Annotated in this window: 55 protein-coding genes (1 of these 55 running past the window's edge); 6 read left to right on the plus strand and 49 right to left on the minus strand. The window is 31.4% G+C overall.

The window, feature by feature from the left end; translation table 11 throughout:
• Nucleotides 1-190 precede the first annotated feature (190 nt).
• The 14 genes from KQI41_RS17035 to KQI41_RS17100 form a co-directional block, all read right to left on the minus strand.
• Nucleotides 191-1,807, minus strand: a complete 1,617-nt coding sequence (locus KQI41_RS17035; protein ID WP_216585796.1) for a PucR family transcriptional regulator — start codon at nt 1,805-1,807, stop codon at nt 191-193.
• Between the two features lie 44 nt (nt 1,808-1,851).
• On the minus strand, nt 1,852-2,760 hold the full coding sequence (locus tag KQI41_RS17040) for an AEC family transporter (RefSeq protein WP_216585797.1): 909 nt from the start codon (nt 2,758-2,760) through the stop codon (nt 1,852-1,854).
• 182 nt (nt 2,761-2,942) lie between these two features.
• Complete coding sequence (locus KQI41_RS17045) at nt 2,943-4,088, minus strand: pyridoxal-phosphate-dependent aminotransferase family protein (RefSeq protein ID WP_216585798.1); 1,146 nt, start codon at nt 4,086-4,088, stop codon at nt 2,943-2,945.
• 29 nt (nt 4,089-4,117) lie between these two features.
• Complete coding sequence (locus tag KQI41_RS17050; protein ID WP_216585799.1) at nt 4,118-4,465, minus strand: cupin domain-containing protein; 348 nt, start codon at nt 4,463-4,465, stop codon at nt 4,118-4,120.
• A gap of 278 nt (nt 4,466-4,743) precedes the next feature.
• Nucleotides 4,744-5,352 (minus strand): NAD(P)H:quinone oxidoreductase, encoded by a 609-nt coding sequence (wrbA, locus tag KQI41_RS17055; protein WP_154440613.1) that lies wholly within the window; start codon nt 5,350-5,352, stop codon nt 4,744-4,746.
• Between the two features lie 96 nt (nt 5,353-5,448).
• The gene (locus KQI41_RS17060) at nt 5,449-5,757 is read right to left on the minus strand and encodes an AzlD domain-containing protein (RefSeq protein ID WP_216585800.1); all 309 of its coding nucleotides are present in this window, start codon (nt 5,755-5,757) and stop codon (nt 5,449-5,451) included.
• Between the two features lies 1 nt (nt 5,758).
• Entirely contained in the window at nt 5,759-6,448 is a 690-nt protein-coding gene (locus tag KQI41_RS17065) for an AzlC family ABC transporter permease (RefSeq protein ID WP_154440517.1), read from the minus strand.
• 247 nt (nt 6,449-6,695) lie between these two features.
• Entirely contained in the window at nt 6,696-8,006 is a 1,311-nt protein-coding gene (locus tag KQI41_RS17070) for an MFS transporter (protein ID WP_154440519.1), read from the minus strand.
• A 56-nt stretch (nt 8,007-8,062) separates the two neighbouring features.
• Nucleotides 8,063-8,890 (minus strand): beta-keto acid cleavage family enzyme, encoded by an 828-nt coding sequence (locus tag KQI41_RS17075; RefSeq protein ID WP_154440521.1) that lies wholly within the window; start codon nt 8,888-8,890, stop codon nt 8,063-8,065.
• Nucleotides 8,891-9,064: 174 nt separating this feature from the next.
• Nucleotides 9,065-10,000, minus strand: a complete 936-nt coding sequence (locus KQI41_RS17080) for a cyclase family protein (protein ID WP_154440523.1) — start codon at nt 9,998-10,000, stop codon at nt 9,065-9,067.
• 49 nt (nt 10,001-10,049) lie between these two features.
• Entirely contained in the window at nt 10,050-10,985 is a 936-nt protein-coding gene (locus KQI41_RS17085) for a 3-hydroxyacyl-CoA dehydrogenase family protein (protein WP_154440525.1), read from the minus strand.
• A 14-nt stretch (nt 10,986-10,999) separates the two neighbouring features.
• A complete protein-coding gene (locus KQI41_RS17090) occupies nt 11,000-11,788 on the minus strand; it encodes an SDR family NAD(P)-dependent oxidoreductase (RefSeq protein WP_154440527.1) in 789 nt (262 codons plus the stop codon).
• Nucleotides 11,789-11,814: 26 nt separating this feature from the next.
• Complete coding sequence (locus KQI41_RS17095) at nt 11,815-12,153, minus strand: cupin domain-containing protein (protein WP_154440529.1); 339 nt, start codon at nt 12,151-12,153, stop codon at nt 11,815-11,817.
• A 227-nt stretch (nt 12,154-12,380) separates the two neighbouring features.
• Complete coding sequence (locus KQI41_RS17100; RefSeq protein ID WP_154440531.1) at nt 12,381-12,599, minus strand: hypothetical protein; 219 nt, start codon at nt 12,597-12,599, stop codon at nt 12,381-12,383.
• 252 nt (nt 12,600-12,851) lie between these two features.
• Between KQI41_RS17100 and KQI41_RS17105 the strand changes: the two genes are divergently transcribed.
• Together KQI41_RS17105 and KQI41_RS17110 are read left to right on the plus strand one after the other, a co-directional pair.
• Nucleotides 12,852-13,106: a 4Fe-4S dicluster domain-containing protein gene (locus KQI41_RS17105; protein WP_154440533.1), complete on the plus strand. Its 255-nt coding sequence runs from the start codon at nt 12,852-12,854 to the stop codon at nt 13,104-13,106.
• Entirely contained in the window at nt 13,106-14,824 is a 1,719-nt protein-coding gene (locus tag KQI41_RS17110) for an FAD-dependent oxidoreductase (protein WP_154440535.1), read from the plus strand. The genes KQI41_RS17105 and KQI41_RS17110 overlap by 1 nt, the downstream gene beginning before the upstream one ends.
• Nucleotides 14,825-14,861: 37 nt before the next feature.
• On the opposite strand, the gene KQI41_RS17115 is transcribed toward KQI41_RS17110, so the two are convergent.
• The 13 genes from KQI41_RS17115 to KQI41_RS17175 form a co-directional block, all read right to left on the minus strand.
• Nucleotides 14,862-15,752, minus strand: a complete 891-nt coding sequence (locus KQI41_RS17115) for a LysR family transcriptional regulator (protein ID WP_154440537.1) — start codon at nt 15,750-15,752, stop codon at nt 14,862-14,864.
• A gap of 326 nt (nt 15,753-16,078) precedes the next feature.
• Complete coding sequence (locus tag KQI41_RS17120; protein ID WP_154440539.1) at nt 16,079-16,717, minus strand: YczE/YyaS/YitT family protein; 639 nt, start codon at nt 16,715-16,717, stop codon at nt 16,079-16,081.
• 51 nt (nt 16,718-16,768) lie between these two features.
• Nucleotides 16,769-17,341 (minus strand): indolepyruvate oxidoreductase subunit beta, encoded by a 573-nt coding sequence (locus tag KQI41_RS17125; protein ID WP_154440540.1) that lies wholly within the window; start codon nt 17,339-17,341, stop codon nt 16,769-16,771.
• 8 nt (nt 17,342-17,349) lie between these two features.
• Entirely contained in the window at nt 17,350-19,122 is a 1,773-nt protein-coding gene (gene iorA, locus KQI41_RS17130) for an indolepyruvate ferredoxin oxidoreductase subunit alpha (RefSeq protein ID WP_154440541.1), read from the minus strand.
• Between the two features lie 80 nt (nt 19,123-19,202).
• Nucleotides 19,203-19,826 (minus strand): hypothetical protein, encoded by a 624-nt coding sequence (locus KQI41_RS17135; protein WP_154440542.1) that lies wholly within the window; start codon nt 19,824-19,826, stop codon nt 19,203-19,205.
• A 173-nt stretch (nt 19,827-19,999) separates the two neighbouring features.
• Entirely contained in the window at nt 20,000-21,067 is a 1,068-nt protein-coding gene (gene buk, locus KQI41_RS17140; protein WP_154440543.1) for a butyrate kinase, read from the minus strand.
• A gap of 37 nt (nt 21,068-21,104) precedes the next feature.
• Nucleotides 21,105-22,007 (minus strand): bifunctional enoyl-CoA hydratase/phosphate acetyltransferase, encoded by a 903-nt coding sequence (locus KQI41_RS17145; protein ID WP_154440544.1) that lies wholly within the window; start codon nt 22,005-22,007, stop codon nt 21,105-21,107.
• Nucleotides 22,008-22,091: 84 nt separating this feature from the next.
• Complete coding sequence (locus KQI41_RS19220; protein WP_326828337.1) at nt 22,092-22,925, minus strand: methyl-accepting chemotaxis protein; 834 nt, start codon at nt 22,923-22,925, stop codon at nt 22,092-22,094.
• A gap of 184 nt (nt 22,926-23,109) precedes the next feature.
• Nucleotides 23,110-24,213, minus strand: a complete 1,104-nt coding sequence (locus tag KQI41_RS17155) for an NADH-ubiquinone oxidoreductase-F iron-sulfur binding region domain-containing protein (protein WP_154440545.1) — start codon at nt 24,211-24,213, stop codon at nt 23,110-23,112.
• Between the two features lie 11 nt (nt 24,214-24,224).
• On the minus strand, nt 24,225-26,315 hold the full coding sequence (locus KQI41_RS17160) for an FAD-dependent oxidoreductase (RefSeq protein WP_154440546.1): 2,091 nt from the start codon (nt 26,313-26,315) through the stop codon (nt 24,225-24,227).
• Between the two features lie 83 nt (nt 26,316-26,398).
• Complete coding sequence (locus KQI41_RS17165) at nt 26,399-27,871, minus strand: FAD-dependent oxidoreductase (protein ID WP_154440548.1); 1,473 nt, start codon at nt 27,869-27,871, stop codon at nt 26,399-26,401.
• A 17-nt stretch (nt 27,872-27,888) separates the two neighbouring features.
• On the minus strand, nt 27,889-28,848 hold the full coding sequence (locus KQI41_RS17170) for a flavodoxin family protein (RefSeq protein ID WP_154440550.1): 960 nt from the start codon (nt 28,846-28,848) through the stop codon (nt 27,889-27,891).
• 102 nt (nt 28,849-28,950) lie between these two features.
• Complete coding sequence (locus KQI41_RS17175) at nt 28,951-29,778, minus strand: DAPG hydrolase family protein (RefSeq protein ID WP_154440552.1); 828 nt, start codon at nt 29,776-29,778, stop codon at nt 28,951-28,953.
• Nucleotides 29,779-30,014: 236 nt separating this feature from the next.
• Between KQI41_RS17175 and KQI41_RS17180 the strand changes: the two genes are divergently transcribed.
• Nucleotides 30,015-31,439 (plus strand): sigma-54 interaction domain-containing protein, encoded by a 1,425-nt coding sequence (locus tag KQI41_RS17180; RefSeq protein WP_154440554.1) that lies wholly within the window; start codon nt 30,015-30,017, stop codon nt 31,437-31,439.
• A 125-nt stretch (nt 31,440-31,564) separates the two neighbouring features.
• Here the strand turns inward: KQI41_RS17180 and KQI41_RS17185 are convergent, their stop codons facing one another.
• The 9 genes from KQI41_RS17185 to KQI41_RS17225 form a co-directional block, all read right to left on the minus strand.
• A complete protein-coding gene (locus KQI41_RS17185; RefSeq protein ID WP_229768569.1) occupies nt 31,565-33,037 on the minus strand; it encodes a sigma-54 interaction domain-containing protein in 1,473 nt (490 codons plus the stop codon).
• 276 nt (nt 33,038-33,313) lie between these two features.
• On the minus strand, nt 33,314-34,603 hold the full coding sequence (locus tag KQI41_RS17190; protein ID WP_216585801.1) for a methyl-accepting chemotaxis protein: 1,290 nt from the start codon (nt 34,601-34,603) through the stop codon (nt 33,314-33,316).
• Between the two features lie 6 nt (nt 34,604-34,609).
• Nucleotides 34,610-35,305: a cache domain-containing protein gene (locus KQI41_RS17195; protein ID WP_154440558.1), complete on the minus strand. Its 696-nt coding sequence runs from the start codon at nt 35,303-35,305 to the stop codon at nt 34,610-34,612.
• A 166-nt stretch (nt 35,306-35,471) separates the two neighbouring features.
• Nucleotides 35,472-36,227 carry an acyl-CoA dehydratase activase gene (locus tag KQI41_RS17200; protein ID WP_154440560.1) on the minus strand — a complete coding sequence of 252 codons (756 nt, stop codon included), beginning with the start codon at nt 36,225-36,227 and terminating at the stop codon, nt 35,472-35,474.
• A 13-nt stretch (nt 36,228-36,240) separates the two neighbouring features.
• Nucleotides 36,241-37,404 (minus strand): double-cubane-cluster-containing anaerobic reductase, encoded by a 1,164-nt coding sequence (locus tag KQI41_RS17205; protein WP_154440562.1) that lies wholly within the window; start codon nt 37,402-37,404, stop codon nt 36,241-36,243.
• Between the two features lie 106 nt (nt 37,405-37,510).
• Complete coding sequence (locus tag KQI41_RS17210) at nt 37,511-37,894, minus strand: iron-sulfur cluster assembly scaffold protein (protein ID WP_154440564.1); 384 nt, start codon at nt 37,892-37,894, stop codon at nt 37,511-37,513.
• A 79-nt stretch (nt 37,895-37,973) separates the two neighbouring features.
• A complete protein-coding gene (locus KQI41_RS17215; protein ID WP_154440566.1) occupies nt 37,974-39,833 on the minus strand; it encodes a sensor histidine kinase in 1,860 nt (619 codons plus the stop codon).
• A 164-nt stretch (nt 39,834-39,997) separates the two neighbouring features.
• Complete coding sequence (locus KQI41_RS17220; RefSeq protein ID WP_216585802.1) at nt 39,998-41,023, minus strand: copper amine oxidase N-terminal domain-containing protein; 1,026 nt, start codon at nt 41,021-41,023, stop codon at nt 39,998-40,000.
• Between the two features lie 88 nt (nt 41,024-41,111).
• Nucleotides 41,112-41,597: an LURP-one-related/scramblase family protein gene (locus KQI41_RS17225; protein ID WP_216585803.1), complete on the minus strand. Its 486-nt coding sequence runs from the start codon at nt 41,595-41,597 to the stop codon at nt 41,112-41,114.
• A 123-nt stretch (nt 41,598-41,720) separates the two neighbouring features.
• Between KQI41_RS17225 and KQI41_RS17230 the strand changes: the two genes are divergently transcribed.
• Nucleotides 41,721-42,389 carry an RluA family pseudouridine synthase gene (locus tag KQI41_RS17230; RefSeq protein ID WP_154440572.1) on the plus strand — a complete coding sequence of 223 codons (669 nt, stop codon included), beginning with the start codon at nt 41,721-41,723 and terminating at the stop codon, nt 42,387-42,389.
• 47 nt (nt 42,390-42,436) lie between these two features.
• Here the strand turns inward: KQI41_RS17230 and KQI41_RS17235 are convergent, their stop codons facing one another.
• The 3 genes from KQI41_RS17235 to KQI41_RS17245 all read right to left on the minus strand — a co-directional run bounded on the left by KQI41_RS17235 (nt 42,437) and on the right by KQI41_RS17245 (nt 46,479).
• Nucleotides 42,437-44,131 (minus strand): methyl-accepting chemotaxis protein, encoded by a 1,695-nt coding sequence (locus tag KQI41_RS17235; RefSeq protein ID WP_216585804.1) that lies wholly within the window; start codon nt 44,129-44,131, stop codon nt 42,437-42,439.
• Between the two features lie 164 nt (nt 44,132-44,295).
• A complete protein-coding gene (locus tag KQI41_RS17240) occupies nt 44,296-45,021 on the minus strand; it encodes a DUF5714 domain-containing protein (protein ID WP_154440576.1) in 726 nt (241 codons plus the stop codon).
• A 156-nt stretch (nt 45,022-45,177) separates the two neighbouring features.
• Nucleotides 45,178-46,479 carry a methyl-accepting chemotaxis protein gene (locus KQI41_RS17245; protein WP_216585805.1) on the minus strand — a complete coding sequence of 434 codons (1,302 nt, stop codon included), beginning with the start codon at nt 46,477-46,479 and terminating at the stop codon, nt 45,178-45,180.
• A gap of 375 nt (nt 46,480-46,854) precedes the next feature.
• Between KQI41_RS17245 and KQI41_RS17250 the strand changes: the two genes are divergently transcribed.
• Nucleotides 46,855-47,283 (plus strand): saccharopine dehydrogenase family protein, encoded by a 429-nt coding sequence (locus KQI41_RS17250; protein WP_216585806.1) that lies wholly within the window; start codon nt 46,855-46,857, stop codon nt 47,281-47,283.
• A gap of 77 nt (nt 47,284-47,360) precedes the next feature.
• Here the strand turns inward: KQI41_RS17250 and KQI41_RS17255 are convergent, their stop codons facing one another.
• From KQI41_RS17255 to KQI41_RS17275, 5 genes are all read right to left on the minus strand, one after another.
• Nucleotides 47,361-48,449: an NlpC/P60 family protein gene (locus tag KQI41_RS17255; protein ID WP_216585807.1), complete on the minus strand. Its 1,089-nt coding sequence runs from the start codon at nt 48,447-48,449 to the stop codon at nt 47,361-47,363.
• Nucleotides 48,450-48,670: 221 nt separating this feature from the next.
• On the minus strand, nt 48,671-50,008 hold the full coding sequence (locus KQI41_RS17260) for an HdeD family acid-resistance protein (RefSeq protein ID WP_216585808.1): 1,338 nt from the start codon (nt 50,006-50,008) through the stop codon (nt 48,671-48,673).
• A 17-nt stretch (nt 50,009-50,025) separates the two neighbouring features.
• Nucleotides 50,026-50,253 (minus strand): hypothetical protein, encoded by a 228-nt coding sequence (locus tag KQI41_RS17265; protein WP_216585809.1) that lies wholly within the window; start codon nt 50,251-50,253, stop codon nt 50,026-50,028.
• 266 nt (nt 50,254-50,519) lie between these two features.
• Nucleotides 50,520-51,083: a pyridoxamine 5'-phosphate oxidase family protein gene (locus KQI41_RS17270; protein ID WP_216585810.1), complete on the minus strand. Its 564-nt coding sequence runs from the start codon at nt 51,081-51,083 to the stop codon at nt 50,520-50,522.
• Nucleotides 51,084-51,386: 303 nt separating this feature from the next.
• A complete protein-coding gene (locus KQI41_RS17275; RefSeq protein ID WP_216585811.1) occupies nt 51,387-52,115 on the minus strand; it encodes a GGDEF domain-containing protein in 729 nt (242 codons plus the stop codon).
• A 106-nt stretch (nt 52,116-52,221) separates the two neighbouring features.
• On the opposite strand from KQI41_RS17275, the gene KQI41_RS17280 reads away from it, so the two are divergent.
• On the plus strand, nt 52,222-52,467 hold the full coding sequence (locus tag KQI41_RS17280) for a helix-turn-helix domain-containing protein (RefSeq protein WP_154440589.1): 246 nt from the start codon (nt 52,222-52,224) through the stop codon (nt 52,465-52,467).
• Between the two features lie 355 nt (nt 52,468-52,822).
• On the opposite strand, the gene KQI41_RS17285 is transcribed toward KQI41_RS17280, so the two are convergent.
• The 5 genes from KQI41_RS17285 to KQI41_RS17305 all read right to left on the minus strand — a co-directional run.
• Nucleotides 52,823-54,433 carry an ABC transporter substrate-binding protein gene (locus tag KQI41_RS17285; RefSeq protein ID WP_216585812.1) on the minus strand — a complete coding sequence of 537 codons (1,611 nt, stop codon included), beginning with the start codon at nt 54,431-54,433 and terminating at the stop codon, nt 52,823-52,825.
• Between the two features lie 154 nt (nt 54,434-54,587).
• The gene (locus KQI41_RS17290; protein WP_216585813.1) at nt 54,588-55,547 is read right to left on the minus strand and encodes an ABC transporter ATP-binding protein; all 960 of its coding nucleotides are present in this window, start codon (nt 55,545-55,547) and stop codon (nt 54,588-54,590) included.
• Nucleotides 55,540-56,511, minus strand: a complete 972-nt coding sequence (locus tag KQI41_RS17295) for an ABC transporter ATP-binding protein (protein ID WP_216585814.1) — start codon at nt 56,509-56,511, stop codon at nt 55,540-55,542. The genes KQI41_RS17290 and KQI41_RS17295 overlap by 8 nt, the downstream gene beginning before the upstream one ends.
• A gap of 10 nt (nt 56,512-56,521) precedes the next feature.
• Nucleotides 56,522-57,361, minus strand: a complete 840-nt coding sequence (locus tag KQI41_RS17300) for an ABC transporter permease (RefSeq protein ID WP_244971116.1) — start codon at nt 57,359-57,361, stop codon at nt 56,522-56,524.
• A 14-nt stretch (nt 57,362-57,375) separates the two neighbouring features.
• Nucleotides 57,376-57,671, minus strand: partial view of an ABC transporter permease gene (locus KQI41_RS17305; protein ID WP_154440599.1) — the final stretch only. Its footprint extends 670 nt past the window's final position; the window shows 296 of its 966 coding nt (coding positions 671-966); its start codon lies beyond the right edge, outside the window; the stop codon is at nt 57,376-57,378.

A 57,671-nucleotide genomic window follows, 5' to 3' on the forward strand; every position in this document is an offset into this window, starting at 1 on the left:
TGTTCCTTCATTGGTTAAAATTTAATAATTTATTTGTAATTAAAAATATTTTAAATTTTCTCTTGACAAAAGCATATCATATACATTTTTTATAGTCATCATTATATCTAGCCAAAAAAAACGAGTATCATTGTCAACTATTGACAATGATACTCGTTTTATTACTATTTCCATTATTATATATATATAATTATCTTTGATTTGATGCAAGCCATAAATAAATATTATATGCTAATACTAACTCTCCAATTTCAAATCCATTATTTATATTTATGTCTAATTCTTTTATCCTATCTATTCTATATCTTAAAGTATTGTAGTGTATAAACAAACTCTCTGCTGATTTCTTAACATTGAAATTTTCTTCTATTAAAACTTTTAAAGTCTCCATTAACCTCATATCATTTATCTTATCATATTCTATTATTTTCCCTAGCTTATTGTTTACATATCTATTTAGAATCTCTGTATCCTTTACTTCTTTTATAATATTAAACATTTCATAATCACTATAATGACTTATGAAGGAATTTTGATTTAAAATAGAGCCTGTAATTAAACTGCTTTGAGCTTCTTTATAAGCTAAGGCAAAACTGTCCATATCCTTTGCTGTATTGGATATTCCTATCCCTACTTTAACTTTATCTCTTAGCCTTTCGACAATTAATTTTCCCACTTCTATACAGTTCTCTTTAATATTATTCATAAATATAACATTGATAAAAATTACAATGGAATCATCTATGTACACAGTTTTAATTTTATTGCTATTTATTAATAATTTTTCCTCAAGAATCTTTTCTATATATTTGGAGTCTAAAATATATTCATACAATAGTTTCTTCTTTTTATCATCTTCCATTAATAATTTTGCAATCATTATTACCTCTGGAAATTCCATATTCCATCCAAAGGTTTTAGCTTTATTGATAGTATCTATGGGAGAATCTATCTTTCCCTGTAATATATCTCTAATAAACGCATCTTGAAAGCTTTTCTCCTTTTCTAATACAGCATAATTCTTATAAAACACAGAAGCTATTAATAGAGAAGCCTGTTCAACAGCCACTACTAAACTCTGATTATTAACTTCTCCTTTTAGCAGTACGATGTATCCAAATCTAGTCTTTCCCGCATTTATATAGTGTTTTATATAAGATTCTTCTTCATACTCTATAGCTTCTACTTTAATTTTAAATTTATTGTTTCCATGATTATTAGGAGATGATACTATAGAAACTTCCTGTTCATTTAGATCTTTAGACATATATGTAATATTTAAATCATTATCTAATAAGAGAACTGGAAGCTTTACTATTTCAGATAAATTATTTACTAATGAATCTATATCTTCTCCCTTTAGAAAAAGTTTCATTAGACTTTCATGAACACGATTTCTAAAATTTAGTATATTTATATGTTTATTTAGGGACAATTCAAGGATTTCTGTTACCAGCTTAGATAAATTAGCATCTGGAGGTAACTCTATAATGGGAAAATCCAAATCATTAGCTTGCTTTATCATGGTTGGTGGTATTTCTTTTATATATCTAATAGGTTTTATACATATTCCAGCTAAATTTAGCTCTGCTGATTTTGGAATAAGTTCATTAGTGGCAGTTTCATTGTTGTATATTGGATATAAAGTGGTAATCAGCAGACTACGAGTATCTACATAAGGAAATATATCTGGAACCTCCATTAAAGTCGCATTATCTACAACATTAGATAATCCATTTTTACCAGCAATTATTCTAGAATGTTTAAATCCGTCTAATTCTAGCACATCTTTTACTGTTATAAGCATATTAATCACCCATTTCTAATTTAGATAATCATCTATTAATCTTTTTATAGTAGTACTGAAATTATTGGTATAGTCAATATAGATAATATATGGCTCATTATATTGAATTTTAAAGCAAATTCTATTTCACAATCATGCTTTTGAGTTAAGACTACAAGTAGTATTGCTGTTGGTAGGGACTGCATTGTAACTATTATACTTGTAAGAAGTTGCGGGGCATTTATGGCCTTAAGAAGCAATAATGCAGTAATCGGTGCTATAATTAATTTAATAAAACAACCATAATATATATCCTTATCTCCAATTATTTCTTTTAATTTTAGCTTAGTCATTTTTTCACCTAATATTAACATTGATAATGGTGAGGTAAGTGCTGCTAACATTGTAAGAGGCTTACTAACTACATAAGGCATCTCTATTTTTAGTATGAACATTATTGTACCTAGAAATACTGCAATCAGTGCTGGAGTTTTCACTAATACTTTAAATGGAGATTGTGTTTTTTCCTTTGAAAGCATTCTTTCTCCATAGGTCCACAATATGGTATGATAAGGTATCATAAATACAGAGGCATAAAGCACCGCTTCTTGTCCAAATAATTCCAATATCAATGGAAGTCCCATAAATCCAGAGTTAGGAAATACTGTCCCAAATATTAAAACAGCTTTTTTCTCTTTAGGATATTTTATAAAAAGAATCTTGGATATTAATACGGTGATAATGTGTACTCCTATAGAATATCCAAATATTAATAATACTCCCCTCAATGTATCCTTTGAATAGCTCATATTAAAGGATGAAATTATAAGTGCTGGTAAGGCTATTGCTGTAAGTATTTGAGTCATACCCTTAGATATATTTTCATTTATTATATCTTTCTTTGTTGCTATGTATCCTACTGCCATAAGTAAGGCTAATACTATAACCTGCTGTATTACAAAAGACGTTTGCATATTGTTCCCCCTCAATCTCAATTACTTCTATTATATATTTATTTTAGTTAAAAAACTAGGTGAAGTCCACCTAGTTTTCGACTTTATATCTTCATTATATCAGGGAATTATGCTTTCAATAAAATTTAACAGAGTTTATCTTTACAGAAAAAAGAAGGATTACTACCATCCTCTTCTATCTATTATTTAAGCAATTCTGCCATTAATGTTCCTACGCCTTTACCAAGTTCTACTTCAATTCCTGATCTATATAAGGCTCTTTCTATGGATGCTATTGTTGAAACCATATCGTGAATATCTATATTTCCCATATGACCTAGTCTAAACATTTTTCCTGCATAGGCTGCTAATCCTCCTGCTACAACTACTCCTTCTTCTCCTAAAATCTTTCTAAATTCTAAATCATTTACTCCTTCCATATATAGAACATTTGATAATGTAACTGCTCTATGGTCTTTATCTGCTAGTAATGTAAAGCCCATGACCTCTAATGCCGCTTGCATTGCTTTAGCATTTTTACTATGTCTTTCGTATCTATTTTCTATTCCTTCTTCTTTAATAATTCTCACTGATTCTTTAAGTGCCCAAATCATATTTACAGCTGGAGTTGCAAAGTATTTTGAAGGATCTTGCATAATTGGAAGCCATTTATCAAAGTCTATATAATACTCTGGAATTCTTCCAAGTTCTTTTCTTTTTTCCATCGCTTTAGACCCTGCCCATACTATTGCAAGTCCTGGTGCTACTCCAAAAGCTTTTTGTGATCCAGTAATCAGAATATCTATATTCATATCATCTACATACTCTGGTTCAGCTGCTGTAGCACAAACTCCGTCTACAATATATATTGTCTCAGGGAATTTTTTCAGCATTTCACCGATCTCTTTTATTGGAGCACAAACCCCCGTTGATGTATCCACATGAGTTACTGTAATTCCATCATATTTTTTTTCATTTAATTTTGCTTCAATATCTTCTATAGGTACGATTTTTCCCCATTCACTACTTATTACATCTACATTTATACCTTTTCTTTCGGCTAGATCAATAAATCTATCTCCAAAGAACCCATTTGATACAATAAGTAAATTATCTCCTGATTTTAAAGTATTTGCTATACCCATTTCCATTGCCATGGTGCCAGTTCCTGCAATAACAAATACTTCTCCTTCTGTTTTCCATAATTCCTTCATATCTTTAAGTAATTCTTTATAGTCATTTATAAATCCTAGATCTCCAAAGGCAACTGTTTCTCTTCCCATCTGATTTTGAATAGACCTTACAACAGGTGTTGGTCCTGGAATCATAACTAATTTCCTAGGTTTCATCCTATATTCCTCCCTTTATTTTATATTATTTAAGCCTTTATAATTAAGCCTATAAATTCTAAATCTTCACTTCCAATGTTTTTTATTGAATGTCCTTCACCGCTTTTACATAAAGTGAAATCTCCTTCTTTAATGGTTATTTCACTCCCATTATCGCTATAAAGAGCCTGACCCTTAAGTATATAATAAGCTTCCTGCTCTCCTTCATGTTTATGGAATCCTATGGATTTTCCAGGTTCTATTGTATGCTTTGCAAATAATCTACCATGTCCGCAGAAATCTTCCACTTCAAATAAATGAGTTCTATTAATTTCTCCTTCTCCCTGCATTAAATTCACAACTACGTCTTTTCTTAATTCATCAGATCTTTTTATCATTTTAAAAACCTCCTAATTAAATTAATATTTGAAGTAACCATGGTGCTAAAAATACAGTAAATAAACCTGTAGCACTTATGGGCAGTGAATCCATTGCCCCTTTCCTTTTTATAAAAGATAAATATTTCATATTAATATAGTAAGGTATTATCTTTATATCAATTATATGAATTTTCCTATTTTTATACAATATTTTTACTATGAAATGCTAAAGAATTCCTACTACCCCATTAAAAGTAAAAACTAGGTAATATATTACCTAGTTTTTTATTCTGCAATTACTTCCCTTTTTTAATCCAACTGGCTACTTCTACCGTTCTCTTTGCTTGATGTTTCACTGCGTCGTTTACATCCTCAACCATGTTTCCATCTTGCCCCTGTGTAACAGATGTACCGTATGGATTTCCTCCTGCTTTATATATTGAATCATCAGTAAATCCTGGTGGCACTATAATTGCTCCCCAGTGCATCATTGACGTATATAGTGATTTTACTGTAACCTCTTGCCCACCGTTAGGATTTCCAGCTGATGCCATTGCTGAAACTACTTTATTTGTAAGCTTCCCTTGTGCCCACATTCCACCTTGCATATCTAAGAATTGTTTCATTTGTGAAGGTAAGTTTCCAAATCTAGTTGGCATTGAGAATATTATAGCATCTGCCCAATCTAAATCTGCCGATGTAGCTATGGGTACATCCTTTGTTGCCTCTACATTGGCTCTCCATGCTGGGTTGGAATCTATAGCAGCATCTGGTGCTAGCTCTTGAACTTTAAGGACCCTGACTTCTGCCCCTACTTCTAAGGCTCCTTCTTCTGCCATTTTAGCTAATTTATAATTTATCCCTGTTGAACTATAGTATATTACTGCTAATTTAACTTTTTCCATCATCATTTCTCCCTTCAATAATATATATGTCAATTTGATATTGTCCTTGAGTATTGATAATATACCCTTACGAAAAAGTCACTAAACATCTTCATACTATACGAGGGTATTTATTGCTAGAAATGATAATATTATTCCAGCTAAAACCGATAGAACTAAATTTCCTTTTATATATGATATAATAGCTGCAATTCCAACACCTATAACAGTTACTATTTTCATTCCGTCAGCAGCAGTCAATATACCTCTTATGATTAGGATACTCAAAGAGGTATAGGGTATATATAGGAGAAACTCCTTCAAACTTTTATTTATATTTCTGTTGTTTAATAATGCTAATGGTATTAACCTTGGCAAATATGTAACTAGAGTCATACCTATTATTAATGGAAAATAGCTTTTCATCTTATTCCTCCTCATTTTTCCTAAAGATGACTACTCCTATGGAAGAAGATATTATAATTCCAAGGATTATATCCCAGCCTGAAGTAAATATCTTAGAATAAAATAATATTACATAAACTACTGCTGATATTATGGATAGGAATAAAATATTCTTTGATTTCTTTATTTCTGGAAAAAGTAATGCTGCAAACATTGCATATAATCCTATACTCAGACTAGACTGCAAAGAAGCAGGAAGTATTTCTCCCACTAAATACCCAGCAATTGTACCTAATGCCCAAGAACTATAGGCTAATATATTTATTGTAAGCACAAAGGGTAAGTCAATCTTATCTTTATTAAAAGAAATTACTGAAAATGTTTCATCAGTGATTCCAAAGGCCACTATGGGTAGAAATTTTTTATTCATATCTTGAAATTCTACTGCCAATGATGCTGACATCATCATATGCCTAAGATTTAATAAGAAAGTTGCAAGTATTATGCTGCCTACAGATACTCCTGCCCTTATAAAATCCAATGCCATAAATTGACTAGCCCCTGCATATACCATTACAGATAAAAGGCTTGTATCTCTAAAAGTAACATCAGTATTTTTTGATAGTAAACCAAAAGCCATAGCTATGGGAAAATACCCTATTACTATTGGTAGTACAGCTATAATTCCCTCCTTTATTCTATCTTTTGTCATATTCCCATCTTCCTTTCTTACATTATCACAATAAAAATTAATAATATTATATTAGTATTACTATGAAAACACAAGGAAAATAAGACAAGTTCACAATTTATACTTAGTATAAATTGTGAACTTGTCTTTTGAGGTCATTATATTGTAAAGATATTTAATCTTTCTTTTAATTCTTGTGATAATCCTTTTAATTTTAATGCTGTTTCATTAAATTCCATGAATTATGTTTAAATTTATGCATATATAATTAAATATCATCTACAATATTACTAAATTTTAAGTCTTCATTGTTTAATTGAAAGTCCTTATTATATCTGTGTTCATCTATGATATTAATTAATATCATATTAATTAATATTAGAAAAACATTTATAATATATACACCTCTTAAACTCCCAGTTAATTTTATTGAAATACCACTTAATAAGAAATTTAGTGCTGTGATTAAACCTTGTATCGGAAATACTACGCTATTTACTTTTTCAAATCCATGTCTGCCAAAAATAGCTGCTGGAAGAGAGGTTGTAAAGTTTGCAGAGCCACCAATAGACATTCCAATCATAAATATAGATATATAAACAAGTATTTTGATTTCTGTAATATTAGCTATAAGTGCTAAAACATACCAAGCTCCAAATATTAACATGGAATTCTTAGTTCCCCACTTTTGATCAATTACACCAAATCCCCATGAACCAACTACTCCAATACATGCTAAAACTGTCATAATACCTATTGCTTGACTCTGAGTAAATCCAAGCTGCATATTCCTTACTACTAACTGCGTCATAATGCCAACAGTAACTAGCTGATACATTCCTGTAGTAATTGCACTTAACCAAAGCTCTTTAGTTTTTAATAGCTTAGATGTAGTCCATCCTCCATCTTCATCTACTACATCTGTATGATATTCTCTTTCATATTCTTCCCTATTTACATTATCTGGAAGCTGCCCTCTCGCTTCTGGCGTATCTCTAACAAAAATAATACCTATTATACCTAGAAATATGGCAGCAATACTAGGCAGTACTACTCCTTTAGAAAGTCCGAAAGATCCTACTGTAGCTGAAATTAAGGGAACATAAAAGGCTGAAGCAAGATTATGCCCCATTGTAGTATATCCCATGACAATTCCTTTTTTCTTAGGAAACCATTTTGCAACCAATGTTCCACCAGCAATATACCCAGCTGACATTGATGCACCTGTTACTATACATAGGCAAATAGCATACATAACTAAAGAATTTGAATAACCTAATCCTAGATATGCAACACCTGACAATATCATACAGATACCTGATGTATATCTGGCACCAATCTTTCTATTTACTTGCCCAAAAATAAGAAAAAAGATAAATCCTACTAATCCTGCTACTGTTCCCATGCTTAGAACAGTAGAATATTCTATACCCATTTTCTCCGTAAAGGCTGGAGCAGTAATGTTTGATCCATCATTTACCATTCCAACATACAACCAAAACATTGCAGCACAATAAATTATTGTTCCCCATCCTGCTTTTCCAAATTTTCCTAGTTGATTGCTAGATTTGCTATTCATACCAATGCCCCCTCAGTATTCTTATTTTCAACTGAATATGAATTCTTCAGGTTTTCCTAGCAATTCTTTAATCCCAGTATTTTTCTTGCTTCAGCAGGTGTTGCTATCTCTCTTCCTATTTCTGCAACTATTCTTTTTGTCCTTTCTACAAACTCTACATTTGATTTTGCTAACCTTCCTGGTCCGTAGTATACATTATCTTCCATTCCTACTCTTACGTGCCCACCAAGAGCTAATGTAGCATATAAAATCGGCAGATGTTGTTTTCCTATTCCCAATGCTCCCCATGTACTTCCCTCTGGTATTAATCCCTTAAGATAAACTAGGTTTTCCACTGTTGCAGCCATTCCTCCTGCCGCCCCTAAAACAAATTGGAAATGTAATGGAGCTTTTAATATTCCTTTCTTCAAGTAATATAAGGCATTGTAAACCATTCCTGCATCAAATATTTCTATTTCTGGTTTTACATTATTTTCTTCCATTGTTTTACCTAACTTTTCTAAAAATGATGGACTATTTTCAAATACTGATGTATGTAACCAGTTCATTGAGCCACAATCATAGGATGCCATTTCTGGTTTCAATTCTACAAATGGCTTCATCCTTATTTCATCTGTTAATCCTAATCCACCTGATGTTGTAAGGTTTAGTACTATATCGCAACGTTCTCTAACTAATTTTACAGTTTCTTCAAATTTCTCAAAACTCATTGATGCATTATCATCATCATCTCTTACATGTATATGAGCTACAGATGCTCCTGCCTTCCAACATTCATATACTTCATCTGCTATTTCCTTAGGTTGTAAAGGTACATAAGGAGTATCAGTTTTTTTAGGCCACGCTCCTGTAGTGGCAACAGTTAATATTACTTTATTGTCCATATTTCTACACCTCATTCTATTTTATTTGTTAATATATGATTTTGTTAATTATAAAACACTTATTAGAATAGATTAGGGAGTATCTTGAAATTAAGATTTGCTATAATTTATAAATACTCCCTAGTTTTTTAATTACTGACCCTATTCTCTAAATCAAAATATATAGACTTATGATTAAAGTCCTCCATATGTGTACACTCTATCTGGTACGTCATTTATATCATCTTCGTCTATTTCTGCTACGCAACGAACCATAGATCCATCTCCCATATACCATCTAATTGGGAAACAGAAGAATCTGAAACGTTTTCCAGAAACTTTATCTAAATCTCCACCAAGGTTTTCAACACCTACGATACCATGTCCCAACATTTGTTTATGACAAGGTTCCCATGTTCCCCAGCATCCTATTGCTTCTAAATCACCAAATTTAGCATCATAGGCTTCTTGACCATGGATTCTGATATATTCTTCTTTATCAAATTCTGCATATGCCTCTTCACCAAATTTTTCTTTATATTCTTCTGTAATTGGTCTTCCTGAAGCACCTGTTAAGTTCATACGAGTACCACCATTATTTCCCATTGCTGTATGAAGTGGATGGTCTAGAGCTTGCATATCCATGGCTACACATTTTACCTTATGCTTTACAAACCATTTTCCAGCTTCAACTCCTGTACCACATGAGTAATGATAATATTCTTTTGAATCATCAAATTTACGGTGCATTCCTGTATTTAAGCAAACAACCATTCCTTCTAATTCCTCTGGTTTAATGTTTGCACGTTTACAAGCATCATCTAAATGTTCTGGTAAAATTAGTCCCCAAGGCTCAATGTTGATTTCAAGGCAAACTGCATCACCTGTATATGCATCTACAGGCATTTCGTGAGTATAACGAGCTCTTCTACCGTCAAATTCAGTTTCCATAACATGACGTGGTGCATCACAATGTGTACCAGTATGCTGAACACAATCGATTCTTTGTGTAAGAACACCACCCTTTGCCAAAGTATGCATTGAATCAATTACTGGTTTTGCAAAATAAGGCCAACGTGGTATTTCTGCACTAAATGGATGGGTTAAATCTACAAATACTTTTTTACTCATTAATAATTCCTCCTCGATTTTAACTTTCTTTAAATCTATTAATTTATTGTTATTCTATATTCTTTGTTGCTTTTATTAGATATTCTATTAATCCTCTTCTAGATTCTTCAATATCTTTTTCTGACCATTCTTGAAATCCTAAGCCTGTTTTAAAACCTAATTCACCCTTTTCAACCTTTTCTTTCAATAAAGGTGATGGTTCAGTAGAGTTTTCTATATGCTTTAGGATGTAATTATGAATAGATAAAGTTAAATCTGTACCTATCATATCTGCATTTTCCAAAGGAGATAATTGAGGTATCCTAAGTCCAAAACTATATTTAATAGCTTCATCTACTGTTTTGGCGTCAGCTATACCTCTTTCTACAATTGATATTGCTTCTCTCCACAATGCATGTTGCAATCTATTTGCTAAAAATCCAGGAACATCTTTATTTACCTTTACTGGTTTCTTTCCTACATATTTCATTATTTCAAATGTTCTATCTGCTATTTCTTCAGATGTAAACTCTGTTTTTACAATTTCCACCAGGGGAATCAAAAAAGGTGGATTCCAAAAATGGGTTCCAACTATTCTATTTTTATTTTTACACTTGCTTCCAATCTCAGTAATACTCATTACTGATGTATTTGAAGCAAGTATTGTATCTGGGCCGCAAATCTCATCTAATTCCTTAAATAAGTTTTGCTTTAATTCCATATCTTCTGGAATATTTTCTATAACCAGTGATGCATCCCTAGTTACATATAATTTATCAGCAGATATTTCTATATTACTTAATACTTCTACAATCTTCTCTCTTGGAAATGCATCATTATCAGCCATAGTTGTTAAATTCTTTCTTATAACTTCATGGGCATTAGAGTTTTCAGGATTCCTTGAGAATATTCTTACTCTTATTCCTTTTGATGCAAATATTTGTGCAATTCCACTTCCCATTAATCCGGAGCCGAATATTGCTATGCTGTTAATCTTTGAATCCATGGTTTTATCCTCCTCTAACCTGCCAAATATCCACCATCAACATATATAGTAGTTCCTGTACAGAAATTACTTGCTGCTGAGGCTAAGAATATACATACACCAACATAATCTTCAGGTTCACCTAATCTTCCAATAGGAAGTCTGGTTAGAAACTTGGTTCTAGCAGTATCATCTTCAAACATCCACTCTGTTAATTCTGATCTAAATACTGTAGGTCCAATGGCATTTACATTTATTCCATACTCTCCCCATTCACAAGCAAGGGATTTAGCCATAAGGTCTATTCCTGCCTTAGATGGACTATATGCAGTATAGCCTTTCATTCCTAATTTTCCTCTTGCAGAGGATACTAAGATAACCTTTCCACCTCTTCCCTGGTCTTTCATAACTTGTCCTGCGTATTTGCAGTATAACCAAGTTCCTAATACATTGGCATCCATAATGGCCTGCCATTCCTCCTTAGGTTGTTCTAAAATAGGCTTAGGATTATTCATACCTGCTGTACATAGTAATATATCTATTCCACCATATTTCTTTACAGTTTCTTCTATAACATTTTTTACATCTTCTTCTTTTACTGGATCACCAACTATATAATCACAGTCTATTCCTTTATCTTTCATCTCTTCATGGAGTTTCTTAAGCTTATCTTCTGATCTTCCAGTAAGCATTACTTTTGCTCCAGCATATCCATAACCCCAAGAAGCGGCTTTTCCTAAATTTCCAGTTGCTCCTGTAACTATGGCTACCTTATTTTTTATATCAAATAAACTATTTACAAAATCTGTTTTTACCATTACCATAAATCAGCACCTCCTATTTATTGAATTTAATTATTTATAACTACTAACATTTTACATGGCTCATTTGTTTCATTTATTATGGTTCTACCTTCAAAAGGCGGGATATATAATGAGTCATTCTTCTTAAGTACAAAGGTTTCCTTATCTGATTTAACAGTTATTTCACCTTCCAAAACAAAATATACCTTTTCTGTTGGAGACTCTGTATAATCATATTCTGCTCCTCCCCCTGGTAAAAAATGAGTAACTCCCATCCAGAATTTTGAAACTCCTGTTTCTTCTTTACCTTGAACCCTTAGGGAAACGCAATCAAAGTGTTTAGGAGCTTTATATGGCTTGACTTCTTTAAATTCAACTAATTTCATATGGCACCTCCTTTATCTTTGTCTATATACTATAGCAACAACCATGCCAATACCTCTAAGTAATTTAAATTAATCTTCATAAGGCATATTATCTAATGTTTACTCAATTAATCTATTTTGACTTAATTCTTTTCATCATAATTCTAGTAACTTTTAATTCAGATATGAATCTGATAATTCACATTTGAATTATGAAAGGATGTCTAAGCATCCTTTCATAATCTTTACTATTTTGCCTCTGAAGCCTTTAACATCTTATAAAATACCATTACACCAATAAATCCACTAAATAGTCCACTTAAAAATCCGCTTATTCCATTACCCATTCCACTTTGAAAGGCAGTCTGTGGAACTGGTATTATCAATAAGTTTATTAAAAAACTTATGACTCCACTTATGACCCCACCTATTATCCCACCCTTAAAAGCCTCTTTTTTTACATTCATCAAATGACCCCCTTTTATTATTTTTTAAGTATGATATACCATACCTATTTATAATTTAATGCAATCAATATGCCAAAAACTTGTCTTGGCAAATAAATTTAACAATTTTCTAACTATTTATTTTAGAACATTTTTATATAACCCACCGGTTATACATTCCATAACATAATATGTATTGTACAATATCTGTTCTCATATGCTAATGTAAAATCAGTATAAGGAAATATTATTATAAATCTAGGGGGGGACAATATGAATACTATTAAGTTTGATGATTCAAAGTGTATCGGTTGTAAAAAATGCTATAGATCTTGTTGGTTAGATGTAATTAGATGGAATGAAGAAAAGAAAAGACCTATAGCAGCATACCCTGAAGACTGTGTAGAATGTAATTTCTGTGAAGTAGTTTGTGATCAAAATGCAGTAGATGTAATAATCGACTATAACAAACCTTTCCCAGAACCATATTTCGCACATAGTACAAAAGAGGAAAGGGGGTTAAAATAATGAGTAGGCATATAATAGAAACTGATGTTTTAGTAGTAGGACATGGTATATCTGGATTAAGTGCTGCCATTTCATCAAAAGAAGATGCTCCAGAATTAAATGTATTAACTGTTGACAAATCGTTTGTAGGTTATGCTGGAAAGGCTAATAAAGGTGGCGGTCATGTATCCTTTATTCCTGATGGAGCCTCCGAACAATACATTGAATATCATACAAGAAATCTTGGAGACTATTTAAATGACCAAGATATGTTAAGAAAATACGCAGAGAATACTAGAAAAGTAATTGATAGATGGGAATCATGGGGAGTAAATTTTGTAGCCAAAGAAAAACCATTTGACTCACATCCAATTATACCTTGGAAAGTTATGTTAGTTGACGGCGATGTAATGATACAAATGGGAAAACACGCAAAAAAAATTGGCGTTAAATCCATGGAAAAAATCACAATAACTGATTTATTAACCAATGGAGATAGAGTAGTTGGGGCATTTGGAATGAGCTTATTGACTGGCAAAACTTATGTATTTAAAGCAAAATCTGTTATATTGGCAAATGGAAATCAAGATTTTAGCATTATGCGAATGTGGGCTTCAGCAAAAGGCGATGGTATTGCAGCAGCATATAGAGCTGGAGCAAAGATAAGAAATGCAGAGTTTGGCAGCTTCTTCAATATAATGCAGGTTGAAAACAATCAAGTAACTTATGGTTCTGAAGACTGCTTAGTCAATTCAGCTGGAGAAAATCCTTCAACAAGAGGAGACTTAGACGAAAGCCTTCGTACAGTAGTTGGTGGAGTTGATCTAGGCAGCATGGATTCTATCTTAATGTATATGTCCGTAAGAGATGGAAAAGGTCCTATTTATGAAAACACTGCTGAAAATAAATTCCCAGGTTCCTTCCCTGGCAGAAACCTTATGTTTTTAGGACAAGCAGACCCTCCTTTTGCAAGACCTTATTCTCAAAAATTCTGGGATAAATTATGGAATAAGAATAAGGCTGAAAGTTACAAGGATGATAATCCATTAAAAGAAGTAATCCCTGGAGTTGTTGCAGAACAAAGTCCACTTTATGTTGATCATCATATGAGAACCAGCTTAGAAGGTCTATTTGCATCAGGAGATATATGTGCTAACGGTAGCTCATGGTCAGGTGCAGTCCCTACACCACCAGGAAGAAACAGAGGTTCAGGACTAATCCATGGAGTGTTTACAGGAACTATTGCTGCTAAATCTGCTACAGACTACGCAAAGAATGCTGAGTTTGGAAGCATATCTGATGAGCAAGTAGAAATACTTGAAAATACACTTAAGTCTCCTTTAAATGTGGAAGAAGGAATAAATCCTAGAGATGTTATTTGGGAAATTAAAAACTTAATGCAACCTATAGAATATACTGGTTACAAAAGTGAAAAAAGACTTCAAGAAGCTTTAGATTATGTTCTTGAGCAGAAAGAAAAACTTAATTTATTAAAAGCAGATGATCCTCATGGTCTAAGTGCTGTAAACGAATGTAAAAGCCATGTTTTATGTGCTGAAATGTTCTTTAGAGCTTCTTTAGAAAGAAAAGAAAGTCGTGGATGGCATATGAGAGAAGATTACAAAGAAAGAGACGATAAAAATTATCTGAAGTGGATAGATATTTCAAATCAAAATGGAGAAATGACACTTTCAACAGAAAACGTTCCTATAGATAATTATAAATATAAACCTGAATAAAAATAAAGTAAGAGTACAAAAAGATTGTACTCTTACTTTATTTTTTATTATTTATAACATATATAAATTTGTCTAAAAATAATTTTATAGCTACGTTCTTATTATCTTTTCTCCAGCCTGCAAATACTTTATGTTCACTTCCGATATCTATGACCTTTAACATATTGTTATTTATTACCCTATGCCATTCATCAAAAATAGCGACTCCTCTTCCTGCTTCAACATTCAACATCATAGATTCAATATTAGAAACTTGAATAATCTTTGGTTCGAATCCTAAGCAATTATATATATCTAAAAGTATTTCTAAACTAGTTCGCTCTAGGGAATCAATAAATATAAAAAAATCTTCGTTTTTAAAATCGCTTATACTTAAATTATTTTTATTGTTCAAATGATTTGATTTAGAATAGACTATAAACCTTTGAATATCTGTAAGGTGTTTCAAATTAATATTTTTAGTATTATCAAAGTTATTGGGTAATGACAATACAATATCTACAGACCCATCATTTAGTTTACTTGATAGATCATTAAAATCACCACTCTCTAAATGAATCATTATATCTGAATGTTCTTCAGCTAATAATTCATCTGCTTCAGCAATATATCTAGATATATCCCATCCAGAAAGAAATGCAATATTCAACTTTGTTATGTCATTACCATTGCTTTGTATTATCTTATTTACAATCTTTTTATACTCATCCCTAGACTCTATAAAAAAGTCGTATATTAATTTCCCTTCAGCACTTAGTTTAATATTTTTACCGCTTCTGTCAAATAGCAAAAATCCTAACTCCTTTTCCAAGTTAGAAATTTGTTTACTTAAGGCAGGCTGAGAAATATACAATATTTCTGCAGTTTTTGAAAAGTTCATATTCTTTACTAATTCAATGAAATAATTTATCTGTAAAATAGTAATCATTCCTATTACCAACCCCTAGTCATAGTTTGTACTATATTAATATTATATCATATTCTAGTAAAAATCACTTATTTATACACCCCTTTATAAGTAAGTGTTTTTTTAACTTCTTAAATTATAATGACAAAATATATTTATTGGATATATTACCATTATGAGAGTTGTGTACAATTGGAAATAACTATATTCATTTATCTTCTAAATACATATAAAACCCTTTATCATAAAGATAAAAGGTTTTATAACTTAAATGTCATCAGTGCTTTGTATAGTAATACTATCCTTTGATTTATAATTAGTATCCACCGAGAAACTGTAATTTAATTTTATGAATACAATCCTTTTAGCTTTTTAGAATATCTATTCATTATAAATCCTGTAATTCGCCCTATACTTAAGGCAGCTATAATAGTACCTTCCCTGATTTGTCCTAAGTTTCCAAATACCAATAAAGATACTCCCAAACTTAATATGACACAAAATATATCAAAAGAGGATTTTACTTTAGAAAACGCAACATTCCACTTCTTTGATATAGCAATACATAAGCCTTCTGGTGCATTTATTACTATATCTGATGTTAATATTAAAAAAAGACCTATAGACACTACAACTAAGCTAAGAACTAAAAGTAGTATCTTTCCTAAATAATTTGTAACAGATAAACCTTGAAATAAATATAGTGCAATATCAGTAAACACACCGAAAACTGATGAAAATCCTACTTGAAGTAAGTCTTTTAGTTTATAATCCTTCTTTAGAATTATTATTTGCAGAACTACACATATGGAGTAAAATAAAAATGTTGTGGTGCCTACTGATTTACCAGATATTTGACTAAATACAGAGGGAATTGAGGTTACAGGAGATACACCTAAATTTGATCTTAATGATAAGGCAATTCCTATGGCAAGTGTAAATAGTCCTACAATATATAGTGAAAATCTTATTATGAATTTTTTCAAAACCTTTTCCTCATTTCTTTACTTTAGGAATGAATTCCATCCCATCTACCTCTAAATATTTCTTCCAGCCCTATATGCATTTATATTTAAATCTATAAACTTTTCTTTTACTGTATTTCTAATAACATCTTCCCAGTCTATATTATCAAGTTCTAACACCTTTGATAAAGCTCCAAATAAAACTATATTCATTGCCTTCTCATTTCCAAGTTCCTTTGCAATTCCTACAGCATCAATGGCTTTAGTATCTGCCTTTAGTTGAAGCTCTTCTAGTATTCCCTCTGGATAATCAACTCTACCTGCTAGTATTGGGGCAGAAGGAATTTGTTGATTATTTACAATGACTTTGCCACCTGGTTTTAAAAACTCTATCAATCTTAAGGCTTCCATTAATTCAAAGGATACTAATATATCAGCTTCTCCCCTTCCAATTATAGGTGAGTAAACCTTTTCTCCAAATCTGATTTGAGTAGTTACACTTCCACCTCTCTGAGCCATACCATGGACTTCAGACATTTTAACATCATATCCAGCTTCTACTAAGCCCTTGGATAATACATTACTAGCTAATATTGTTCCCTGACCACCTACACCAACTAATAATACACTTTTAATACTTGACATTTAATCACCTACCTTCTTACAATAGCATCTTTAGGACACACCTGCGAACATACACTACAGCCAACACATTGTGATTCCATAATAAAGGATTTCTTTTCTATATTATTAAACCTGATTGCTGGACAACCAGTCTTTATACAAATTTTACATCCAATACATAAATCCTTCTTTACAAAATATTTATCCTTTAATACTCCAAATTCTTCTTTATCAGCATCTGAATACTTCTTTAAAACACATGGATATCTTGTAATAATAACGGAAGGCTCTTCAAGGGAAAGTGCCCATTGTAAAGCTTCTCTTACTTCTTCCAATCTATGTGGATTTATAGTTCTTACATTTTTACATCCTAATGCTCTAACTACAGTTTCAATATCTATATCCGCTGATACTTCTCCCTCCAGAGTAAATCCTGTACCAGGATTTTCTTGGTGTCCCGTCATCCCTGTTGTTCTATTGTCTAGTATACAAGTAATTACTTTTCCACCATTATATAGTGTACCTATCAATCCATTTATTCCTGTATGAAAAAATGTTGAATCTCCCATGGTTGCAACTGTTCTCATTTCTTTACCAAACTTATCGAATACTTTTTGAACTCCATGGGCAGTTCCCACGCTTCCGCCCATACAAATACAGGTATCCTTAGCTTTTAGTGGCTCTGATCCACCTAAGCCGTAGCATCCTATATCTCCTGCTACCATTACATTCTTAAACTTCCCTAACTCATAGAAAAATCCCCTATGTGGACAACCAGCACATAAAGTTGGTGGCCTATTAACTACTTTTTCTTCAGCAGTCTCTATTAATTCTTTCTCTATTTCCAATAAGCTTTTTGCAACTATATCTGTATTTAATTCTCCTATATTAGGTATCTTTTCTTTACCTATACAGTTGATTCCATTTGCCTTTAATTGTTCCTCTATATATGGCTCCAGCTCTTCAATTACATAAAGGGTATCTACTTTAGATGCAAAGTCTTTTATTTTTTTCATTGGTAATGGGTAAGTAAATCCTAATTTAAGATAGGACGCTTTATTACTAAAAACCTCCTTAGCATATTGGTAAGAAACTCCGGATGTAACAATCCCAATTTTGCTATTATTCCATTCAATAAAGTTTAGATCTGTTTCATTTGAAAACTCCTCAAGTTTTTTTAATCTATCCTCTAATTTATATCTTAAGGCTCTTGAATAAACTGGCATAGCATCAAATTTAGCATTGTTCTTAGCATAATCCTTGATTGGAGCTTCTACTTTTTCACCTAATTGAACTAAACTCTTACTATGACATACTCTTTGAGTCATTCTAAATAATACAGTAGTATCGTATTTTTCAGATATTTCCACTGCAGACTTTATCATATCTTTACATTCTTGACTATCTGAAGGCTCTAGCATAGCAATTTTTGCAAACTTTGCATAATGTCTATTGTCCTGTTCATTTTGTGAAGACGCCATTCCAGGGTCATCTGCACTAATTAATATCAAGGCTCCATTTACTCCCATATAGGCGTATGTAAACAATGGATCAGCCGCAACATTTACTCCAACCATTTTCATGGCACAAAGTGATCTTGCACCTGCAATAGAAGCACCTATTGCTGTTTCTAATGCTACCTTTTCGTTAGGTGCCCATTCTGATATTATATTATCCTTGAAAAGTGCAATATTTTCAAGGATTTCTGTGCTAGGTGTTCCTGGATATGCCGATGCATATGAAATTCCTGCTTCATATGCACCTTGTGCAACTGCTTCATTCCCCGTCATAAGTTTTTTCATCTATCTTAACCTCCATTAAAATCATCTATTTACCAAACATTTTATAGTTTTTATTGATTTTAAATACGTCATATTAATTTCTATTTATTTGTTTCAATATATTTATATCTAGCATTTCTTCCTGGTTCAATTATTGACAAATCTGCAAATGGATTAGTTATTGGATTATCTACTACCTTATATAGATTATATAGAGATGGTAAAAATACACCCCAATTTCCTATTTCCTCTTCGCAATGTTTTGCCCATATAAGCCCTTCCTCTTTAGTCTCTTTTTTAGCCATTCCAATTGCAGAAGATTTTCCAACTACACCAAAGTCTGTCTTTTGCCATTGATGAATCCTATATCCCATAACTACTGGATTCTTCAATGCTTCATCACCTAATCCAATTCCAGCAACAACAACAACATGCTCATATACTATATAGTCCTTAACTTCTGCGGGTAAAGTATACAAGTCCTCAAATCTTATATATAAATTTTGTCTTATACCATCATCCCATGTTTGAGGTGCTATATGAATAGAACCTATTGGATTTCCATTAACAGGAGCCTTTGCCCATTCTAGATGCTCATGTTCCTCAGGATGCCATAATATAAAACCTTTTTCCATATTACTCCAAAACCAATCTATCATTTTTGGAGTAACCATCTCATGACTCCAATCTAAATGTGTCCCCATGCCATCTTGTATTAATTTCATTATTATTTCCTCCTTATAAAAATCATTACTACCTTTAGATTAGCATCATAATTATAGATTGTAAAATACATATATGGTCATATCCTTATAACCATATGGTTATAAGGATATGACCATATATAATTAATCCCTATTTAATATAAGTCAGTATCTAGTTGAGCATCTTATTATAGTCACTCTATATATTCATTAGCTTCTTCTTCTCCTCGAAGTACCCTAAGAGTACCTAATGCCAAAGATTCCATTTCATTTTCTCCAGGCATTATTTCTACTGGAGCAATAAATTTCACTCTTTTTATTATCCAATTGGTAAACATTTCTGAATAAGCTATTCCTCCTGTAAGAATAATATAATCTATCTCACCTTCCACTACTGTAGCTAACTCACCAATCCCTTTAGCAACTTGGTATGCCATAGCCTCATATACTAATTCTGCATGCTTGTCACCATTTTCAATTCTCTTTTCTACTTCTCTTGCGTCATGGGTATTTAAGTAGGCCTTTAATCCTCCGCTGCCTCTTAATTTCCTATGCATTGTTCTTTCATCATACTTTCCTGAATAACATAAATCTATAAGAGCTTTACAAGGAACCCTTCCTGCCCTTTCTGGGGAAAGAGGTCCTTCATCATCAGCTATAATATCTATCATCTTTCCTTTTTTCTGAACGTTAACCGATATTCCTCCTCCTAAATGTGCTACAATACAGGTTATTTCATTATAATTTTTACCATGTTTCTTTGCCACTTTCATAGCCATTGCTCTTGAATTAAGTACATGGTTTGTACTAGTTCTTGATATATCTGGCATTCCCGAGATCCTTGCTATATCAGTTAATTCATCTACCCTTACAGAATCATATATATATGAAGGTACATCAATAATACTTGCTATCTCATAAGCTATCAAAGCACCTAGATTAGAAGCATGTTCAAAAGCAGGTCTATTTTTAAGCCTGTCTACCATTATATTATTAACTCTATAGGCTCCTGATTTAACAGGGGGAAGCATCCCTCCTCTACCTACTATGGCAGATAGTTCTTCTATATTATACCCTTTATCCTTTAGAAAAGATAAAATCATGTCCTTTCTCATATGGAATTGGTCTTGGATTGTTTGAAATCTTTCTAATTCATTAATATCATGTTCCAAGGTTTCACAGAACAATTCCCTTTCATTTTCATATATAGCTATTTTAGTTGTAGTAGAACCTGGGTTAATTACTAATATCTTATAATCCATTTCATTACCTCCTGATTTTCAATAATACAATTTTGCACTAGTTGATGGCTGCAGACAATACAATTGATAAATATTTTTCTTCAGCAGTTGATCCTCTTGATGTTAAAACAATAGGCACCTTTGCTCCAACTATAAAACCTGCCATTTTAGCTCCTGCTGAATATACTAGAGATTTACCTAGTATATTTCCAACTGTAATATTAGGAACCATTAAAATATCAACATCTTCAGTAACTGGACTAATAAAGTTTTTTATCTCAGCAGATTCTTTACTCATGGCCAAATCATAAGAAATAGGTCCTTCCACTATACAATCCTTTAATATATTCTCTTGATTCATTTTCTTAAGATTATCTGCATCTAGAGTTTCAGGCATATTAGGATTCACTTTTTCTACTGCTGTAAGAACTGCTACTTTAGGACATTCATATCCCATACTTTTAAAAGTAGATACTGCATTTTCTATGATTTGCCTTTTTTCCTCTAAATTTGGATACATCATCATCCCACCATCTGTTACTGCTAATAACTTATGATATCCTGGTATGTCATGAAGTACAACGTGAGACATTACCCTTCCTGTTCTAAGTCCCTTTTCCTTATTCACTACTGCCTTCAAAAGATCTGCTGTTTGAATTTTTCCCTTCATTATAAAATCAGCTTCCCCACTGTGAATTAACCCCACAGCTTTAGTGGCTGCTGCAACATCATCTTCGACTTGTATAATATGCTTGTCATCTAATTCAATATGTAGATTATTTAAGATTCTTTTTATCTCCAATCTATCTCCTATTAATATAGGTTCTACTATATTATTTTGTTTTGCTTTAAATACAGCTTCAAGAGTATGTTCATCTTGAGCTGAAACCACTGCCACTCGTTTTTTAAGCTCAGTACTTTGGACTTTTTTAATTAATTCCTCGAAATTTCTATAAATCATTTTATCCTCCTTTATAAACTCCTATAAGGTATTATTCCATTCTTCTTTTATATATGGCAAATTATAATTATATGAAAGAATAAATTAATATTCATTAGCCATTTCCTCTAATATCATTGCTGTAGAATTTAGTTCCTCAATATTTGCTGTCATTTCTTCTAAAGCTGCAACTTGTTCTTGAAAAAGAATATCGGTTTCATTTATATTTCCTAATATATGATTTATGGATTCTTTCATCCTGTTTAATACAACCTCTATTTTTTGTATTGATTCACTACTGGATGTTGAAAGTTTTCTTACTTCTTCTGCAACTATACCAAAACCTCTGCCATACTCTCCAGCTCTTGCAGCTTCTATAGTAGCATTTAACCCTAATAAATTTGTTTGTCTACCAACTCCATTTATAAATCTTATTATTTCATCGGTACCTTTAGCATCTTCATAGGCATCTTTAGCTATATCTAATACATTAGTATTGGATAAGGTAGCACCTTGTACTCCTGCAAAAATTTGTGTTATAGCTTGGGAAATTTCTTGTAAAGAGCTTGATAAGTTTTCTGACAACAAACCTATCTTTACTTGTTTTTCTAAACTTCTTCCTACACCAAAGGCACCAATAATTTCTCCATTTTCATCTCGAATAGGTACAGATACTGATCTAAAGGTTACACCAAATTTTTCCTCTGGAACAATCACCGATATTGTCTTTTCTTCTTCCATAGTTTCATACATACCATCCCCTTTTGTTACTTCATCACCTCTTCTAGCAGTAACTGGAATATTATCATTTATACTTTGATAAAGAAATTTTTTCCTATCTGTTACTCCTATTATTATATCTTCACTAAAAAGTTCTGGAAGATAAGATGCTATATATATAAAATGATTAAAAATTTCCTCTTTAGTTTTTCCCTCCACAAAATCACCCCTCAATTTTCATTATAAATAAATTCCATTTGATGAACTCACAACATTATACTTGCAATAAATATGCCATATAAATAAAAATCACAATTAGTATAAATACTCTTACTAATTGTGATTTTTTAATTCAATATTGCATTATTGAAATTCATTATTGTATTATTTTTCTATACCTATCTTAATTTTTACAGGGAATTGGTTTCTTTAAGGTTTTAGGTTTTATTCTTCCTGCTTTTATAATTGCCTCTTCCCCACAGACACTAATACAAGATCCACACTGAATACATTCATCTTGATCGATTATGTGAATATACCTCTTCTTCCCTAATATTGCTTCTTCTTCACATATATTCTGACATTCATTACATCCATTACATTTATCATCAAGGATATGGTAGGTTATAAACTTACTACATACAGCAGCTTTACAATCTTTTTTTATTATATGTCCTAAGATTTCCTCTTTGAAATTATTAATAGCAGTTATTACTGTATTACCAGCTGCTATCCCAATATCGCATAAAGATTGATTCCGCATCTGATTACATAAGTCCAACAATTGCTCAATATCTTCAGCTTTTCCTCTTTTATTTGCAATATCAGATAAAATCATATAAATCTGTGTAGTCCCTTCATGCCCAAAAACGCAACGTCCACAAGATTCACTTAAATATCTTTTTGAAATATCAACAAGCCTATCTAAAATACAATGACTTTCATCAAAAATAAATATATAATCTGTAGTCAGTTCAATTTCATCATCTAATTGTTCATCTGATATTAAAGTTCCCATAGGATATCCAAAGTACATTCCCTTAAATTTATTATCAGATCTGCACTGATTCAATATATCCCTTGGTTTTACATTTTTATTAAAAGAAAATAATCCTTTGTTTTTAATATTACCATTAATAAACACAGCCTTATTTTTAGACCCTAATAGTTCTTCAACAGAGTATATTGGTAATTTTTTATTAATTCCATATGGTATTGGTTTTTCGCCTTTAATTAAACTTTCAATTGCTGTTAAGTTCCCATAAACAAAATTATTTATGACTTCTGTTTCTAAAATTTCTATATTTGAATCTGGTAAAGTTTTTATTTGTTCTTTTAGTAAGTCTATTGTCTTTTTGTCCTTTTTATCAACAATTAAATATTTTTTAATCATTGGATCTTCTGATATTGAATCTATAACCTGTGAGATATTATCCTTTAATATTTCTAGAGAAACTGGTGCTTCTGAATATATAGGTACAGTATTGCAAACTATTGTGTTGTCCATTTTCATCACCTCTAATATTCATTCCAAAATTTTGGATTATTTAGATTTAACCTTAGATCACATTGCAAACATCTATTAGCTTCTTTCATTGCTAACTCTTCTTCAAATGCATTTTCAATTGTTTCAAAACTACTCTTCCTTCTATCTAAGGATATCATAGATGGGCTATTTCTTTCTAGGTCTCCAAAACCTGGACATTGTCCAATATACGGATCTGGAATTTCATATTCTAATAGCTTTTCAGTAATATCCCCATCCCCCCCAAAATATTTATCTATTTCTTCTGCTGCTTTTCTTCCTGCTACAATAGCTTCTACTACAGACTTGGTTCCTGTAACTACATCTCCTGCAGCATATACTCCCTCTATATTTGTTTTTAAACTATTATCTACTTTAATATAGGAATTATTTATTAATTCTAAATTCATTTTATCGGTTCCATAAGGTCTCTGTCCTACTGCAAATATTACATTATCAACTTCTACTATTTCCTCCGTGCCTTCTACTAATTCTAAAACTGCTCTTCGATTTTCATCAAAATAAAACTTATCTACCTTCTTTAATTCTACTCCTTGAACCTTTTCCTCTCCCGTAATCCTTAAGAATGAGTGTCCAGAGTGCAATATAATGCCTTCTTCTTTACCTTCTTGAATCTCATCCTTTCCTGCTGTCATTTTGTCTATTGTTTCAAGGCAAGCTATATGAACCTCTTCCACTCCTAGCCTAATGGCTGTTCTGGCACAATCATAAGCCACATTACCACCACCTAGAACCATGAGTTTTTTACCTAGTTTTATCCTTTCTCCTCGCCTTGTTCTTTTTAGGAAGTCTGTATTTACATAAACTCCATCCAAATCATTTCCATCTATTGGAAGCTTAGTACCGTTATGAGTTCCTATAGTAATCAATACAGAATCATAGCCTTCTTCCAATAACTCTTTTGGCGAATTAATTTTTCTTCCAGTAACTAAGTTTACTCCCTCATCAATAATAGTTGATATTTCTTTATCCAATAGCTCATCTGACAATCTATATGATGGAATTCCATATCTACATTGACCACCGGCTTTTTCATTCTCTTCAAATACTGTAACTTCATGTCCCTTTTTATTTAAATAATATGCAGCTGTTAAACCTGCTGGCCCAGCACCTATAACTCCTACCTTTTTTCCTGTTCTATTAGAATTAAGTGCATTGTTTTTCCATTGAGCATTATCATTTACAGAGGCAGCTCTCTTTAATTTGCAAATGGAAATAGGTTTTCCTAATTCATTTCTTTTACAGTTATCTTCACACAAATGATTACATACACTTCCTAATATCTCTGGAAATGGTACCTTCTCTCTGATTACTGCTGTGGCTTTAGAAAAATCACCTTCTTTTATATATCTAATATATCTTGGAATATCTATATGGGCAGGACAAGCAGTTTTACATGGTACTATTGCTTCTCTATATGATATATCTTCATTAAGAACACCAACAGCATCCATTATAGATCCAGTTGGGCAAACCTCTATACAAGCACCACAGAACCTGCAGCCAGCTTCACGTAAGGATACTCCTTCATCTACTCCCACTTGAATACCATCCTTGGTTCTTTGATAATCTAAAACTTTAACTCCACGTAATTCCCTGCAGGCTCTGATACATCGTCCACAACGAATACATCTAGTAAATAGATGTCTAATCAATGGGTTACTTTCATCAGTTTGTACTGTTCTTGTTTTTCTTCTCCATCCCTCTGGACCTACACCCATATATTGATATAGAGATTGTAATTCACAATTTCCATACTTAGGGCATCCTGTACAATCTGCAGGATGGGTAGCTAATATTAATTCCATGGCCATTTTTCTTGTTTTATCTGCTTTTGGCGAATCAACCTTAATAACCATGCCATCTCTTGCCATTGTTTTACAGGCTGGTACTGGCTCTTCTATTCCTTCCACTTCTACAGAACACAACCTGCATCCACCAACTGCCTCTAAATCTGGGTGTTTACATAGATGCGGTATGTATATGCCTGAGTCAGCTGCCATATCCAGAATGAACTTACCTTCATCTGCTATTATTTCTTTTCCATCAATTACTATTTTCATCTTTAGCATTTCCTCCTTAAATTAGTCTAGCTGAATATTATCAGCCAGACCATATATCCTATAAGGAATATTTATTATAATTTTTATAATGAATTTGCTGCATTTTCACCAGCAATACGCCCACTATTTAGACAGAATCCCATTGTATTTCCTGCCAGTATAAATGGATAGCTGTCCCCATAAATATTACAGGCATCAGTACCCACTGCATATAGACCTTGAATTACTTTTGAATCCTGAGTCATTACCTCTGTTCTATGATTAATTAAAATTCCACCTAAACTTCCATATGCTCCTACATTTTGACGACAGCAATAAAATGGCCCTTTGGCAATTGGTTGCATATAAGCCCTATCTTTTTCAAATATTTCATCAAATCCTGCTTCACACATACTGTTATATTCTTCTACTTGATCTAGCAATCCTTGGACGTCAATCCCTGCCTTTTCTGCAAGTTCTTCAATTGTATCAGCTTGTGTTATTGGCTCATATCCCTCTGCAATATCTCTCTCCCACTGCTCATCAAAATGATCAAATAAGTCATGAGGGTGTACGTGTGATACTATATCTGCTCCATGTTTCTTATATCTCTTTAACATTCTGCTATCAAAAATTGAAAACGCCACATGACCTGGCTGTGCAGATATTGCATTACCTGTAAATGTTGTATTTCCAATTTGATCCTCTGGCATAAATCTTTCTCCATTTCTATTTACCCATAGACAAGGTTGGCGGAAAACTCCATCAAGGATAAAGTGATTCATGTTATCTGGTAATTGATACATTAGCTCCATTGTACATTTAGTTTGACCTGCACCTGCTTCCCAAGCCATCTTAATTCCTTCACCTTTCATGCCTGGAATAGCAAAGTTAAAAATAGTCTCTCCAAATTTATATCCAGTTTCTTCTCTAATCATTTCTGGGTTATCACCGAATCCGCCAGTTGCTAATATAATAGATTTCGCTCTAGCTTCAATTTCTTGCCCATCTTTATCCTTTGCAAAAACTCCCACTGCCTTGCCGTCTTCCATGATTATTTTCGTTACTGGAGTTTCTAATAAAATTTCCACACCTAATTCTATAGCTCTTTCGGTCATTTTCTTTGTCATAGTTGATGCACAACGTGGTCCTGGAGGTCCACCACCTTCTGGTTTTACAACATGCCACGTAAATTCACCATCGGAATATGGCCTAGTTGCTTCTGGAGCACTAAATGCTCTTTGTACTCCAACAAATTCAACACCCATATCCATTAACCAATCTATGGTATCACCAGATTTGAAATAATAATCACGAACTAAACGTGCATTCACGCCATAATGTGTAAAATACATATGTTTTCTAAATGCTTCTCCCGGTGATAAAGAAACCATTTGTTGTTTTTGTATTGAGGATCCTACTCCTAAAGGCCCCATACCCATATTTGCAGCTCCACCTGTTGTATTTGATTTTTCAAAGGTTATTACATTAGCTCCATTTTCTGCTGCTGCAATACTTGCTGCTAAACCTGATAATCCTGCCGCAACTACAATTACATCTGTTTCCAACTTTTTCATATCTTGTTCCTCCTTTATTATTCAGATTTATTTGTTTCTATAGACGGGAAGTTTAATTCCTTATACTTTCCAATCTTTGAATTCACAATTGCCTTATTCTCTTCTGTGTAAAATCCTCCTTGAGTGTGACCAATTTCAACTAGATGATGAGCACGTCCCTCTACTGTTGTTCTATCACGGCAAAGCCCATCTTCCTGAATTACAAACTCCCATTTATTATTGTCAGTCTTCTCCAATGTTCCACCTGCCCCACAAACTTGACATTCAATAGGAAAGTGAAGACCATCCCATTGTTCCTCTCCAAGAATTAAGGCATTGGAATGACAATTTGGACACCATCCCATATTTGGATCTCCTAGCCATGTTCTTTCTTCTGGAGTAGTATTAACTGCCTTCATCACATTTTCCCCAACTTCTCTTGCACGAGCAATCATATCATCGTGAAGCAAGCATTGTGCTGGAGCTGGCACTCTAGTTGCTAAATACATATCAACTACTTTAATATCCGTCGTAAACATTCCTGCTTGTAATGTCTCAAGAGCCATAGACTGCCACGAACGAGTAGAACCTCCTACTGCAATTAATCCACCAACACGATCTCTATGTTCTATGGCATTAATTGATTCTAGAAAAGCAGTTTCATAACTAAGACTTCTTTGTAAAAACCTGGCCATGGTAGCAGTAGCCATTAAGTCATAAGTTGGAGCAGAAAAAATAACTCCATCTTGTTCTAACATTACTTCCATAATTTCTTTTTTGTCATCCCTTTGGTCAAGGGTACATCCGAGATTTTTTCCCTGAGACATACCATGGGTACATACAGTACAGCCTGTACAATCAATGATATTATAATCCCTCAAGTTAATCATAGTAACTTCCGCTCCAGCCTCCTGACAATATAATAAAGCCTCTTTTAAAAGAATTTCACTATTACTATTTTTCCTACCTGCAGTAATCCCCATTATCTTCTTTTTCATTATTATTCTCCCCTTGCTTAAAATTTTAATATAAAACTATACTGGAAATTATTACACAAGCAAATACCTTTAAAATAACAAAACCTTAATTACTAAATTGATTTAGATAAAAGATTTCTCTTTCTCCTCTTCATAGATCTTAGGCAAAAAAGAAGCCAAATGCGTATATTCTTCAACTGCATGGTTAGCCAAGGCTTTTATAGCCTCTATAGGTACTTGTATTCCTGGTGGCAATAGTTTAACAGTTTTTTTGTCTATGATTCTATATCCCATCCAAAATCTTGTACGAAACTCCACTCCACCTTCTATCTCCCTTATGAAATGACACATAATTGCAGGAATCTTTGGTGCATCTTCTGGAGCTCCTTCCATAGATGATAGTCCATTCCCTATAACTACAGTTCCCACATTTGGAGAATGAAATCTCTTCATATCAAAACCAACATCTTCTGGTTTTAAGAAATTAATTGCAATATTTTCAATTCCTATTCCTGTATCTTCTTTTACATAGTGTGTTATTCCTTGAAATCTATCTGTCATAGAAGTATTTGGGTCTAATATTTTTTCTCTATCTTTTTCATCTATTGAAACACCATAATGGCCTTTATTGAACCATAACATATAACGTAAGTCTTCAAGTCCATGCCATGCAAACCACCAATTCACCATATCAATTGTAACCCCTGGCATCTTGTTTAATACTGCAATATACCCTGTACCATTTTCTAAATTACAATATCCTGTTTCCACATCAAAATATCCCGGATTTAAAAGATCATTAATATCTTCAGGCAATAAAGCCTTACTGGGCTCCATTGACCCTTGGGCTAAAATCTCCAATAGCTCTTTATTAGGTGGAGTTATTGGATTATAAAAATACTTAGAATAAGATTTTGATTGTTCTTCTTTTGTTAATTCTCTTATACTCATCTTTTCATCTCCCTTATTTATATTTTTATATGAAGAATTCCACTTTATAATATTGCAATTAATATGCCAGTTATCTCATAACTAAATTTGTTAGTTTTAAAATTGTCAATGTTTTAGCTTTGTAATATTTTTTTACACTTATTTTTACAATTGTATATTTTTCTTCCACTATCAATTTACATTTAACTAGTCATGTGGTATCTTATATACAAATTAATCTTTTTCGGAGGTAAATTATGTATATAAATTTGTCTAAGGATCAAATATATGAAAGAAATGGTATTCTTGATGAAATAATGGAAAAACTCTTCGATATGGCCACATTAGTTGATTCCCAAGAAAAGATAATCCATGTTAGTTCTAGTATCCCTAAATTAAGGAAAGAATCAAAAAATCAAATTATAGAAAAAAACATTGATTACCTTTATGATGCTTTACCATTTAAAAAAGTATTGAATACCGGAAGAGCTGAAATGGGTATTATAGAGGTAATACATGGAAGAAAAATACTTGCAAATATATTTCCAATTATATGGGAAGAACAGACTATTGGTGCTTTAGGTACCATATTGTATAGAAATATTTCTATGCTAAAAAATATCCTATGGAATATAACCAATATGGATCCTTCTTTGCCTAAGGATTTATATGATCAGATATCAAGACTTGAAACTAGCTATCTATTTGAAGATTTCATAGGTAATAGTAAGATAGTAAAAGATATGATTGTTCAATGCGAAAGTGCTGCTATATCTAATCATCCAGTTTTAATCCTTGGAGAAACAGGTACAGGAAAAGAAATTATAAGCAATGCCATACATTCATCCAAGTTTTATAATAAACTATCTCCCTTTATTAAGATAAATTGTAATGCAATACCAGAACCACTATTAGAATCAGAACTTTTTGGTCATGTAAAAGGAGCATTTACCGGGGCTACAGAAAATAAAAAGGGGAAATTTGAGATTGCTTCCGGTGGCTCTATATTGTTGGATGAAATTGGAGATATGGATTTAAGACTACAGAGTAAACTCCTACGAGTTTTAGAAGAAAAGGAATTTGAAAGAGTAGGTGATATTAAACTTATTCCCTTAAATGCTAGAATAATTGCTTCTACTAATGCGAATTTACACAGACTATCTAGGGAGGGTAAGTTTCGTTCAGACTTATATTATCGGCTAAATACTATCGAAATTATAATTCCACCATTAAGGGCTAGGACTGAAGATATCCCTATTTTAGTAGAACATTTTATTGAATTAGATCAACTCAGGGTTTCTTTTACGCAGAATGCAATGGAAAGGTTAATAGATTATAGTTGGCCTGGTAATGTAAGACAGTTAAGAAATATATTAAACCGACTAAACATTATAAAGCAAGAAGGTACTATCGACGACCAAGATATACACAATATATTATATTCCAATATAGAGTTCCCAGAAAATACGACTATTAGTTTACATGGATGCTCTAAAAATACTTCGACAGATATAAAAATAGCTACTATTGAAGAAGCCGAAAAAGAAGCCATTTTACGTGCCTTAGAGTATTGTAGCTATAATATCTCACTGACTTCAAAGATATTAAACATAAGCAGACCTACATTATATAATAAATTAAATAAATATAAAATAAATATAGCCCCTAAATTAACAGAGTAAATTGACAAACCTTATTAATACTTGCAATAAATATGCCATATAAATAAAAATCACAATTAGTATAAATACTCTTACTAATTGTGATTTTTTAATTCAATATTGCATTATTGAAATTCATTATTGTATTAATTTTCTATACCTAAGGCTTGCATTTTTCTCACAACGGTTGATTGTGATACTCCTAAAATCTCTGCTACCTTATAGGTGCTACCATGTTTTCTAAAGGCCTTTTCTATTATATTTTTTTCCAACATATCAATAGCCTCTTTTAAGGTAATATCATCTTTAGTAAACAAATCAATAGAAATCTTGTCTGTGCTTAAAGTATTCATTACACAATCCATAGTTATAAATTCTTCATTAGTGATAATAACAAGTCTTTCTATGGTATTTTCTAATTCACGAACATTACCAGGCCAATTATAATACTCTAATGCTTGTAATGCAGCTTCATCAAACTCTAAATTCTTTTTATACCTCTTATTAAATACTTCTAAAAACTTATATGCAAGAATTCTGATATCTTCTTTTCTATCTCTAATAGGTGGTATAGTTATTGGAATAACATTTAATCTATAATATAAGTCCTCTCTAAATTTACCTTGCTTTATTTGCTCTAATAGATTTTGATTTGTTGCTGCAATAATCCTTACATCTAATAGTTTAGGTATAGTGCCTCCTACTCTAGTGATCTCTCTTTCCTGCAAAAATCTCAATATTTTAGATTGCAATTGCATGGGCATCTCTCCGATTTCATCTAATAATACGGTTCCCTTATGTCCCATTTCTAATAACCCTATCTTCTCCTTCTGCAATGCTCCAGTAAAAGCACCTTTTTCATATCCAAATAATTCCGACTCCAAAAGAGTTTCAGGTATTGCAGCGCAGTTAATCTTTATATATGGTCCATCACTCCTATTACTATTTTTATAGACCTCTCTAGATATAATTTCCTTACCTACTCCAGTTTCACCTGTGATTAAAACAGTTGCATCTGTTTTTGCAACTTGGTTAATAGTTTGTCTAATTTTTCTGGCATCAAGACTATTTCCTAAAAATTCACTTTCATTTTGACTATCTCTTATGTATCTTAATTCACTGAGATACTTTTTATTTTCGTTTTCTGCCTTCTCTAATCTTTCTCGCAATGAATTAATTTCCGTAAAATCTCTCATTACAGTAATTACTTGGGATATATTTCCTTTTTGGTCTACAAATGGATTTCCAGTTATTAGTACCTTTTTATTATTGTTTTTAATTATTGAAATTGCAGATATCTTTTTTTTACTTTTTAGAACTTCTAGAGAAACTGCACTGGTAAAGTATTTCCTATCTAGCATATCTTGTATATGTCTACCAACTATTTCTTCTCTGCAAATTCCTGTTATTTCTGTATAACCCTTGTTAATTTCAGTTACTACACCTTGACTATCTACTATGCAAATACCATCTGACACTGCATCTCCTAGCTCCAATGCAGTTAATGCTCTTTCTTTATGAAATTTATTTTCTTTTTCTAATTCCTTTATCTTTCTTTCCATTTTCATTATTTTCTCGTTATGATTTTCATTTTCAATATATTCTTCATTAAATACCAATCTATTTCCTCCTTAGCCTAATATTTACTTAAGCAGTTCCTTTAGAAATAATTAGTTACTATATTTAAGTCAAGTTGTAAATATATATTATCATATATTAAAATTCTTTGTCCATTATATTTGTTATATAAAAAGCTAGTTAATCTTGGAATAGTAAACATAGTATTATATATTACTATGATAAATTTAGATACAAATTTAATTCTGTGTCATTATAGAATAACCCCAATCTTTGAAGCTAGACATCAAAAATCGGAGTTATTGAAAATAATATATCTATATTCTAAAAATATTCAACCTTTCTTTTAGTTCTTGTGATAATTCCTTTAATTTTAATGCCGTTTCATTAAATTCTGTCATAGTTGCGTTTATTTCCTCTGCCGATGCAGATACCTCCTCCGTACTTGCTGAAGATTCTTCTGCTACTGCTGCTATACTTGCCATAGTATTTACTATATTATCCGTATCCTTATTGGTATCTTCTATAGTGTATTTTATATTCCCTATACCTTCCATTAAACTATTGATACTCTCCAATATTTTACCAAATATTTCTCTTGTTTCTTCAACAGATTCAGTTTGGTCTTTAACTATTGACTGAGTATTATCCATGGAATATACTGCTAATTGGGATTTTCCTTTTATACTTTCTATTAAGGATTGAATTTTTGCTGTAGCGGTACTCGATTGTTCCGCTAGTTTTCTTATTTCGTCTGCTACTACAGAAAATCCTCTTCCTGCTTCTCCAGCACGAGCTGCCTCTATTGCTGCATTTAATGCTAAAAGGTTTGTTTGAGATGATATACTATTTATAGCTTCAGTTATGATTCCGATTTCTCCAGTTGCTTCATCCATTTCCTTTATAACTTTAGACATATCCCTAGTGGATATATTTACTTCTCTTGTTCTTTCCGTTAATTTATTCATATGTTTAAGTCCTTCTTGACTTAAGTCATTGGTCTTTAAAGATATATTGTTCATATTGTTTGCCAATTCTTCTATATTCCCAATTTCCTCCACAATTTTATTTAGAGCTATTACTCCTTCATTAATATCTTCAGCTTGAGTTATGGTTCCTTGAGCTAATTGGTCAATTGTAATACTTATTTCATCTACTGCTATGGAAGTTTCATTTGCACTGGTACTCATATTATCCGATGTGGAGAATATAATATCTGAGGAGTTATTTATATCTAAAACCAATTCCTTAATAGTATCCACCATATTATTAAATCCCTCTCCTAAAGTTTGAAATTCGTCTTTAGTATTTATATCTGTATGCACTAAGAGATCACCACTGGATACTTTTTGAAATGCCTCTAAAATTTTGTTTATACTATTATTCATACCTTTAACTACAATTAAAGATAATGCCACTGAAACAATAGCTATAATAACCACTATAATTTGAATTATTGACTTTAGTTTATTAATGTCATCTAATAGTTCTTTTTCGTCTAAAGTAACTACTATTTTCCAATCCCTCTTACTATCTGTTGTATGTCCTATATATCCTCTTTTCCCTTGGATTCTATAGGTTTCAAAGTTCTGGTCACTATTTAGCACATCATCCTACCAAGGCATTTCTTTGGCTGTCTCCTTGCTTAATTCTTGAGAATCTGGATGGGCTACTGTTACCCCTTTTGAATCAATTATATGTAAGTAGCCATTTTCTCCAACTTTAATAGATGATAATATATTAGTCAAGTCCTCTAAAGCTATATCTATTGCAAGAGCACCTACTATATTTCCATTTTGTTCTACAGTTTTAGATACAGTTATTATATTTTTTCCTGTAAATGCGTCTATATATGGGTCTGAGTAAGTTATGTTTCCCTTATTTACTACTGCATCCCTATACCAATCCCTTGCTGTAGGGTCATAATCAGGTGCTAATTCAGTTTCAGGATATAATATGGTCTGTTTATTTTCTAAACCTATATATGCTCCTAAAATCGCCGCATCACTTTTGTGTGCATATCCTAATTTTTCAAAGACCTCACCAGTAAGTTCATAATCAAAATACACATCTTTAAACATTGGATCTTCACTGAACATATTAATTAGTGATTCAAATCTTCCAAAGGAAAAATCTATGGAATTTTGAACCTCCTCTATATTCTGTAAAGACATAATTTTTAATTTATCATATAATGTATCAAAAGATATTTTATATGACAATACTCCCAACAATACTAATGGAACAACTGATATAAATAGAAGTAATACTGTCAACTGAGTCTTAATACTTTTCTTATTTTTCTTCAATTCTTCTCCCCCCTAATATCATTACTATTATAAATATTTATCGACAATATTCTATTATATATTAGTTAATTTTATAACTATCAAATTAGTATTAATTTTTTATATTTATACCCACTATATATAAACATAAAAAGGCTAATTGAATTATCAATTAGCCTTTTTATGTTTATATACTTTTTGCTAATAATGCCGCTCCTATGGCACCTGCATATCTAGCCAAATCACTTGTTTTTACTTCATTTTGAAGTTTTTCCGACAGAAGAGTAACAAAAGGTTCTACTTCACACAATCCACCTGTTAAAAAAATAGTATCTGTAGTACCATGTTTGTGAAGAAGAGCATATACCCTTCCTGTAATGGAATTTACTATTCCTCTTGCTATGCTTTCTCTTTTTGTCCCCGCTCCTATAAGGCTTATGACTTCAGATTCTGCAAATACTGTACACATACTAGTGATATTTACATCATCTCCTGAAAGAGCCATTTCTGCTAATTCGTCTATACTGACACCTAAAGTGTTTGCCATTAATTCCAAAAACCTACCAGTACCTGCTGCACATTTGTCATTCATGGTGAAGTTAGATACTTTCCCATTCTCTAATGTAATGATTTTGGTATCCTGACCCCCTATGTCTATTACAGTTGCATCTGTTCCTAGTAAATAGTGAGTGCCTTTACCATGGCAGGTTATTTCTGTTATGGTTTTATCTGCATAGGGAACGGAGATTCTTCCATATCCAGTGGCTATGACCTTCGACTCATCTATTTTTATATTTTCTTTTTCTAGTTTCTCTTTTATTGATTTTGAAGTTTCTACACTACTCCATCCTGTAGGCATGGTGAAGTTCTTTATTAGATTATCTTCTTCAAATACAGATACCTTTGCTGCCGTTGATCCTATGTCTATCCCTATATAATACATTATTTCTCATCCTTTACTTTGCCATTGATGGTTTTTCTATGGTTTCTAAGAAAGCCTCAACTCTTACTTTTACTTGTCCAGTATCTGAATCTGAGTAGTCAGTCTCTATTTGAATAAACGGAAGATTTAGTTCTTCCTGAACAAATTTCTTAACTGTAAAGGATTCTATATTATAAGTATGACATGCTTGCCAAGTCAAATCTACTACTCCATCTACATCATATTCTTTAGCTAATCTCTCTATTAAATCCAATCTTCCATTATTATTGGTCATACATGAACAAGGAGTAGATAAATATTTTTCTGCTAAAGCAGTTATAGGGTCTTTATTTTCATCTACCATTACATCTAGGCCCTTATATCCAGTACAATTTTCTAAAGCTACTACTGATGCTCCTGCTTCTTCCAATGCTTTTAGCACTTTTTCAGAACCAGCTCCTATTGGACATCCTGTAAGCAATATTCTAGGTGCATTTTCATCAAAGGCATATATTCCCTTTTCCATTCTCTCTTCTACTTCAGCTATTAGTCTTTCAATTAAGTTTATTCCTGCTTCTTTATCTACATTGAATCCTTTTAGCCATTGAGCCAACATCATATCCATTCCAGATAAAGGTGCAGGCTTGTGAGCATTTAGTTTATGTAATCTTTTCATTGCATCTCTTTCTCTATTCATAAGCTTAATAGCTTCTTTTAGTTTTTCATCTGTTATTTCTACTTCAAATTTTTCCTCTAGAAACTTTTGAAATTTAACCATTTCTTTTTTCCACAATTCCAGTGAATCTTCATCATCAGCTGTTTGTGGCAAATTCATTATGTGCATAGGTTTTATTTTACCCATTAATTCATACATCTTTTTCTTTCCATCACAAGTAGTCTCTGCTAATAAAGCATCTGAAAAATAGAAGTATGGACATTTATCTGTAATTGCAAAACCATAACTAGATTTAATTAGTGGACATAGGTTTCTTGGTAATTCTTTTTCTGCATCTTCTATTGGTGCCTGGGTTGTCCCACATAAAGTTACAGAAATTGCGTCTGCTGCTAATGCTATTTCTGAAGGTGAAAATACACAGTACATTCCTACTACTTTTTTTCCTGCTTCGTGAGCCTCTTTTATTTTAACTGAATTCACGCCTCTTAACGCTTCAACTTCTTCCATTACAACTGGTCTCATATTATCGCTCCTTTTTAAGAATTACATACATCTAAATATTATCATGTAAAAAAACCATGTTCCAATTGTTTTTATCAATAGGTACATGGTTTAATATAGATATTTCTTATAAGGATTTATTCTTTTTTAAATAGTCATCTATGGCAGCTCTCAACCCCTTTACCCCAAGAACTGAACAGTGAATTTTACTTTGAGGAAGTCCATCTAAGGCATCTATTAGCTGTTTCTCTGTTATACTTAAAGCTTCTTCTATGGTTTTGCCCTTTGCCATTTCGGTTATCATACTACTTGTAGCTATAGATGCAGTACATCCAAATACTAGAAAACTAATATCTGTTATTATATTATCTTTTACCTTAATGTAAATAGTTAAGGAATCACCACATTTTAAATCTCCATAAGTTCCTTCACCATGAGGGTCTTTCATGCTTCCAACATTCCTTGGACTCATAAAATGTTCTATTACCTTCATTGAGTATTCTGAATACATTTAATCACTTCCTGTTATATATAATATATATATTTTAACATAAATTTATATTTCCGTATAAGGTTTTCTTGTTTCCACTTTATACATAAATATCTGAGAATTCCACTCGTATCTTTTCAGCATTAACTGGATTATTGCTATCTTCTATATCATAAAATTCATCCAAAACTTTATTTGGTAACCCTATTATAAATTCTGTCCATTGCCCCAGTTCGCTTTCCACTGATATATAGCCTTCATGCAATTCTACCAATGCCTTAACTAAATGCAGTCCTATACCTGAACCTTCAGCTCTTTTATTCAATGGAGAGTCAACTTGAGAAAACCTATCGAATATCATATGAAGTTTATCTGCCGGTATTCCTACTCCACTATCTCTTACGGAGATCATAACTACTTCTTCTGTATTTTTTATATTGACCTCAATTTTTCCGCCAGCTTCTGTAAATTTGATTGCATTTGATAATAGATTCAAAATAATTCTCTCCATCATATCTGAATCAAAAGCAATTATTTTTTCTTCTATATCTGTATCGAATATAATATTGATGTTTTTTAATTTGGTGTATTCAACAATGGACATAGTAATATCTTCTACTACCTTGACTATATCATTATTCATAGGTCTGAAATGGAAATGGTTTGTCTCTAATTTATTTATATCAATAATATTATTTATAAGTCTAAGGAGTCTATAACTATTTTGCTTCTGCATATAAATATATTTATTAAAGTAACTTTCAAATTCCTCATCTTCTATATCGCAGTTTTCTAGTAATTGTACACAGCCTAATATTATATTAAGAGGTGTTTTCAATTCGTGAGACATAGTTGCCAAGAATTGAGATTTTAATTCATTGTATTCTTCTACTTCTTTTACCTTCTCACTAACAGTGTCTATCATACTATCAAATGCTTGCCCCACATCACCTAAGTAATCATCATTTTCTATTTCAGTTCGTATAGTTAAGTCACCTTTTATAACTTTATATGCCGTATCCTTTAGTTTATCTATTGATCTAATAAGTCCATTGGATACAAACATTGCTATAATAAACGATATAAAATAAAAGAAAACAAGAACAAATATATCTTTTGTAAAGGTTTGTCTATTGTCTATTAGTAATTCTTCTATAGAAGTAACTGCAAACGCTGACCATCCTATTTCATCTAGGGGGAAATTCACTTCTAATTTATCTTTGCCTTCTATATTAGAATACCTTGCAGAGGTTCTAACTATTTGTCCCTTTAATGCCATTATACTAGGTGAATCTAAGGCTATTTTTCTTTCTTCCAATGACATATCATTTTTAATAGAACAATATACATAAGTTCCCTCTTTATCGATTATTCCATATGTGCTTTTATCATCTGGCTTATTTAATGGTATTATATCTTCCATATCATTAACGTTTAGTGTATTTATAACTATTCCCTTTAATTTTCCGTCCACTCTTATTCCTCTTGCTATAGGTATTATTAACTCTTTGCTAATAATACTATGCTGCAAATTTCCCACAGCTTTTTCCTTGCCAGATAAGATTTCATTAAAATATGTAGTGTCACGTATATCTATTTCTAAATTATCACTATATAGATCTGTAGTTATAATGCCTTCATCAGTGGCCCAATAATATTGCATATCTAGGTTGTTGTCTCTGTATTTGATTTTGTTCAAGTATTCCTTTATACTTGCATTGCTCCAGTTAGTATGTGTAGTTATGGAAATACCTATAGTATATTGGTTGTCCCATATTCTTTCCAAAAAATTTACAAATACATTGCTAAGCATTTCTGCTATATCAGAATTTACCTCTATTTGATTTTCAATACTTTCATTAAATTGTTTTTGTATATCTATAAACTTTAGTATTGATAAGGGGATTAATGTTACAAAGATTATATAAATTATTTTTAGTCTTATATTTTTACTCTTCAATATCTACCCTCCTATTATTTATACTAAAATTTGATTTACAAATTGGTTCTTTTTCACCATTGTAACACTTTTCCCATATTTTAACAATAAGCTAATGCGTTAAATTAAAAAATCAGGAAACTATGATTAAATCATAATTTCCTGATTTTAAAGGAGATCTTATATTATAGACCTATATTGATTATGCCCTCTTTTGTTATTTCTACTCCTAACTTTAGAACTTCCTCTAGAAAACTAATGGGTACATAAGAAGTTGAGTCTTTAAACTCTGGTGCTGTACCAAGTTTAATCAGCATCTTTGCAAAATTATAGTTATCTTCTCCAATAACTATAGATGTGTATTGAGCTCCCTTTGTTAATTCTGCACTTCTTGCTTTATTATTCCATTTTACCTCATATCCCAATGCCTCAGCTATTTGTCTAAGGGGTATCATCTTAATACCTTCATCATTTGTATAAATTAAGTTAGTTAATTTAACTTCCTTTCCATCTATTATTATCTTGTCTAAAGCTGTAATTTCTGTAATCTCCACCTTTTCTTCCTTTAATGTTTCTTTAATTACAATTATCTTCTCTGGAGTTGTTTGTGCTGGAATACTTTTCGTTGACGCAGTATAGAAAACTATTAAATCTTTGTCTTTAATATCTTCTTTTTCTACCTTTTCACCATCTTTATTTACTATAACAGTATCCTCACTAATATTTAATTTTAGATCATTTTCTCCGCTTACTAAATCTTCATTAAAGCCAGATACCTTAATAAATGACGGTTCTTCACTTTCTTTTACAACTATTACTCCTGGTGTCAATTGTCCTGGAAGGCTCAATAACATTGGAGTATGTTTAGCATAATATGCAGTAATAGTCATTCCTTCTTTTAATTTATCTTTATCAGTAAAATCTTTAGCTTTATGGTTTAATAAAATCACATCTTCATTGATATGGAGTATTAGTCCATATTCATCATCCTCGGCTTTTATAAGCATGGAAAGCTTATCTCCATCATTTTTTATTTCAACAATTTTTCCTTCATAGTTTATATAATCTTTAATCTGTACTTCCTTATCTGTTATAGGTGCAGAAATAGGTATTATATCTAAATTTTCATTTGTTTCAGCCTTAACTGCTAATGGACTTAAAGTCATATATGTTGCTAATGACAATGCTATATATTTAGTAGTTTTTTTCATTTTTTAATCACTCCTTATCTTTTCTATAGTATATCAATGATTTATAGGAAAGTGGTTACATTAGTATTACATTATGATTACATTAAATTTAATTGTTATTTCTATTATCATGAAATACCTGATCCAATACTATGACTAAGGCTAGTATAAAAGGTTGGTTTTCTTCATCTGATATATCTACAGAATAGGTATCTGAAAAACTAAGGAACTTCTTACTTATCCAAGCAATGGGTCTGCCATCTTTTATTATATTAAAGTTATAGGCCAAAATATCTCCATCTATGGTAAAGTTTCCATAGAAACTGTCTATTGTAAATTTGGGTTTAAAAAAGGTGAATTCTTTTTGAACTTTCGCCACTAAATTTTCACCTTCATAAATATTATACTCTGGTAAAAATCTAAATATCTTTTGTTCAATATAGAATAAATTCCTTCCTTCCATATCATATAAGTTTAATTTATTACCTATAGACAATATTTTCCCAACTATTTCGTAGAAAGGTCTTCCATTTTCATCATTTATTGTGAAACTATCCGAAAAGGAAAATATCCTTTCTTTGATTAAATATCTCATAAAATCCACCTCTATTATAGATTATTTTCTTTTCTTTATTTTACACTATTATTATAATACTATTATAACTATATTTTTTATATAAGAGAATAATAAGATATAGAATAAATTTATGGAGGAAATATGGACATTAAAATTATTTTTGAAGATAAAGATATATTAGTGGTGGAAAAACCACCTAAAATCCCCTGTCAGGGTGATAAAACCTCTGATGATGATTTGATGAGTATATTAGATAGACCCTATCTAGGATTGGTACATAGATTAGATAGACCTGTTGGTGGCGTTATGGTATATGCAAAAACAGAGAAGGCTAATTCCTTTTTATCTAAAGAAATTTCAGCCCGAAACTTATATAAAGAATATCTAGTTGTTGTATGTGGAAAACCCCTTGAAACTCAGGGAGAGTTAAGGAATCATCTGAAGAAACTTCGTACTATTAATATGAGTAAAGTTGTTGACGACAAAACCCATGGTTCTAAGGAAGCCATACTTCAATATAGTGTACTGGATACAATAGATACTGAAGAATACGGAGCATTAACCTTACTAAAGATTATATTAAAGACTGGACGTCATCATCAAATAAGAGTTCAGCTATCTCATGCTGGCTTTCCTATATGGGGAGATAATAAGTATAATAAGACTTTTGTGAAGAAAAAGGAATGGACTCAAATTTCTCTTTGGGCTTACAAAATAGGATTTAAGCATCCTAACGCCAAGGAGTATATGAGTTTTACATCTTTGCCTTATAAAGAGTTTCCCTGGAATAAATTTCATATTAACAATTAAAAAATCATCTCAAGATAATTATCTTGAGATGACTTTTTATATAAAGCCTAATATTTAAATCTTCCTATACTTTTCAATATGGACTCAGCTTGTTTTGCTAATTCCTCACTAGCATTGGCTATTTCCTCCATAGAAGCTGTTTGTTCTTCTATAGATGCAGAAGCTTCCTGAGTTCCAGCAGCATTTTCTTCAGAAATAGCAGATAGGGTTTCCATAATATTTATAACTTCGTCCTTTCTTATACCCATTTCTTGAGTACTTTCATTTATTATTTCAATACTATCTTTCATTTTTTGAATGAATTCTGATATACCTTTAAATTTATTGCTTGTGTCTACTACACTTGTTGATTGAGAATTTACTATCTTCTCTGCTTCTTCCATTAGCATGACTGAATGTTCTGTTTTTTGAATCAAATCTTTAATTACTTCTGTTATTTCATTTGCAAATCCAGTAGATTGTTCTGCTAGTTTTTTGATTTCTTCTGCTACAACTGAAAACCCCCTACCAGATTCACCTGCTCTAGCGGCTTCTATAGCCGCATTTAACGCCAATAGATTAGTTTGTTCTGCAATATTTCTTATCATATCGCTGGCAACAGATATTTTCTCTGCACTAGTATTGGTTTCCATTATTGTTTTACCTACACTTATACTTATTTTATTGTTGTCTTCAGCACTGGTATTTAGAACCTTTATGGATTCAAATCCTTCTTCTATTAACTTTATAACTTCGTCTGAAGATTCATTTAGGTTTTCAATTAACTCCGAACTTTTTTCAATAAATATTCCCAAATCGTTTATATGAATTGATCCGTCCTCTGTATCTTTAGCTTGGTCTGTTGCTCCCTTTGCTATTTCATCTATGGCTCTTGCAACTTCTTCAGCTGCAACAGATGATTGTTCCGTCGTAGAATTTAATTCCTCTGATGAAGCTGCCACTTGTTGAGATATATCTGCGATTTCCACTACTATATTTCTAACCTTTTCCACAAATATATTAAAACTATTGGCAATATCCCCTACTTCATCTTTACTATTTATATCTACTCTTGAAGTAAGGTCTCCATCATTTGTTGCTAATTCTTCTAATTGTTTTGTTATAGTTATCAATCCTTTAATCTTCTTCAAAAGTACCATAAAAGTTAAAATTATAATAGTTATGAGTAAGGCCATGAGAATATATACTATTATAAATTGAAGTTTAGCCTTATTTAATGCTGATTCTGCATTTATCCTTGCCATGGTGTTTATCTCTTCTATGAATTCGTTAACTAACTTATCAATTCCAGCCTTGGCGTCATTATAACTACTACTAAATATTAACTCTCTAGCTTCTTCCATATTTCCAATTAATACTATATCTAAAGCCCTTTCTTCTACCTTTGCTAAATCGTTTGAAGCATTTTCTGCTTTATCTAATATTTGAATTTGCTCCTCCGTTGCTCCTAATTCTTCCAATTTAACTAAAACCTTTTCTCTTGTTCTAGTTTCATTTACTTCTTTCCAATAATTATCATAGTATACTTTTTCTCCTAACAGTACATAATTCTTTGTCTGCTCTGTTAAATAATCTGATGCCTTTTTAAGTTCTAGTCCCAAATGTTCAAATTCAATTTGTTTTTCTTTTGCCTCTCTCTCTTGATTTATGGCTGAATTAAGTCCAAGTAAAGCCATTACATTTACTACTATTACAACAATACTTATACCACCTATTATTTTTAGTAACTTTGAAATTTTCATTTTTTCACACCTGTTTCCTCAATTTTTTCATTACAATATTTTTTGTAAATCTACAAGGTTTGAAGCTACTAAATCACTTGATTATATTTTTCAAATAAATTATACTATTTGCTAATATTTCATATAGATTATTGTATGTTTGTCCCTATGGTTTATTATATTCTCTATTTGAAATAAGGACACTCTAATTTTAAACACTCTCTATTGTTAGATTTAAATCCACAAATAGGTTTGTAGTTTTCATAGTCATACATTTTCATTCCAAAATGTTCTTCTGAAATCTTTGCTGCTGTTTTTATTGCAGTAAATACATTTCTTTTACAACATCTTGGACCACCAGTTTTAGATATTTCTATTAAACTTGTGCCAGTCATTAAGTTTGCCAATCCCCAGTTTTCCTTTGTCAGAGGGGTTGCCTCTGTTATTATACTAATAAAGATTCCTGTACCTACTGCTGCACCACAATTTCCATAAAATCCACATATACCACCTTTCACATCCTTCGCCCTCATTTTGGCAACTGCAAGCTTTTTGATTTTATTCTTTTTTTCATCTTTAATATTATAATAAGATGTTATAAGAACTGCTGGTACTAAGAAGTGATGTTCTGGGCCGTGCATATTTATCATAGGACTTTTCATAATTTCAATTGCCATTTCAACGGGATTAGTTTTATCTGTATTTTTACAATATCTTTCTATTAAATCATTTCCACTGATAGAATGGCAGGAATCACATACATAATGCCCATCTTTACAGCTTACATTGGATTTGAATTTTTCATGACAATATAGGCATTCCAAGTCCTTATACTCTTCAAAATATTCAAGTTCTTGTCCACAAATCATACAATCCTTTGAATGTATTTTTTCATTAGTTTTTATATCCATAATTATCTCCTTTATTATCAATTTAATATAATGACTCTTATTAAAATTATTATATCATTATTCTGACTTTTCTTCCATATTAGATTTATTTCGACAATAAATGACAAAAACATAGTTGGAATCTTCCTCAACTATGTTTTTTATATATGTTATTTACTAGATTTTAAATTTTTTAACAATAGATTGTAAATCTTGTGCCAAATCATATAAACCTTCACTGCCTTTAGATATTTCTCCTGTAGATGCTGATTGTTCTTCCATAGATGCTGTTACTTGCTGTGTAGCTGCTGAATTCTCTTGAGCAATGGCGGAAAGACCTTGTAAAAAGTTAAGTATTTCGTCTTTCTTTTCTTCCTTATTTTTTTCTGATAAGTTTATCTCTTTAATAATTCTTTCTGTATCTTTCATAGCTTCAGATATTAGTATATATTTATCTTTACCACTTACAACATTTTCTGTCTGTTCTTCAGCTCTAGCTTTCACTTGTTCCATAATGTTTACTGTATTTTCAGCATTATCCTGTAATTCTTCAACTACTTTATTAATGGTTTCTATTGAAAAAGACGATTGCTCTGCTAGTTTTTTAATCTCATCTGCTACAACTGCAAATCCTCTTCCAGCTTCACCTGCTCTTGCTGCTTCTATGGCAGCATTTAAAGCTAGTAAATTTGTCTTTTCTGATATTACTGATATTAAATTACTTGCTTCACTAATTTTATTGGAACTATCTTTAGTTTTAGATATAGATGTATGTATTTCTGTTACAGCCCTATTGCTTTCCAGTGTTATATTATATAAATTTTCCATCTTTTCTATGCCATCATCAATTATTTCCATTACTTTGTTTGATTCATTTGTTAAGTCTTTAATATATTCAATATCTAATTCAATGATTTCCCCTAATTCCATAGCTTTTGCTGAGGCTTCTTCTGTGTTTTGTGCCTGTTCAGATGCACCATTGGCTATTTCTTCTGCTGTTTTTGCCACTTCTTCTATGGCAATGGCTGATTGATAAGTTACTGATGTCATCTCTTTTGAAGCAGTGGCAACTTGCTCCGATGAACTGCTAATATCTCCTAAAATTTCTTTAAGGTTAGCGGTGATATGTTCTATGGCTCTAATAAAGCTACCTATCTCATCTTTTCTTCTAGCATACTTTTGAGGTGTTTCTCTAGTTATATTATATTCGGCTATTTCTTCTAAATGCTTTACCCCAGCAATAATTGGCTTGGTTATTGCGTTTCCTATAAAATATACAATAAATATACCACATATTATATTAATAGTTGTATCCTTTATAATCTTTCCTCTTAATACGGAGACGATATGGGATGCTTCTCCTATTTCTTGTGTAAGAAGTTTGTCAGCTGTGAGTATGGTTATAAGACCTGTAGAAATAGATGCTACTAATAGTAAAACCGAAAAATAGACAATAAGTTTAGTTCTAATGCTTTTCAATTTAAACCCCTCCTTTTAATTATGCTATAATTTTATCATTTATCCCAAATATTGCCATATTAAAACAATATTTTCTCTATTAATTTATTATATACATATTTTACCATTATTTGTAATCTTATATATTAGGACTTATTTCCTATATTTATAATTCTTAATATATATTTTTATTCATTCTACAGGATTATAGTATAATAATTATAAATATATAAAATTATGTAAATACCTGCTGCCTATCTTTATTTTTTTATAATCCTTTGGTAAATATTTATTATAAATCAAAGGAGGAATTCACATGAAAATCAAAAATTAGCTAAAGAAAAAAATATTTCTGTTATTGTTGGATTAGGTGCTAGTTCTGGACTGATTCCTTTAATGGCTGTACATAGTGCAAAGGAGTTAGATAAGATTGAAGATATTAATATATATATGGCTATTAATAATAGAGAACCAGAAGGTCCTGCTGTATTGGACCATACTATTGAAAATTTCTTTGGAAGAGTTCCTCTAATAAAAGATGGAAATAAAATTTATGAAAATGCCTTCCAGGGAAAAGAAGTTTATGACTTTGGCTCTCCTTTTGGAAGTTTATTAGTATCTACAATAAGACCAGTAACAAGTATTCCTTTAGCTTTAGGAGCTGAATTACTTGCACAGGGCAAAATAGAAAAAACTGGCGTACTAGTTCCAGAAGAATGTTTAGAACCTAAGTCATTTATCAATAATGTAATCGAAAGGACTAAAGTTAGTAATTATCCTATTACATTAAAAAAAGAAATTATAGTTAATACTGAATGGAATTAATATAAATATAAAAGGACTATTCTTCTGTCTATTATATAGAAGAATAGTCCTTTATTCTTTTAGACTTTTATTATAATTTATTTAGAGATAATTCTTCTAGCAGTATAATAACTGTTTGCATAATATCCTGTAGTAAGGGTAGTTGTCTTTACTACATCTCCCGATTGAGGAGCATGTACGAAGTTTCCATTTCCTACATATATTCCTACATGATTTATATTTCTTCCGTCTCTGGCGAAAAGAACTAAATCACCATACTGTAAATCCTTCTTTTCTACATATACTCCTGCTGTTATTTGATCCTTTGAGGTTCTTGGTATTGCTACGCCAAGCTTACTAAATATATAGTGAGTTAAACCTGAACAATCAAAACTATTGGGACCTATTCCTCCCCATTGATAAGGTTTCCCCATTTGAGCTGATATAATGCTCTTTAGCTTTTCGCTTGAATCACTTTCTTGAATATTTAGCTGTCTGCTTGTCCCAGCTCTTGATGTAGTTAATCCATTCCTAGAAGCCCTGTCAGATGCTATTACCTGTTCATAGGTTCTCATTGCAAGGACTATTGCCTGTTCTCTACTGGTATAACCCTTTGGATTAAATTCATTATCAGCAACACCATTTATAATTTCTACACCATATAAATAATTTACAGATTCTCTTGCCCAACTTGAAATCATATTATAGTCCTTAAAGTCATAATTATTGGGATTTGTATAATCATATTTTGGTTTTGCGGCCTTTAGTGTCTGATATAAAATTACACTTACTTGTTCTCTAATTATATTTTTGTCTGGAGAAAAAGTTCCATCTCCTTTTCCATCTATTATACCTAGCTTATTTCCCATGGTAATATATGGATTGTTTGTATCACTAAACGGACTTGGTCCTTGTATCATAGTCTCTTTTTTACTTAAAACTTGATATAGTCTTACTGCAAGTTCGGCAAATTCTTCCCTTGTAATATTTTTTCTATAATCTCCTTGAAGTTTATCTGGTACAATGTCCCTTTCTTTAGCTTTCTCAACGTCTGATATTGCCCATTTACTTGGAATATCTCCTTTATTTTGGGATGATTCTAAATTAGCATATGTAGTTTTAGGAACTGTGATTACCATAATGGTAAATACTAAAGTTAGCCAAAGTCTTTGAATTTTACTTATCATTGGTTTCCGCCTTTCTTCAAAAGTAGTAAAAAATAGGTTACAATTTTGTAATATTTATATATTAACATAGAATCGTTGAATTTGTTCTTGACTTGTTATGGAATATATTCCATATAATGGAATAGAACATAAGGTAAAATTAAAAATCCTAAAAATACTTACAAGATTTCTCTTGAAAATACTTCTAGGATTTAATCAATCTTTATTCATTTATTCTTTGACTATTTTTCATTTTTTCTGCCATCTTTATAGTATATAATTCTGGATATTACAAAGCTGTTTTTTCTTGAAAACTCCCTATTAAAATACTCAAAATAAGCTCCTGGTGAAATCAATCCTTGGATTTTTACTAAATCTATTCCTGCCTGCCCAACTATAGTATCTGCTAAGAGAACACAATTTGTATTTAAAGCAAAATATGTCTTAAATGGTCCCTTAATAAACTTATAAAAATCCCCTTTTAACCGTTCATATACTATACTTGCATAATCTTTATGGGGATTTGCAGGTATTATCCCTAACTCTTCATCTTTTTGGCTTTTAGGATGCCATTCATACAAGTTTTTACGAATATCTTCGATTCTATCTCTTACCCTTTTCTTCTGATTTTTATTAAGCTTTAAACCAAATCCAAATAAGGTTTTTCCCATATATTCTTGAGAAAACTCTATATATTTCTCTTTATCAAAGACTTCTATTAAAACTCCATCAGATATGATGCCTGCTAATTTATAAGTATCCTCATCATAACTGCCATAAGTCATTACCCTATCCTCAAACCAAATATCCACATGACCAAAAGCAGAAACGCCTTTATCTCCTACATGTATTAAAACTTCTAAATCAAAATCAGTGTTTTCTTTTGATATTATTAAATCTTCTAGACTTAATTTTTCAGTTTCAAAAGCCTTATTGATTTTCATCAAGATCTTATGTGGAATAAATGCAACCATAAATATGGGAAGATTAATTCTAACTCTTCTTTTCAAAGAATCTTTTGCCTCTATGGATAATCCATCTAATAAAGCATCTATAATAAATGAAATTCCGTAGAGAATAAAAAATATTCCAATTGCATTGGAGATAGGTAAAATAGCTGATAGAGGATAAATCATTATAATTATTCCAAGAAATATTAAAATCATGGATTCTATAACTACAAAGAACCTTCTTTCTACATGATTTTTCTTATATTGGATATAAATTAAAAGTCTAATTATTCCTCCAAAGAAGCCATATATTCCGAAAAACATTGGGAATATGGAAATAATCAATTTAGGTTTAAAATAAATAATATACGCCATAGTTAGATTAAGTATAAATCCAAATAATCTAGATATTGAAGTAAATTTCTTTTTATTAATAGGAGAAAATCCTATGATTTGAAAGATTGCTGTTATACAAAAAAGTATAACTAGTAAATTTAAAATATTCTTTACTGCAAATATGACAGTTGCTTTTTGAGTCAAAAATAATACTCCAAGACCTAAATATAATATACCTGAAAAGGTCATAGAATAAATGTCAATATTTTTTACTTTTAATTCTTTTATATTCATATATTCACCTCTTATGATTATGCAAAATTATTTAATATAATTTTAATATTTTCTTCTATTTCTACTAGTAAATTTTCTTTCAATACTCTTTCCAATAAATAAGAATTTTTAATTACATTTATGTGATTAAGTGCAAATTTCCATATTACATCAATATCTATTCTCTTTATTATATATTCATAAAAGTATTTTGTTAAGTTAGTATTGGCTTTTTCCCAATTTATTTCTTTAAATATCTTTATCATTATTATATTGATTTAATAGTCATATTTATATTTCTCATTTTATAATACCACAAAACATAAATCCTTCACAAAATAAAAACTACAAAAAGATCAAAGAGAGCCTAGACTTTAGCCCATGCTCTCTCCTGATTATAAGGAACTTTATTTTATTGGCACATAGTAAAGAATACATTAGATGAAGTATGCTAAACCTCTAAGAAAACCACTAATACTATCTTTTGAAATCAATTCTATATTTTAGTGCTCCTACTTGTTCATTTGAAATCTTACTCCATTCTACCCCATTTCATTTCTTCACCATTCTTATCATATTTCTTTCTTTTAGCAGTAATTTCTTCTATCTCTACTTCATATATATTAGTCCTTTTTAATCCTGATTTAACTGCTATATCAAAGTAATCCATTTTTGTGGAAGTATATTTTTCACATATTAGCCTCATGGCTTTTATTTTTTCTTCTTCATCTTCTACTAATCTTACCTTACCTTTCACAACTGCCGATTCATACTCCGTTGTAAAAACACTACTAATAAGTAATACTGCTTTAGATTCATCCTTTGCTATTTCATCTAGTTCACCTTTAGTATACTTTTCTGGAATCTTTATTTCTCCTATGAATGATATACTAACATTAGGGTTTTTCTCAAATATCTTTACCTTTCTTCCATCCATAGCTGAGTGAAAATATAAGGTGCTTTTATCCCTTACAATAGAAAGAGGAATTCCATAAGGTTCATTATATTCATCAATCATTGAAATAACACCATATCTTGCCTTATCTATAACTTCTAATCCAAATTCTTTACTCATTTCTCTATCTTTTCTTCTCATAATTTCCACCTACCTAAAATATATTATTTTAATTCTGTAACCAAGATATTGCTTTCATTTTAATATTTATTAGAATATTTGTACTACTTCTATTCTCATTATATAGTACTTACCCATAATACTCCATAGATCTTTAATAATAAAATCTTAACAATATTGTTACTGGAATCAAAATAAACAAAATTAAATTTATATATATCTATTAAATATTTATAATTTATTTAGTTGTTTGCTTATTTCTAATACTTCCTGATTTATATTTTTCTTATCTTTTTATTAATTTCTATTTTCGAATCATCTTTTTTAACACTCATTTGTTTTTTTTAATGCTTTTTCTTTGTATAAATCTTTATCTGCCATAGTAATTATATCTACCATATTTTTAAATGAATTGCTGTAAGCAACTCCTGCACTAAATTGAATATTTAATCCATAATCTACAGATAGATTGTGAATTTCTCTCCTAATTCTTTCTATAATTTTATAAGCTATATTTTTATCTTGTTTAAAAAGCAAAATTATAAATTCGTCTCCTCCATACCTTAACCCTACATCATTTTTCCTTATACACTTTTTAATTCCTTCTCCTACAATCTCAATGGCTTTATCACCTGCTGTATGACCATGTATATCATTTATTCTCTTTAAATTATCCACATCAATAATTATCAGAGTAAAACTTTCTGTCCTAAGATTAAGCATTTCATCATTGATGAATCTCTCCCAGTAGTTACGATTATATAGTCCTGTGACTTTATCAATAAATACCTTACTGCAATTACTACACTTATTATATTCATCTACGATTGTAATTAAATAGTATAATTTATTGGTAATATTAACCTTGTCAAGGGTTACATAATAATCACCTAACTCATATTGAAATGGTAAATCATCAGACAATCTTTGTAAAATCTTTAGTTTTTCAATATAAGATATAGCATTTTGATTATCTATGCTTGTATATTCTATATTACATCTCTTGTCTAATACAATACGAATTATTTCCTTATGTTTATCCCCTTTAGGCATAATAAATATCCCCCATTTTAAAATTTTGTTCTTTATTAGAACATATTATTACATAGTTTTGGATAAAATACAAGTGTTCCAATAAAGAACAAAAAGGTGGTATATTATGAAGTTAATATTAGATTCTAAAGAGCGTAATGTTGCAGGACCTAGAATAAAAATTGCAAGACTAAAAAGCAAGCTTACACAACAGGAATTATCAGCAAAACTTGAAACACTTGCTGTCTATGTAGATAGGGCAAGTATTTCAAAAATTGAACAACAGAAAAGAATTATTACTGATATGGAACTGGTAGCATTTTCTAAGATACTTAAGGTTAGTGTCGATTGGTTGTTGGGGATTGATAAGTAAGTTTTGATTCAATTAGATAGGGAAAGAAGAATTATATATCTTGATTTATCTATTTTAATGTTTTCATATATACCTTTTCGCATACTATATAATCATAGACGGAGACATATGACAAATTTAATGTATAGAATAATTTATTCATTTTTTTAAAAGGGAATAATACTTTAATAATTAAGGAGATTTATTGTAAATAAACATAAGGTTCTTTAAGAGAAAATAGAATTAAAGCAAAATAAGTATGAGGCAGTTATTGTCTACACTTTTATTTAATTACAATAATCCAAGTATTCTTCTACACCCTTAATTTTTATAGATAAAATGAGGGACAATAGTATTGTCCCTCATTTTATCTATATTATTTATCTAGCCATATATAAGTATATTCAGATTCTGATGCTTTTTCCACAGCCTCTCCTGCCGGATGACCTTTTACATAAGATTTAACCACTATCTTTGCTCCCTTTTCATATAAAAATATATTTGGAAGATCCTCTGATAATATTTTTTGTATTTCTTTATATATAGGTGCTCTGTCTTCTTCTGAAGATAAGATTACCCCTTGTTTCAATAATTCTTCTACTCTAGGATTATTATATTCCCCTAGATTCATTGAAGTACCTACACCAATACGATTTCCTATTGCCGATATATCTGGTCCTTGGTATCCGCCAAGCATTGTTAATTCAAAATCACGTCCAAACCAAACCTTCTCATCATAAGCTGCATCATCCATTGCATTAACTTGTAGATCTATGCCGAATTCTTTGAAATTTGATTTAAGAACTTCTACTATATCATCAAATCCAGGATAAGTATCCACTGTTGTAGTAAAATAGATTCCATTATCATCAGCCTTATATCCTGCTTCTTCAAGTAAAGCTTTCGCTTTTTCAATATCCCTTTCTGGAAGTTTTGCATCTTCATTTATTGCCCAATCATAAAGAGGTGATATGAAATATTCCGCTTTTTCGCCAATGCCTTTTAATGCCTTAGTAAAAATTTCATCTCTATCTATACCATAAGCTACTGCTTGTCTGACCTTTAAGTCAGCAAACTTACCCTTATTTACATTAAAATGTATATAGCCTTTGTTTGGCCAAAGTTTATCATATATTATATAATCTGGATTGTTTTCAAATCCACTAAGCTCATTAGCAGGAACCCCATGTTTATTTTCGTCGGTTTCTCCATTTAGCCATGCTTGGTAAGCAGTACTCTGCTCTGGAATTATAGAGAACACTACCTTATCTAAATATGGTTTATCTCCCCAGTATTCATCATTTCTTTCAATAGTTACACTTTGTCCCTTTTTATGCTCTACAAATTTAAATGGACCAGTACCTATTGGACTTTGATTTGCAGGATTTTCTAACCAATCAGTTCCTTCATATATATGCTTTGGCATTATATATGTTCCAAACCATGCTATATATCCTAACAATCCTGAATTAGGCCCTTTAAGCTTAAATACTACTGTATTTTTGTCAGGACATATAATTTCTTCAATATCTGAAAGTGATGCTGAAGCAAATCCCTTTTCCTTTATTATCTGATCAAAAGTCCACTTTACGTCCTCTGAGCTGAAATCTTTGCCATCATGCCATTTAACATTTTCTTGTAGATGAAATGTTACGGTTTTAGCATCTTCAGAGAATTCCCATTCTTTAGCAAGATCTGGAACCACTTGATCATATCCATTGATCTTTACAAGCTTATTGAAAATATTTTGAATCACTGGATATGCACCATCATCAGAATGAGCATCAGGATTATATGTTTGAGGTTCTCTAGATACACTTGCTATAAATGTTCCACCTTCCTTAGGTTCAGATGAAACCTCTGGCTCAGAGTCAATTTTTGCCACATCCTCTGTTTTATTAGCTTCTGGTACTTCATTTTTCTTAGCACATCCTGTAAATAGTCCAAGGCATAGAACTATAACAAGAAGTAAAGATATTTTTCTCATTTACTTTCCCTCCATTTTTTTATATGTAATATATTTACTTATACAGCTTGATTAATTATTTTATCTCAAGCTAATCCAATGAATTTCTTTGTCATTGGAATATTTTTTCACCTCTCCTTTCATTTTTTATTTATTTAATTAAGGAATGAATTCCTTAATTAAATAAATAAAAACAGCTTGCATAATGATTATCTCCCACCTCTTCCATAATAGGATATGATTTATTACACTTTTCACCTGCCTTATAGCATCTTGGAGCAAAATAACATCCTGGACCTGTATCAACAGGAGTAGGCGGTTCACCCTTTATTCTAATTAAATCTTTATTATCAAATGGATTTATAGATCCACAGTTTGAAATCAATGCCTTTGTATATGGATGCCTTGGATTATGTATTACATCGTCTGTTTGCCCAATCTCAACTATTTTACCTAAATACATTACTGCAATCCTATGGGATATATAACGTGTGGTTGCAATATCATGACTTATAAATATCATTCCAGCCCCTCGCTCCTCAGTGAGCTGTAACAATAGATTTATTATATCTGCACGAACTGATACATCCAGCATAGAAACAGGCTCATCAGCAATAATAATCTTGGGATTTAATAGCATAGATCTAATTATAGATATTCTTTGAAGCTGTCCTCCAGAAAGCTCATGTGGATATCTGGAAAGATAGTCCTTTGCTGGTCTTATACCTGCTTTCTCCATAGCTGATATACAAATATTTATTCTTTCTTCCTCAGAATTTCCTATATCATGTATCTTTAACGCAGTAGTCAATATCCTTTTAACATTATCTCTAGGGTCAAAGGTATCAAATGGATTTTGGAAAATCATTTGACAATCTCTCCTGAATTTTAAATCTTTATTTCTCAATATGTATTCAATAGACTTGCCTTCAAATTCAATAATTCCTTCTGTGGGACTCTCTAAAGCAACTAATAATTTTCCCAAAGTAGATTTACCACAGCCAGACTCACCTATTATTCCCAATATGTTTCCTCTTTCAAGGGAAAAGCTAACTCCATCTACAGCCTTGATAGTTTGTTTCTTTTTTTGAACATACCATTTTCTTAAATCCTTTACCGTTATGAGGCTAGTCATTATATTCACCTCCCACTAAATGACATGCTACCTTCCAATCATTTGATATCTGTACGGTCTTTGGCTCTCTGACAAAGCATATATCCATAGAATCTTTGCATCTATCAGCAAAAATGCATCCCCTATGTACCACACTAAGATCTGGAAAAGAACCTGGAATCCCCTTTAACCTATTTCTCTCTCCTGTAAGAGATGGATAGGAATTCAAAAGCTCCCTAGTATAAGGATGCTTAGGCAAACTAAGGACATCTTCCACATATCCTGATTCAAGAAGGTAACCTGCGTACATCACTGCAACCTTTTTACATGTTAAAGATACTACTGACACATCATGAGTTATCATTATTCTTGTCAATTTTAACTTTTCTTCAAGCTCCATTATCTCCTCAAGTATCTGTCCTTGTGTCACAACATCTAAGGCAGTTGTTGCCTCATCTAATATCAATAGCCTCGGGTAATGAAGCAAACTAAGAGCTATACTGACTCTTTGGATCATTCCTCCTGATAATTCATGAGGATAAAGATTATATACTCCCTCCGATAGATTCACAAGATTAAATAGTTCAAGTATTCTCTCCTTAGTATCTTTATCTGTAGCATGTGCCTCATGAATTTTATATATATCATTCATTTGAAGCCCGATTTTATGTACGGGACTTAGGGAATTCATTGATTTTTGGAAAACATATGCAATTTCCTTCCACTTTATTTGTCTCAATCTTTCTTCATCTATTTTTAATAGATCAGTTCCATCAAATATAATATCTCCCGTTATTTCTGTTATTTCCTTGGGAAGGAGACTAAGAATCGACATAGCAAATGTTGACTTTCCTGACCCGGATTCACCGACTATTCCAACAGAATCCTCTGATTCTATATTCAAAGATAAATCCTTCACTGCTTTAATCTTTTTCCCTTTAACTTTATATACAATATTTAGATTATTTATATTAAGTAATGACATTTTATCCTCCTCAGTCTTTCCCATTAAATTTAGGGTTTAACAGATGATTCATTCCTTCTCCAATTAAATAGAAGGAAAGCACTGTACATACAATTGCCAAACCTGGAAAAGTGCATATCCACCAGCTTCGTGGGAGGTATACTTTTCCATTTGCAATTATCTTGCCCCAGCTTATAACATTGGGGTCTCCAAGACCCAAGAAAGATAAGCCTGCCTCAGATAATATTGCTGACGATATAGCCATTGTGGAATCTGCTATAATGGGGAAAATTCCATTAGGTATAATATGCCTAAACAATATTCTAATATTGCCTTCACCAATGGTTTGAGCGCTTTTTATAAATGTCCTTTCTCTTAAGGATATTGCTTGGGAACGCATCAATCTTGCAGTGCCTGTCCAGCTTGTTAATGCCATGACAACTATTATATTAGTTAAACTGCTGCCATAGATTGCAATAATAATTAATATTAGAAAAAAGGTTGGTAGCATTAAAAAAACATTTATTATCTCAGAAATTATTTTATCGGTCTTTCCCCCTAAATATCCTGCAATACCTCCTATTAATGTCCCTATAATCGACGATATAAAAGCAACTACAATTCCTACCTTTAATGATGTCCTAGCACCCCAAACTACCATGCTAAATACATCTCTGCCTAAACCATCAGTACCAAAAATATATTTAGAAGAAGGCCTTGCAGTTAAATCATCGTTTAAAAAATAAGGATCATTAGTAGCAATAAAGGGGGACAATATTGCTACTAAAATCAATATTATAAGAATTGTAATGCCAATCAATAGTTCCTTACTAGAGCATATTTTCTTCAATATATATTGCACATTCTTCATAATATAGCACATCCTTATTCAAGCCTAATTCTTGGATCTATTAAGGCATAGATAATATCAGTAATAATCATAACTACACAAATAGATACAGAGATCATCAGATATACACCTGTTAGCAATGGATAATCCCTTTTCATTATTGCATCCATAATAAGTCTGCCCATACCGGGCCATGCGAAAACTATCTCTATCAAAGCTACTCCACTAATTATAAATGCCAAAGATAAGCTGAGTTTTGTAATAGTAGGGATTATAGCATTTCTCAACACATATTTATTAAATATCTTATTTTCTTTCATTCCTGCTGCTC

Source organism: Tissierella pigra (assembly GCF_018917845.1).
In the GTDB taxonomy this organism is placed as follows: Bacteria; Bacillota; Clostridia; order Tissierellales; family Tissierellaceae; genus Tissierella; species Tissierella pigra.

Coding starts and splice junctions, on each gene's coding strand:
- KQI41_RS17235 (WP_216585804.1), bottom strand. CDS start 44,131: ATGAAAATTTCAAAGTTACTAAAAATAATAGGTGGTATAAGTATTGTT.
- KQI41_RS17210 (WP_154440564.1), bottom strand. CDS start 37,894: ATGTATTCAGAATACTCAATGAAGGTAATAGAACATTTTATGAGTCCA.
- KQI41_RS17080 (WP_154440523.1), bottom strand. CDS start 10,000: ATGAGTAAAAAAGTATTTGTAGATTTAACCCATCCATTTAGTGCAGAA.
- KQI41_RS17290 (WP_216585813.1), bottom strand. CDS start 55,547: ATGACTAGCCTCATAACGGTAAAGGATTTAAGAAAATGGTATGTTCAA.
- KQI41_RS17270 (WP_216585810.1), bottom strand. CDS start 51,083: ATGAGAAGAAAAGATAGAGAAATGAGTAAAGAATTTGGATTAGAAGTT.
- KQI41_RS17240 (WP_154440576.1), bottom strand. CDS start 45,021: ATGGATATAAAAACTAATGAAAAAATACATTCAAAGGATTGTATGATT.
- KQI41_RS17075 (WP_154440521.1), bottom strand. CDS start 8,890: ATGGACAATAAAGTAATATTAACTGTTGCCACTACAGGAGCGTGGCCT.
- KQI41_RS17045 (WP_216585798.1), bottom strand. CDS start 4,088: ATGAAACCTAGGAAATTAGTTATGATTCCAGGACCAACACCTGTTGTA.
- KQI41_RS17060 (WP_216585800.1), bottom strand. CDS start 5,757: ATGAAAAGCTATTTTCCATTAATAATAGGTATGACTCTAGTTACATAT.
- KQI41_RS17050 (WP_216585799.1), bottom strand. CDS start 4,465: ATGATAAAAAGATCTGATGAATTAAGAAAAGACGTAGTTGTGAATTTA.
- iorA (WP_154440541.1), bottom strand. CDS start 19,122: ATGAAAAAACTTATGACGGGGAATGAAGCAGTTGCACAAGGTGCATAT.
- KQI41_RS17170 (WP_154440550.1), bottom strand. CDS start 28,848: ATGAAAAAGAAGATAATGGGGATTACTGCAGGTAGGAAAAATAGTAAT.
- KQI41_RS17165 (WP_154440548.1), bottom strand. CDS start 27,871: ATGAAAAAGTTGGAAACAGATGTAATTGTAGTTGCGGCAGGATTATCA.
- KQI41_RS17155 (WP_154440545.1), bottom strand. CDS start 24,213: ATGGACAACACAATAGTTTGCAATACTGTACCTATATATTCAGAAGCA.
- KQI41_RS17200 (WP_154440560.1), bottom strand. CDS start 36,227: ATGTATTATATAGGGATAGACATAGGATCAACGGCAGCAAAGGTATCT.
- KQI41_RS17100 (WP_154440531.1), bottom strand. CDS start 12,599: ATGAATGTAAAAAAAGAGGCTTTTAAGGGTGGGATAATAGGTGGGGTC.
- KQI41_RS17275 (WP_216585811.1), bottom strand. CDS start 52,115: ATGCCTAAAGGGGATAAACATAAGGAAATAATTCGTATTGTATTAGAC.
- KQI41_RS17115 (WP_154440537.1), bottom strand. CDS start 15,752: ATGATTACTATTTTACAGATAAATTATTTCATTGAATTAGTAAAGAAT.
- KQI41_RS17110 (WP_154440535.1), top strand. CDS start 13,106: ATGAGTAGGCATATAATAGAAACTGATGTTTTAGTAGTAGGACATGGT.
- KQI41_RS17095 (WP_154440529.1), bottom strand. CDS start 12,153: ATGAAATTAGTTGAATTTAAAGAAGTCAAGCCATATAAAGCTCCTAAA.
- KQI41_RS17040 (WP_216585797.1), bottom strand. CDS start 2,760: ATGCAAACGTCTTTTGTAATACAGCAGGTTATAGTATTAGCCTTACTT.
- buk (WP_154440543.1), bottom strand. CDS start 21,067: ATGGATTATAAGATATTAGTAATTAACCCAGGTTCTACTACAACTAAA.
- KQI41_RS17260 (WP_216585808.1), bottom strand. CDS start 50,008: ATGAATATAAAAGAATTAAAAGTAAAAAATATTGACATTTATTCTATG.
- KQI41_RS17090 (WP_154440527.1), bottom strand. CDS start 11,788: ATGGTAATGGTAAAAACAGATTTTGTAAATAGTTTATTTGATATAAAA.
- KQI41_RS17280 (WP_154440589.1), top strand. CDS start 52,222: ATGAAGTTAATATTAGATTCTAAAGAGCGTAATGTTGCAGGACCTAGA.
- KQI41_RS17265 (WP_216585809.1), bottom strand. CDS start 50,253: ATGATAAAGATATTTAAAGAAATAAATTGGGAAAAAGCCAATACTAAC.
- KQI41_RS17125 (WP_154440540.1), bottom strand. CDS start 17,341: ATGTCAAGTATTAAAAGTGTATTATTAGTTGGTGTAGGTGGTCAGGGA.
- KQI41_RS17070 (WP_154440519.1), bottom strand. CDS start 8,006: ATGAATAGCAAATCTAGCAATCAACTAGGAAAATTTGGAAAAGCAGGA.
- KQI41_RS17085 (WP_154440525.1), bottom strand. CDS start 10,985: ATGGATTCAAAGATTAACAGCATAGCAATATTCGGCTCCGGATTAATG.
- KQI41_RS17285 (WP_216585812.1), bottom strand. CDS start 54,433: ATGAGAAAAATATCTTTACTTCTTGTTATAGTTCTATGCCTTGGACTA.
- KQI41_RS17230 (WP_154440572.1), top strand. CDS start 41,721: ATGGACATTAAAATTATTTTTGAAGATAAAGATATATTAGTGGTGGAA.
- wrbA (WP_154440613.1), bottom strand. CDS start 5,352: ATGGAAAAAGTTAAATTAGCAGTAATATACTATAGTTCAACAGGGATA.
- KQI41_RS17180 (WP_154440554.1), top strand. CDS start 30,015: ATGTATATAAATTTGTCTAAGGATCAAATATATGAAAGAAATGGTATT.
- KQI41_RS17145 (WP_154440544.1), bottom strand. CDS start 22,007: ATGATTTATAGAAATTTCGAGGAATTAATTAAAAAAGTCCAAAGTACT.
- KQI41_RS17205 (WP_154440562.1), bottom strand. CDS start 37,404: ATGAGACCAGTTGTAATGGAAGAAGTTGAAGCGTTAAGAGGCGTGAAT.
- KQI41_RS17255 (WP_216585807.1), bottom strand. CDS start 48,449: ATGATAAGTAAAATTCAAAGACTTTGGCTAACTTTAGTATTTACCATT.
- KQI41_RS17135 (WP_154440542.1), bottom strand. CDS start 19,826: ATGAAATTAATACAAGATGGCATGGGGACACATTTAGATTGGAGTCAT.
- KQI41_RS17035 (WP_216585796.1), bottom strand. CDS start 1,807: ATGCTTATAACAGTAAAAGATGTGCTAGAATTAGACGGATTTAAACAT.
- KQI41_RS17220 (WP_216585802.1), bottom strand. CDS start 41,023: ATGAAAAAAACTACTAAATATATAGCATTGTCATTAGCAACATATATG.
- KQI41_RS17160 (WP_154440546.1), bottom strand. CDS start 26,315: ATGAAAATAGTAATTGATGGAAAAGAAATAATAGCAGATGAAGGTAAG.
- KQI41_RS17065 (WP_154440517.1), bottom strand. CDS start 6,448: ATGACAAAAGATAGAATAAAGGAGGGAATTATAGCTGTACTACCAATA.
- KQI41_RS17175 (WP_154440552.1), bottom strand. CDS start 29,778: ATGAGTATAAGAGAATTAACAAAAGAAGAACAATCAAAATCTTATTCT.
- KQI41_RS17300 (WP_244971116.1), bottom strand. CDS start 57,361: ATGAAGAATGTGCAATATATATTGAAGAAAATATGCTCTAGTAAGGAA.
- KQI41_RS17105 (WP_154440533.1), top strand. CDS start 12,852: ATGAATACTATTAAGTTTGATGATTCAAAGTGTATCGGTTGTAAAAAA.
- KQI41_RS17295 (WP_216585814.1), bottom strand. CDS start 56,511: ATGTCATTACTTAATATAAATAATCTAAATATTGTATATAAAGTTAAA.
- KQI41_RS17250 (WP_216585806.1), top strand. CDS start 46,855: ATGGCTGTACATAGTGCAAAGGAGTTAGATAAGATTGAAGATATTAAT.
- KQI41_RS17225 (WP_216585803.1), bottom strand. CDS start 41,597: ATGAGATATTTAATCAAAGAAAGGATATTTTCCTTTTCGGATAGTTTC.